Source organism: Streptomyces sp. NPDC043427 (assembly GCF_056436655.1).
In genome coordinates this window covers 171,474-229,144 of the sequence record NZ_JBWKCC010000006.1, presented here as the reverse complement: position 1 = coordinate 229,144, position 57,671 = coordinate 171,474, and the positions used below count along the sequence as shown (strand labels likewise).

47 protein-coding genes (2 of these 47 cut by a window edge) are annotated in these 57,671 nt (G+C 69.6%); 23 read left to right on the top strand and 24 right to left on the bottom strand.

Annotated features, from left to right (window positions below; genetic code table 11):
- The 7 genes from cobA to AC067M_RS14145 all read right to left on the bottom strand — a co-directional run.
- Positions 1 to 1,025, bottom strand: the 5' portion of a protein-coding gene (gene cobA, locus AC067M_RS14175) for a uroporphyrinogen-III C-methyltransferase (RefSeq protein ID WP_478697282.1). 208 nt of this gene lie to the left of the window's left edge; the window shows 1,025 of its 1,233 coding nt (coding positions 1–1,025); the start codon lies at positions 1,023 to 1,025; its stop codon lies beyond the left edge, outside the window.
- A 265-nt stretch (positions 1,026 to 1,290) separates the two neighbouring features.
- The gene (gene cobT / locus AC067M_RS14170) at positions 1,291 to 5,955 is read right to left on the bottom strand and encodes a nicotinate-nucleotide--dimethylbenzimidazole phosphoribosyltransferase (RefSeq protein ID WP_478697281.1); all 4,665 of its coding nucleotides are present in this window, start codon (positions 5,953 to 5,955) and stop codon (positions 1,291 to 1,293) included.
- Positions 5,956 to 6,302: 347 nt separating this feature from the next.
- Positions 6,303 to 7,523 carry a precorrin-6y C5,15-methyltransferase (decarboxylating) subunit CbiE gene (gene cbiE / locus AC067M_RS14165; protein ID WP_478697280.1) on the bottom strand — a complete coding sequence of 407 codons (1,221 nt, stop codon included), beginning with the start codon at positions 7,521 to 7,523 and terminating at the stop codon, positions 6,303 to 6,305.
- 129 nt (positions 7,524 to 7,652) lie between these two features.
- Positions 7,653 to 8,291, bottom strand: a complete 639-nt coding sequence (locus AC067M_RS14160) for a GNAT family N-acetyltransferase (protein WP_478697279.1) — start codon at positions 8,289 to 8,291, stop codon at positions 7,653 to 7,655.
- Between the two features lie 159 nt (positions 8,292 to 8,450).
- Complete coding sequence (locus AC067M_RS14155; protein WP_478697278.1) at positions 8,451 to 9,275, bottom strand: MetQ/NlpA family ABC transporter substrate-binding protein; 825 nt, start codon at positions 9,273 to 9,275, stop codon at positions 8,451 to 8,453.
- A gap of 75 nt (positions 9,276 to 9,350) precedes the next feature.
- On the bottom strand, positions 9,351 to 10,097 hold the full coding sequence (locus AC067M_RS14150; protein ID WP_478697277.1) for a methionine ABC transporter permease: 747 nt from the start codon (positions 10,095 to 10,097) through the stop codon (positions 9,351 to 9,353).
- Positions 10,094 to 11,137: a methionine ABC transporter ATP-binding protein gene (locus AC067M_RS14145; protein WP_478697276.1), complete on the bottom strand. Its 1,044-nt coding sequence runs from the start codon at positions 11,135 to 11,137 to the stop codon at positions 10,094 to 10,096. Before AC067M_RS14145 ends, AC067M_RS14150 begins: the two co-directional genes overlap by 4 nt.
- A gap of 493 nt (positions 11,138 to 11,630) precedes the next feature.
- Between AC067M_RS14145 and AC067M_RS14140 the strand changes: the two genes are divergently transcribed.
- Both AC067M_RS14140 and AC067M_RS14135 read left to right on the top strand, forming a co-directional pair.
- A complete protein-coding gene (locus tag AC067M_RS14140; RefSeq protein ID WP_478697275.1) occupies positions 11,631 to 11,990 on the top strand; it encodes a hypothetical protein in 360 nt (119 codons plus the stop codon).
- The gene (locus AC067M_RS14135; protein WP_478697274.1) at positions 11,971 to 12,405 is read left to right on the top strand and encodes a hypothetical protein; all 435 of its coding nucleotides are present in this window, start codon (positions 11,971 to 11,973) and stop codon (positions 12,403 to 12,405) included. The genes AC067M_RS14140 and AC067M_RS14135 overlap by 20 nt, the downstream gene beginning before the upstream one ends.
- 70 nt (positions 12,406 to 12,475) lie before the next feature.
- On the opposite strand, the gene AC067M_RS14130 is transcribed toward AC067M_RS14135, so the two are convergent.
- From AC067M_RS14130 to AC067M_RS14120, 3 genes are all read right to left on the bottom strand, one after another.
- Entirely contained in the window at positions 12,476 to 12,973 is a 498-nt protein-coding gene (locus AC067M_RS14130) for a GNAT family N-acetyltransferase (protein WP_478697273.1), read from the bottom strand.
- Positions 12,974 to 13,018: 45 nt separating this feature from the next.
- Complete coding sequence (locus AC067M_RS14125) at positions 13,019 to 13,525, bottom strand: sigma-70 family RNA polymerase sigma factor (protein ID WP_478697272.1); 507 nt, start codon at positions 13,523 to 13,525, stop codon at positions 13,019 to 13,021.
- A 68-nt stretch (positions 13,526 to 13,593) separates the two neighbouring features.
- Positions 13,594 to 14,760, bottom strand: a complete 1,167-nt coding sequence (locus AC067M_RS14120; RefSeq protein WP_478697271.1) for a glycerophosphodiester phosphodiesterase — start codon at positions 14,758 to 14,760, stop codon at positions 13,594 to 13,596.
- A 367-nt stretch (positions 14,761 to 15,127) separates the two neighbouring features.
- Here AC067M_RS14120 and AC067M_RS14115 point away from each other — a divergent pair, with 367 nt between their 5' ends.
- Entirely contained in the window at positions 15,128 to 15,799 is a 672-nt protein-coding gene (locus AC067M_RS14115) for a lysophospholipid acyltransferase family protein (RefSeq protein WP_037670663.1), read from the top strand.
- Positions 15,800 to 15,889: 90 nt separating this feature from the next.
- On the opposite strand, the gene AC067M_RS14110 is transcribed toward AC067M_RS14115, so the two are convergent.
- The 4 genes from AC067M_RS14110 to argH all read right to left on the bottom strand — a co-directional run bounded on the left by AC067M_RS14110 (position 15,890) and on the right by argH (position 21,037).
- Positions 15,890 to 17,413 carry an MFS transporter gene (locus tag AC067M_RS14110; RefSeq protein WP_478697270.1) on the bottom strand — a complete coding sequence of 508 codons (1,524 nt, stop codon included), beginning with the start codon at positions 17,411 to 17,413 and terminating at the stop codon, positions 15,890 to 15,892.
- Positions 17,410 to 17,961: a TetR/AcrR family transcriptional regulator gene (locus AC067M_RS14105; RefSeq protein ID WP_478697269.1), complete on the bottom strand. Its 552-nt coding sequence runs from the start codon at positions 17,959 to 17,961 to the stop codon at positions 17,410 to 17,412. The genes AC067M_RS14110 and AC067M_RS14105 overlap by 4 nt, the downstream gene beginning before the upstream one ends.
- A 173-nt stretch (positions 17,962 to 18,134) precedes the next feature.
- A complete protein-coding gene (locus AC067M_RS14100) occupies positions 18,135 to 19,106 on the bottom strand; it encodes an aldo/keto reductase (RefSeq protein WP_478697268.1) in 972 nt (323 codons plus the stop codon).
- Positions 19,107 to 19,603: 497 nt separating this feature from the next.
- Positions 19,604 to 21,037, bottom strand: a complete 1,434-nt coding sequence (gene argH, locus AC067M_RS14095) for an argininosuccinate lyase (protein WP_478697267.1) — start codon at positions 21,035 to 21,037, stop codon at positions 19,604 to 19,606.
- A gap of 185 nt (positions 21,038 to 21,222) precedes the next feature.
- On the opposite strand from argH, the gene AC067M_RS14090 reads away from it, so the two are divergent.
- The 10 genes from AC067M_RS14090 to AC067M_RS14045 all read left to right on the top strand — a co-directional run bounded on the left by AC067M_RS14090 (position 21,223) and on the right by AC067M_RS14045 (position 34,650).
- Complete coding sequence (locus AC067M_RS14090) at positions 21,223 to 22,164, top strand: hypothetical protein (protein WP_478697266.1); 942 nt, start codon at positions 21,223 to 21,225, stop codon at positions 22,162 to 22,164.
- Positions 22,165 to 22,272: 108 nt separating this feature from the next.
- On the top strand, positions 22,273 to 22,911 hold the full coding sequence (locus AC067M_RS14085) for a pyridoxamine 5'-phosphate oxidase family protein (RefSeq protein ID WP_478697265.1): 639 nt from the start codon (positions 22,273 to 22,275) through the stop codon (positions 22,909 to 22,911).
- A 78-nt stretch (positions 22,912 to 22,989) separates the two neighbouring features.
- The gene (locus tag AC067M_RS14080) at positions 22,990 to 24,684 is read left to right on the top strand and encodes a peroxidase family protein (RefSeq protein WP_478697264.1); all 1,695 of its coding nucleotides are present in this window, start codon (positions 22,990 to 22,992) and stop codon (positions 24,682 to 24,684) included.
- A 78-nt stretch (positions 24,685 to 24,762) separates the two neighbouring features.
- The gene (locus AC067M_RS14075; RefSeq protein WP_478697263.1) at positions 24,763 to 25,461 is read left to right on the top strand and encodes a L,D-transpeptidase family protein; all 699 of its coding nucleotides are present in this window, start codon (positions 24,763 to 24,765) and stop codon (positions 25,459 to 25,461) included.
- 142 nt (positions 25,462 to 25,603) lie between these two features.
- Positions 25,604 to 30,532, top strand: a complete 4,929-nt coding sequence (locus tag AC067M_RS14070) for an HD domain-containing protein (RefSeq protein WP_478697262.1) — start codon at positions 25,604 to 25,606, stop codon at positions 30,530 to 30,532.
- Positions 30,525 to 30,905, top strand: a complete 381-nt coding sequence (locus tag AC067M_RS14065; RefSeq protein ID WP_478697261.1) for a hypothetical protein — start codon at positions 30,525 to 30,527, stop codon at positions 30,903 to 30,905. The genes AC067M_RS14070 and AC067M_RS14065 overlap by 8 nt, the downstream gene beginning before the upstream one ends.
- Positions 30,902 to 31,507: a hypothetical protein gene (locus tag AC067M_RS14060; protein WP_478697260.1), complete on the top strand. Its 606-nt coding sequence runs from the start codon at positions 30,902 to 30,904 to the stop codon at positions 31,505 to 31,507. Before AC067M_RS14065 ends, AC067M_RS14060 begins: the two co-directional genes overlap by 4 nt.
- A gap of 109 nt (positions 31,508 to 31,616) precedes the next feature.
- On the top strand, positions 31,617 to 32,999 hold the full coding sequence (locus tag AC067M_RS14055; protein WP_478697259.1) for a ferredoxin reductase family protein: 1,383 nt from the start codon (positions 31,617 to 31,619) through the stop codon (positions 32,997 to 32,999).
- A 48-nt stretch (positions 33,000 to 33,047) separates the two neighbouring features.
- A complete protein-coding gene (locus AC067M_RS14050; protein ID WP_478697258.1) occupies positions 33,048 to 33,854 on the top strand; it encodes an FMN-binding protein in 807 nt (268 codons plus the stop codon).
- Positions 33,847 to 34,650, top strand: a complete 804-nt coding sequence (locus AC067M_RS14045) for an FAD:protein FMN transferase (RefSeq protein WP_478697257.1) — start codon at positions 33,847 to 33,849, stop codon at positions 34,648 to 34,650. The genes AC067M_RS14050 and AC067M_RS14045 overlap by 8 nt, the downstream gene beginning before the upstream one ends.
- A 62-nt stretch (positions 34,651 to 34,712) precedes the next feature.
- Here AC067M_RS14045 and AC067M_RS14040 read toward each other — a convergent pair whose 3' ends face one another.
- The 6 genes from AC067M_RS14040 to argC form a co-directional block, all read right to left on the bottom strand.
- Positions 34,713 to 34,850, bottom strand: a complete 138-nt coding sequence (locus tag AC067M_RS14040; protein WP_478697256.1) for a hypothetical protein — start codon at positions 34,848 to 34,850, stop codon at positions 34,713 to 34,715.
- Positions 34,851 to 35,030: 180 nt separating this feature from the next.
- The gene (locus AC067M_RS14035; protein WP_478697255.1) at positions 35,031 to 35,576 is read right to left on the bottom strand and encodes an arginine repressor; all 546 of its coding nucleotides are present in this window, start codon (positions 35,574 to 35,576) and stop codon (positions 35,031 to 35,033) included.
- 7 nt (positions 35,577 to 35,583) lie between these two features.
- Positions 35,584 to 36,792, bottom strand: a complete 1,209-nt coding sequence (locus AC067M_RS14030) for an acetylornithine transaminase (RefSeq protein ID WP_478697254.1) — start codon at positions 36,790 to 36,792, stop codon at positions 35,584 to 35,586.
- A complete protein-coding gene (argB, locus tag AC067M_RS14025) occupies positions 36,789 to 37,709 on the bottom strand; it encodes an acetylglutamate kinase (protein WP_478697253.1) in 921 nt (306 codons plus the stop codon). The genes AC067M_RS14030 and argB overlap by 4 nt, the downstream gene beginning before the upstream one ends.
- On the bottom strand, positions 37,706 to 38,857 hold the full coding sequence (argJ, locus tag AC067M_RS14020; protein WP_478697252.1) for a bifunctional glutamate N-acetyltransferase/amino-acid acetyltransferase ArgJ: 1,152 nt from the start codon (positions 38,855 to 38,857) through the stop codon (positions 37,706 to 37,708). The genes argB and argJ overlap by 4 nt, the downstream gene beginning before the upstream one ends.
- Complete coding sequence (gene argC, locus AC067M_RS14015; RefSeq protein ID WP_478697251.1) at positions 38,854 to 39,882, bottom strand: N-acetyl-gamma-glutamyl-phosphate reductase; 1,029 nt, start codon at positions 39,880 to 39,882, stop codon at positions 38,854 to 38,856. Before argC ends, argJ begins: the two co-directional genes overlap by 4 nt.
- Before the next feature lie 353 nt (positions 39,883 to 40,235).
- On the opposite strand from argC, the gene AC067M_RS14010 reads away from it, so the two are divergent.
- The 8 genes from AC067M_RS14010 to AC067M_RS13975 all read left to right on the top strand — a co-directional run bounded on the left by AC067M_RS14010 (position 40,236) and on the right by AC067M_RS13975 (position 49,961).
- Positions 40,236 to 40,913 (top strand): TnsA-like heteromeric transposase endonuclease subunit, encoded by a 678-nt coding sequence (locus AC067M_RS14010; protein WP_283971813.1) that lies wholly within the window; start codon positions 40,236 to 40,238, stop codon positions 40,911 to 40,913.
- Entirely contained in the window at positions 40,913 to 43,198 is a 2,286-nt protein-coding gene (locus AC067M_RS14005) for a transposase (protein WP_478697250.1), read from the top strand. The genes AC067M_RS14010 and AC067M_RS14005 overlap by 1 nt, the downstream gene beginning before the upstream one ends.
- The gene (locus AC067M_RS14000; protein ID WP_478697249.1) at positions 43,195 to 44,478 is read left to right on the top strand and encodes a TniB family NTP-binding protein; all 1,284 of its coding nucleotides are present in this window, start codon (positions 43,195 to 43,197) and stop codon (positions 44,476 to 44,478) included. Before AC067M_RS14005 ends, AC067M_RS14000 begins: the two co-directional genes overlap by 4 nt.
- Before the next feature lie 12 nt (positions 44,479 to 44,490).
- Positions 44,491 to 46,317, top strand: a complete 1,827-nt coding sequence (locus AC067M_RS13995; RefSeq protein WP_478697248.1) for a TniQ family protein — start codon at positions 44,491 to 44,493, stop codon at positions 46,315 to 46,317.
- 289 nt (positions 46,318 to 46,606) lie between these two features.
- Positions 46,607 to 47,596: a ParA family protein gene (locus tag AC067M_RS13990; RefSeq protein WP_478697247.1), complete on the top strand. Its 990-nt coding sequence runs from the start codon at positions 46,607 to 46,609 to the stop codon at positions 47,594 to 47,596.
- Positions 47,597 to 47,598: 2 nt separating this feature from the next.
- On the top strand, positions 47,599 to 48,603 hold the full coding sequence (locus tag AC067M_RS13985; protein ID WP_478697246.1) for a PIN domain-containing protein: 1,005 nt from the start codon (positions 47,599 to 47,601) through the stop codon (positions 48,601 to 48,603).
- A gap of 170 nt (positions 48,604 to 48,773) precedes the next feature.
- The gene (locus AC067M_RS13980; protein WP_478697245.1) at positions 48,774 to 49,034 is read left to right on the top strand and encodes a sigma-70 factor domain-containing protein; all 261 of its coding nucleotides are present in this window, start codon (positions 48,774 to 48,776) and stop codon (positions 49,032 to 49,034) included.
- A gap of 12 nt (positions 49,035 to 49,046) precedes the next feature.
- Positions 49,047 to 49,961, top strand: coding sequence for a sigma-70 family RNA polymerase sigma factor (locus AC067M_RS13975; RefSeq protein ID WP_478697244.1), 915 nt, complete (start codon positions 49,047 to 49,049; stop codon positions 49,959 to 49,961).
- 26 nt (positions 49,962 to 49,987) lie between these two features.
- On the opposite strand, the gene AC067M_RS13970 is transcribed toward AC067M_RS13975, so the two are convergent.
- Positions 49,988 to 52,144 (bottom strand): UvrD-helicase domain-containing protein, encoded by a 2,157-nt coding sequence (locus AC067M_RS13970; protein WP_478697243.1) that lies wholly within the window; start codon positions 52,142 to 52,144, stop codon positions 49,988 to 49,990.
- Positions 52,145 to 52,271: 127 nt separating this feature from the next.
- Between AC067M_RS13970 and AC067M_RS13965 the strand changes: the two genes are divergently transcribed.
- Together AC067M_RS13965 and AC067M_RS13960 are read left to right on the top strand one after the other, a co-directional pair.
- Positions 52,272 to 52,970 carry a hypothetical protein gene (locus AC067M_RS13965; RefSeq protein ID WP_478697242.1) on the top strand — a complete coding sequence of 233 codons (699 nt, stop codon included), beginning with the start codon at positions 52,272 to 52,274 and terminating at the stop codon, positions 52,968 to 52,970.
- A gap of 78 nt (positions 52,971 to 53,048) precedes the next feature.
- Positions 53,049 to 55,670: a GmrSD restriction endonuclease domain-containing protein gene (locus tag AC067M_RS13960; protein ID WP_478697241.1), complete on the top strand. Its 2,622-nt coding sequence runs from the start codon at positions 53,049 to 53,051 to the stop codon at positions 55,668 to 55,670.
- Between the two features lie 273 nt (positions 55,671 to 55,943).
- On the opposite strand, the gene AC067M_RS13955 is transcribed toward AC067M_RS13960, so the two are convergent.
- The 3 genes from AC067M_RS13955 to AC067M_RS13945 all read right to left on the bottom strand — a co-directional run.
- Positions 55,944 to 56,492, bottom strand: a complete 549-nt coding sequence (locus AC067M_RS13955) for a hypothetical protein (protein ID WP_478697240.1) — start codon at positions 56,490 to 56,492, stop codon at positions 55,944 to 55,946.
- Positions 56,489 to 57,559 carry a ParA family protein gene (locus tag AC067M_RS13950; RefSeq protein WP_478697239.1) on the bottom strand — a complete coding sequence of 357 codons (1,071 nt, stop codon included), beginning with the start codon at positions 57,557 to 57,559 and terminating at the stop codon, positions 56,489 to 56,491. The genes AC067M_RS13955 and AC067M_RS13950 overlap by 4 nt, the downstream gene beginning before the upstream one ends.
- 102 nt (positions 57,560 to 57,661) lie before the next feature.
- Positions 57,662 to 57,671: the 3' end of an ATP-binding protein gene (locus AC067M_RS13945; protein WP_478697238.1), read on the bottom strand. 476 nt of this gene lie beyond the right edge of the window; only the last 10 of its 486 coding nucleotides appear in the window; its start codon lies off the right edge, out of view — the gene reads right to left on this strand; it ends in the stop codon at positions 57,662 to 57,664.

The window sequence follows — 57,671 nt, the reverse complement described above, 5'->3', positions numbered from 1 at the left end:
ATCTTGTCGACGCCCATGAGGATCACCAGCGTGCCCGTGAGCTTGGCGAGGGAGGGCCAGTCGACCAGGGAGCGCTCGTCGTCCGGGGCGACATGTCCGCTGACCACCGTGAACTCGTGGGCGACGCCGCGGTGGGTGACCGGGATGCCGACCGCGCTCGGAACCGAGATCGAGCTGGAGATGCCCGGGACGACGGTGCAGGTGATGCCGGCCTCGGCCAGGGCCTGCAGCTCCTCCATGCCTCGGCCGAAGACGTACGGGTCGCCGCCCTTCAGACGTACGACCGACTTGCCCTGCTTCGCGTGCTCGATCAGCGCGTTGTTGATGGCCTCCTGCGCCATGTAGCGGCCGTACGGGATCTTCGCCGCGTCGATCACCTCGACGTGGGGCGGCAGTTCGGCGAGGAGGTCGCGCGGGCCGAGGCGGTCCGCGATGACGACGTCCGCCTCGGCGAGGAGGCGACGGCCGCGGACCGTGATCAGGTCCGGGTCGCCGGGGCCGCCGCCGACGAGGGCCACGCCCGGGGCGCGGGTGCGGTGGTGGGGGGCGACGAGAGTGCCGTCACGCAGGCCCTCCACGACCGCGTCGCGGATGGCGGCGGTGTGGCGGGGGTCGCGGCCGCGGGCGTCGGAGGTGAGGACGGCCACCGTGACGCCCTCGGAGGTTCCGGTGGCGGGGGTCCAGGCGGTCGCCTGGTCGGCGTCGTCGGAGCGGACACACCAGACGCGGTGGCGTTCCGCTTCGGCCGAGGCGTGGGTGTTGGCCTCGGTGTCGCTGGTGGCGATGAGGGCGTACCAGGCGTCGGCGAGGTCGCCTTCGGCGTAGGGCCGCTGGTGCCAGGTGAGCTCGCCCGCGTCCGCCATCGCTTCGACGGAGGGGGTGGCTTCGGGGGATACGAGGTGGATGTCGGCGCCTGCTGCGATGAGGGCGGGGAGGCGGCGCTGGGCCACCTGGCCGCCGCCGAGGACGACTACTCGGCGGCCGGTGAGGCGGAGGCCCACCGGGTATGCGGGGTGTTCGGCCATGAGGGTGTGGCTCCTCTGGGTGGTGGTGCAGTGGCCCTGACGTGCGGATTTTACGGCGCGGGTGGGGACGGCGGCTCAGGTGTCCGGAGGCTGGGCGTCGTTGCCCGGTGCACGGCTGAGGGTGCTTGTGCCCACCCGTTCCGCCTGGGGGCACCTCCCAGGCCCTTGAGGCACTGGGGGAGGAACGACTGCCCACCACCACCGGTTCATCGACACGGGTGCCGGTACTGCCGTACCGGCACCCTCATGTGCGTTTCGGGCGCCCCTACTTCTCGGTCACCCCAGCCGAGTCGAACGTCGCCACCTCGTGCATGGCGCGGGCCGTGCTCTGGACCAACGGGAGGGCCAGGAGGGCGCCCGTGCCCTCGCCGAGGCGGAGGTCGAGGTCGACCAGGGGGCGCAGGCCCAGCTTGTTCAACGCGGCCACGTGGCCCGGCTCCGCGCTGCGGTGGCCGGCGATGCAGGCGGCGAGGACCTCGGGGGCGATCGCGCGGGCCACCAGGGCGGCGGCGCCGGCGCTGACGCCGTCGAGGATCACCGGCGTACGCAGGGAAGCACCACCCAGGAGGAGGCCCACCATCGCCGCGTGTTCGAAGCCGCCGATCGCGGCGAGGACGCCGATGGGGTCGGCGGGGTCCGGCTGGTGGACGTCGAGGGCACGGCGTACGACCTCGGTCTTGCGGGCGAGGGTCTCGTCGTTGATGCCGGTGCCGCGGCCGGTGACCTCGGCGGGGTCGGCGCCGGTGAAGACGGAGATCAGCGCCGCGGACGCGGTCGTGTTCGCGATGCCCATCTCGCCCGTGAGCAGCGCCTTGTTTCCGGCGGCCACGAGGTCGCGGGCCGTCTCGATGCCCACCTCGATGGCCTGCTTGGCCTCCTCGCGAGTCATCGCGGGGCCGGTGGTCATGTCGGAGGTGCCCGCACGGACCTTGCGGGGCAACAGGCCGGGGGTCGCAGGGAGGTCCGCCGCCACCCCCACGTCCACGACGCAGACCTCTGCGCCCACCTGGCTGGCGAACGCGTTGCAGACCGCGCCGCCGCCGAGGAAGTTGGCGACCATCTGGGCCGTCACCTCCTGCGGCCACGGGGTGACCCCCTGCGCGTGCACACCGTGGTCGCCGGCGAAGATCGCGACTGCCGCGGGCTCCGGGATCGGCGGCGGGCACTGGCGGGACAGGCCGGACAGCTGCGCGGAGATGATCTCCAGCATGCCGAGCGCTCCGGCCGGCTTGGTCATGCGCTTCTGCCGCTCCCAGGCCTCGCCGAGCGCCTTGGCGTCCAGGGGGCGGATCTGCGCGACGGTCTCCGCGAGCAGATCGTGCGGCTGCTCCCCCGGCAGCGCGCGCCGGCCGTACGTCTCCTCGTGGACCACCCACGACAGCGGGCGGCGCTTGGACCAGCCCGCCTGCAGCAGCTCGGGCTCGTCCGGGAACTCGTCGACGTACCCCACGCAGAGGTAGGCGACGACCTCCAGGTGCTCGGGCAGGCCGAGGGCGCGGACCATCTCGCGCTCGTCGAAGAAGCTGACCCAGCCGACTCCGAGGCCCTCGGCGCGGGCCGCGAGCCACAGGTTCTCGACCGCGAGCGCGGAGGAGTACGGGGCCATCTGCGGCTGAGTGTGACGGCCGAGCGTGTGACGGCCGCCGCGCGTGGGGTCGGCGGTGACGACGATGTTCACCGGGGTGTCGAGGATGGCCTCGATCTTCAGTTCCTTGAACTGCTTCGCCCGGCCCTTCGGGAGGGACTTCGCGTAGGCCTCGCGCTGACGCATGGCCAGTTCGTGCATCGTGCGCCGGGTCTCGGCGGAGCGGATGACGACGAAGTCCCAGGGCTGGGAGTGGCCCACAGAGGGTGCGGTGTGGGCCGCTTCCAGGACGCGCAGCAGCACCTCGTGCGGGATGGGGTCGCTGCGGAAGCCGTTGCGGATGTCTCGGCGTTCACGCATGACCTTCAGGACGGCCTCGCGCTCGGCTTCGTCGTAGGCGGGCGCGGCCGGGCCGGTGGACTCTCTCGTTTCTTCCACTGCGGCCTTGCTCTCTTCCTGGTCGGCGGCCCTGGTGTCCAGGTCCTCCGCGTTCTGTACGACGTCGGGGTCGGGCTCCGGGTCGGCCGCGCGGGGGGCGGGGACCGTGGCCGCGTGTCCCTCCGGGGGGAGGGTGGGGGGGTGGGGCGGGGTCGGGGCCAGGTGCGGGGTCGTTGGCACTGAGCCGTCGACCGGGACGAACTGGCCCAGGGGGCCGCTCTGTTCCTGTCCTGTCGGGATGGCGCTGGGGAGGACGGGGGTGTTCCCGTCGAGGCCGGGGGTGGTGACGGGGGTGGGCTCCGCCGGGTGGGCGGGCGGCTGTTGTACGTCGGCGGCTTCGGCGTCCGCCGACTGGGCGGCCCGCTCCGGGTGGGCGGCCTGCTCGGGCTGCGGGGGGTGCACGAGGTGCGGGTCTGCGTCCGGGGCGGGGGCGGTGGGCTGTGCGGGCGCGGTGGCCGACACCGGCATCTGCTGGGGGCCCTGGCCGGGGTGCGGGGCTGCGTTGGGCCGGGCGGCGTCCGCTGTCTGCGAGGACGACTCGGCCGTGGCCACGAGGGAGGGGTCCGCAGCGTGGGTCGCGGAGCTGTCCACGGGGTGCGGCGGGCTGGCCGTTCCGGCTGCCGCGGGGAAGAGCACGGGCTCGGGAGCGGGGGTGGCGGCCTCGGTGACAGGGCCGGCCGCGGCGGGCGCTGCTTCTTCGGCAGCAGCCACCACGCCGGGCTCGGTCGCCTCGGACGCAGGCGTGGCTGGGGCGGGGTCGGATGCAGGCGTGGCTGGGGCGGGGGTGGTCGGCTCGGGCGCAGGGGTGGCGGCGGCTGGTGCGGTCGCATCGGGCGCAGGGGTGGCGGCGCCCGGTGCGGGCTGCTCGGCCGTCGGCACGGTGGCGTCAAGGGCGGGCTGCTCGGCCGTCGGGACGGTGGCGTCAGGGGCGGACTGCTCGGCCGTCGGCACGGTGGCGTCAGGGGCGGTCGGCTCGGGTTCAGGCGTGACCGCGCCGGGTTCGCTCGCAGCAGACGCAGGCACGGGTACGCCCGGGGCGGTCGGCTCACCATCAGGCGTGGCCACGCCGGGTGCGGACGCAGGAGACGCAGGCGCGAGTACGCCCGGGGCGGTCGGCTCACCATCAGAGGTGGCCAAGCCGGTTTCACTCGCAACAGACGCAGGCGCGGGTACGCCCGGGGCGGTCGGCTCACCATCAGGCGTGACCGCGCCGGGTGCGGACGGCTCAGGAGCGGCCCCTTCCACAGCGGCTGCGGTCACCTCGGGAGCGGGTGCTGCCTCCGGTGCCGCCTGCTCAGCGGCGGACTCCGCTGCGGGCGGCGCCGCTTCGGCGCCCTCTGCGGTCTCCTGGGCGACGGCCTCGACGGCAGGCGTGGTGTCGGTCACGCCCTGCTCAGCTGCCTGCGGCGTCTCGGGTACGACGGCCTCCGGCGCCGGAGCGTTCTCGGGGACGACGGCTCCCTCACCGACGTGCGGGGCCTCGGCAACAGCTTCCTCAGCACCGCCCGCCCCCGCAGGGGCGTTGTCCGCCGAGGCGTGCGCGGGCTCGGGGCTCTGCTCCGCCTCGGGTGCCTGGGCGGCTTCCCCGTGGACGGCGTCGGTGGTGGTCCCGGCATCAGCGGCCGGGGCGGCTTCGGGCACGTGCGCGGCAACAGCCGCGGCTTCGCCGAGGGACTGGCTGTCCTCAGCGACAGCGGCGTCCCCGGGCTCACCGCCGGTGGCAACTTCGGGAGCCACGGCCTCGCCGGTCACGGCACCGCCGTCGGCGACGGGCCCGACCCCGGGAGCAGCGTCCTCAGTCACCTGACCGGTGCCCTCGACAACCGGCCCACCCGGAGCAACGGCTTCGGCCACCACATCGGCGCTGGGAACACCGCCCCCAGCAACCACGTCGGCGCTCGGAACAGCCCCCTCGGCAACCGTCTCGGCGCCCGCATCGGCACCCCCGGTCGCCTGCCCGGCACCTTCCACGACCGGTCCGGTGGCCAAGGCACCGTCGGCGACGTCCCCGACAACCTGCTCGGATTCGGCAACAGCCGCAGCCCCGGCAACAGCGGCTTCCGCGGTCCCGGCCTCGGCCTCCGCCTCGGCAGCACCCTCCGGGCCCGCGCCGCCGGCGTCGCCCTCGACGAGCGGCGCCACAGCGGGCCCGGCCTCGGCGACGTCCGTAGTCACACCGTCCTCGTCACCCTGCGGCGCTGCGGCGACGCCCGCGGTCTCGCCGCCTTCGGCAGCCTCTGGCGCTGCGGCGGCCCCCGCCGCCCCCGCCTCCGCCGACTGCGAAGCCGTAGCAGCGACCGCCTCCGTCGCGACCCGGGTCACGACCGCCTGGGCGGCGCCCACCGGTCCGGCCGTGGGCTCCGCTGCCGGAGCAACCGTTTCGGCAGGGGTGTCCGCCGCGCTCACCTGGGCCTGCGCCACGGCCTGGGTGTCCCACGGCGTGGCGCCCTGAGGGGGCACGTCGAGGTATTCGGGGCCGGTGGTCGGCGGGCCGGGGTGGCGTACCGGGGCGCCTGCCGGGCCGCGGTCGGCCAGGGAGCGGACCGGGCTGGCGGAGGTGTCGGGGATGGGCGGGCCGAGGTGCAGGGGGCGGCGGGGCGCGACCGGGGCCGAGGGGGGCGTCGGGTTGGGCAGGCGGACCGCGCTGAGGTCGACGGAACCGCTGTCGCGGCCGGACATCTCGTGCGGGCCTGGTTCGTGGACGGCCTCGACGACCGGCTCCGGCGCCGGCGGGGCGACCTCGTTGCCCCAGGCGCTCTGGGCGCCCGGCAGCAGCAACAGGTCCTCGTCCTCGGCGGTGGTCTCGGAGAGGTAGGCGTACGCGCCGGGTGCGGAGACGCCCGGCTGTTCCACCGTGCCTGCGCTCTCCGGCAGTCCCTCGCTGGGGACCTGGCCGGTGTCCGTCATGCGTACCCCTCGCCCATCGGTTAGTGCTCCCTACGACCAGCTCACCCGGAACGGCGCACCGACCGCCCCGTAGTGAAGAACGAGCGTGCGTGCCCAGCGGCACGAACGACCCGCCCGGAAAAGGCGACAAAGCCATTCAGTGGCATTGTCCCGGTCGTCCCCCCGTCACGACAGCTTGATCCGCGACGGTCCGCTGTGGACTGCGCCACGTTGCGCGTCCTCCGGTTCTGCCGTACCACACCCACCCCAAAAGGGGCGTGTTTTCCGGACATTGGCGAACGAAGTTCCGGGCCACCCGGTGCGGTACAACGATCGGCCAGCCTACCGCGCGCGGTACGACAACAGGATCACGGGGCGCGATCCGGTAGTACCCCGCTGACCAGGAACGAGACGCTCCGCTCCTTCTCCGTCCAGGCCCTGATGTCGAGTTCCACGGACTGCAGGAGGGCGCACTCGGCGACATAGCCGTGCTCGGTCAGGGTGCGGCCGACGAGTTCGGCGACGTCGCGGCTCACGGCGTGCGCGACGATGCGCTGGGGGCGCCGGTCGGCGACCGCGGAGACCACCGCCGCTCCCCCGCCGCCGACGCGGACGACGTCAGGTTCGGGCAGGTTCTCCAGGATGTGCGGGGCGGCGCCGTGGACGATCTGGAGCTGGACTCCGAAGCGGCGGGCGGCGGCGTCCGTGCGGGCGCAGGCGTGCCGGTCGTGGTCGACGGCGAGTACGGCGGCACCGGCCCGGGCGGCCTCGACGGCGAACGCGCCGCCGCCGCAGCCGATGTCCCACACGAGGTCGCCCACGCGCGGCCCGAGGTGGGCGAGTTGGGCGGCGCGGAGCAGCTTCGTCTCGCCCTCGCCGAGCTGGCCGCCGTAGGCCTCGGCGGGCAGGGCCCAGCCGCGCGGCCCGGTGCCGGGGTCACGTCCGGAGATCCAGCCGCCGTCGCCCCCGGCGCCGACGGGGCCGGCGGTGCCGCCGATGACGATGACGACGTTGGGGTCGCGCCAGGTGTGGTCGGCGGCCTTCTCGGAGGTGACGACGGTGACCTGTTCGCGATCGGTGCCGAGTTCCTCGCAGATGACGAAGGTGCGGTGGACGCCCTCGAGGAGCAGGCCGAGTTCGGCGGGGCCCGCGCCGGGTGAGGTGAGGACGGCGACCTTGGTGTGGGCGCGGCACACGTTCACGGCGCGTCGCAGGGTGCGGCGGTGTGCGACGACCACCTGGGCGTCGTCCCAGGGCATGCCCGCGCGGGCGAAGGCGGCGGCGACGGAGGAGACGGCGGGGACGACTTCGACCTCGAGGCCGAACTCGGGTGCGCGCAGGGTCCGTACGACACCGAAGAACCCGGGGTCGCCGTCGGCGAGCACGACCGCGCTGCCGCGGTGGGCGGCGATGCGGCGGGCGGCGAGGGAGACGCTGCCGAGGCGGATGCGTTCGGCGGCGGGGGGCACCTCGGGCAGCGCCAGGTGGTGGGCGGCGCCGGCCACGAGCGTCGCGGCGCCCAGGGCGGCGCGTGCCGCGGCGGTCAGCGGCGAGCCGTCCCAGCCGATCACCGTGACCCGGTCGGCCATCGTCGTCAGTCTCCTGGAGGTTTCACGCAGGTCGTCAGCGGCCGGCCCGTGGGCGGGCGGGCTCCGTGAGGGTACCTGGTCGTGCCGGGAGCGAGCGGAGGCGGCTGTGCCGGCTTCGGTCCAGGTGGGTCAGTTCCAGTCGGAGTACGTGGTGAATCCGCCGCTCTCGGCGAGCTGTTCCCCCGCGCCCTCCAGATCCTCCGGCAGCAGGCTCCACACGATGAAGTCGGTGCGTACGTCGGTCCACGTGCCGTCCTCGGCACGTGCGCGGGCTATGCAAGCGTTGCGCAGCACACCCTCGCTGATACAGCCGATCTTCTGGGCGACCTGCTGGGAGGCGGTGTTGCCGGCCGCCGTGCGCAGTTCGATGCGCTCGAACTTCTGGTCCGTGAAGAGCCACTGGGCGGTGGCGAGGGCGGCCTCGGAGGCGTAGCCCTCGCCGCGAGCCCAGGGGGCGATGATGTACGACAGCTCGGTGGAGCGGATGTGCCAGTTGGTTTTGCCGAGCTGAATGAGGCCGACCAGGCGCTGGGTGAGGAACTCGGTGACCGCGAGATCGAGGCCGCGTCCCGCGGTGCGCTCGGTGGCAGCGTGGTCGGTGACCCAGGTGCGGGCGCCGTCGTCGGTGAACGGCTGGGGGACGTCGGTCCAGGCCGCGACCTGCTCGTCGTTCATCATCGCGGTCAGGGCGGCGACGTCGTCCTCGTCGAGGGGACGCAGCACCAACCGCTCCGTGCTGATGGAGATGTTGGGGAAGGTGCTCGTCATGCGCCGCTCCGTAACCTTCGAAACCTTCGAGACCCTCAGGGCCTGCTGAACTGCCCAGCATGCAGCATGAAAGCACTCAACCGCACCCCTGGGGTCCACTCCCGGTGAGCGAGCGGACCCCGTGGGTGGCCGTGTGCGGTGTTCGAGTCCGTGCGGGTCTCAGAACGACGGCAGGACCGAGCCGGCGTACTTGTCCTCGATGAACTTCTTCACCTCGGGGGAAGTGAGGAGCTTGGCGAGCTTGGTGACGCGCGGGTCCTTCTCGTTGCCCTTCTTGACGGCGAGGAAGTTGCCGTAGGGGTTGTCCTTCGGGGACTCAAGGACGAGGGCGTCGTCGGCGGGCTTGAGGTCCGCCTCGATGGCGTAGTTGCCGTTGACGACGGCGGCGTCCACGTCGTTCAGGGAGCGCGGGGTCTGGGCGGCCTCCAGCTCCTTGAACTTGAGCTTCTTGGGGTTCTTGGCGATGTCCGCGGGGGTCGCCGCGTTGCCCGCGCCGTCCTTGAGCGTGATGAGACCGTTGGCAGCGAGCAGCTTCAGGGCGCGCGCCTCGTTGACGGTGTCGTTCGGGACGGCGACGGTGGCGCCGCTCTTGAGTGCGTCGACCTTCTTGAACTTGTTCGAGTAGAGGCCGAGGGGCTCGAGGTGAACCGTGGCGACGGGCACGATGTCGGTGCCGTTCTTCTTGTTGAAGTCGTCGAGGTACGGCTGGTTCTGGAAGTAGTTGGCGCCCACGGAGCCGTCCTGCGTCGCCGTGTTGGGCGTGACGTAGTCGGTGAACTCCTTGACCTCCAGGTCGAGGCCCGCCTTCTTCGCCAGGTTGTCCTTGACGAAGTCGAGGATCTCGGCGTGCGGGGTGGGGCTCGCGGCGACGATCAGCGGGCCGTCGGTGGAGGCGGAGCCCTTGTCCGCGCCGCAGGCGGTGAGCCCGAGGGTGAGGGCTCCGGCGGCGAGGACGGCGGTGGTGAGCTTGGCGGCGTTACGCACGAAAAGTGCCTTTCCTGATGGGTGGTACGGCCCCGTGGTGGGGTGAACGGGGAGCTTTCGGGTGCAGGCGGACGCTCAGGCGACCTTGCCGATGTCCGCGGTCGCGGACTCCCTGGCCTTGAGCAGGCGCAGCTTCGGCGCGGGGCCCGAGCGGCCGCCCCGGTGGTACAGGGAGCGGGCCGCGTGGTCGCCGGCGAACTGGATGACCGAGATGACGACGGCGAGGATCGCGACGGTGATCCACATGAGTTCGGTCTCGAAACGCTGGTAGCCGTAGCGGATGGCGATGTCGCCGAGGCCGCCGGCGCCGACCGTGCCGGCCATCGCGGAGTAGCCGATGAGGGCGACGATCGTGGTGGTGGTACTGGCGATCAGTGAGGGCAGCGCCTCGGGTACGAGGACCTTGCGGACGATGGTCCAGGTGTTGCCGCCCATCGACTGCACGGCTTCGACGAGCCCGCCGTCCACTTCACGGACAGCCGTCTCGACGAGGCGCGCGAAGAACGGGATGGCGCCGATCGCCAGCGGCACGATGGCTGCCTCGCGGCCGATGGTCGTCCCGGTGATCGAGCGCGTGAAGTTCATCAGCGCGACCATCAGGATGATGAACGGCATCGAGCGGGCGACGTTCACGATCTGCCCGATGACCCGGTTGACGAGGACGTTCTGCAGCAGGCCACCCCGGTCCGTGAGGACCAGCAGGACGCCGAGCGGGAGTCCGCCGACGACGGCGATGAGCGTGGACCAGCCGACCATGTAGAGGGTGTCCCAACACGCCTGGGACAGCAGGGGCTGCCTCGCCGAGAAATCAGTCCAGGTCACTTGGCACCCTCCTTCACCAGCACGGGGCTCTGATCCGCAGCGCCCACGACGTCGATCTGCAGGCCCTGTTCGCGCAGGAATCCGATGGGCACGACGTTGTCCTCGTAGTGGCCGGGCAGCTCGATGCGCATGCGGCCCACCTGGAGGCCGCCGACGGTGTCGATGGCGGCGCCGAGGATCGATATGTCGATGTTGTAGGTGCGCGAGAGCTGGGAGATGACGGGCTGGGTGGCGGCCTCCCCCTGGAAGGTGACGTCGACGACCGTACGGTCCTCATCGGTGGCCTCCCCGGCGACGGGGAAGAGGGCGGAGGCCAGCTCGGAGCCGGGGGTGGCGAGCAGCTCGCTGACCGTGCCGGACTCGACGATGCGGCCCCGCTCCATCAGGGCGGCCGAGTCGCAGACGCTCTTGACGACGTCCATCTCGTGGGTGATGAGCAGGACGGTCAGGCCCAGCTGCCGGTTCAGGTCGCGCAGCAGCTGAAGGATGGAGCGGGTGGTCTCCGGGTCGAGGGCGCTGGTGGCCTCGTCGGAGAGCAGCACCTTGGGGTCGCCGGCGAGGGCGCGGGCGATGCCGACACGCTGCTTCTGACCACCGGACAGCTGGCCCGGGTAGGCCTTGGCCTTGTCGGCGAGACCCACCAGGTCGAGGAGTTCGAGCGCCTTGCGGGAACGTTCCTTCCCCGACTTGCCGAGGATTTCCAGCGGCAGCTCGACGTTGTCCTGCACGGTCCGCGAGGAGAGCAGGTTGAAGTGCTGGAAGACCATGCCGATACGGCTGCGCGCCTGCCGCAGCTCGCGGCCGGCACGGGGTCCGCGGCCGGCGAGCGCGGTGAGGTCCTGGCCGGCCACGGTGACCGTGCCGGAGGTGGGGCGCTCCAGGAGGTTGACGCAGCGGATGAGTGAGGACTTGCCGGCGCCGGACTGGCCGATGACGCCGTACACCTCGCCTTCACGCACGTGCAGATCGACGCCGTCGAGGGCGGTGACCTCTCGTCCGCGTGAGCGGTAGACCTTGGTCAGGCCCGTTGTGGTGATCACTGGGGTTTCCGTCACTGTCGAGTGGGCGGGCAGGGGTGTGCCCGCGCAGGGGGGCATACGGATCGCGCACGGTTCTCGTCTGGGCCGTGCCGGCGGGGAGAACTTGTGCGCGGGGCGGCTTCAGTCACGTACGGCACACGCGCACGGACATGCCACGGTGCCTCGCTTCGGGGCGCGAGGCTCGGGGGTGGTGCGGGGGCCCTCTAGAAGGCGCACATTCGACACATACAACGAGCACCGGGCGTCAAGGTCGCCTCGGTCGCAAGGGTGCGGCAGCTCGTGGTGGTCATGCGATCAGTAAAGCAGACGTACGGTCCTGACCAAGCACGGCTGTCCGCATGCTGGACGGTGGTGGACAACCTCCCGATCGACTGGGCCGGTCGGAGGCGGTGGGGCTGACGCGCTGTGGTCCATGCCACGGGTGCGGGCCGGCTGCGGGCCCGACTGTGGGCCCGACGGGAGGGGGCCATTTCGGCCGTAATAAGGTCACTGCATGCTTGATGCCCTGACGCTGGTGACCGGCGTCGCCGCGCTGCTGCTCGCCGCCTGGTGCGGCTGGGCGGCCTACCGTGACCAGCCCACGAAGGACTGGCACTTCATCGGGATGGCCGTGGTCTCGGTGCTGGCGCTGGTCCAGCTGATCTTCGGGATCGTGCAGCTGGCGCGGGGCGAGAAGCCGGAGCAGGGGACGACGATCTTTGTGGCGTACCTGCTGGGGGCGTTCGCCTGCATCCCGGCGGCGGGGTTCATGTCACTGGCGGAGCGGACACGGTGGGGATCGGTGACGGTCGCCGCCGGCGGTGTGGTGTTGGCGGTGCTGGAGGTGCGGCTCTATGACATCTGGGGCGGGTGAGATGGAAGCGACCAGGACACGGCTGATCAGTGGGCCGGGCATCGTGCTGGTGTGGCTGTACGGCGTGATGGTCGTCGGTGCGGTGTCCCGATCCGTGTACCAGATCGCGACGGAGTTCGACCGGGCGCCGCTCGCCTATGCGCTGTCGGCCGTCGCGGGGGTGGCGTACGGGTTCATCACGTACTCGCTGGTGCGAGGCGGGGAGACGGCGCGCAAGGCGGCACTGGTGTGCTGCGCGGCGGAGCTGGTGGGCGTGCTCACGGTGGGCACCTGGACCCTGATCGAGCCGTCCGCGTTTCCCGATGCGACGGTCTGGTCGAAGTACGGCATGGGCTACGTCTTCATTCCCGTGCTGTTGCCGTTGTCCGCGCTGTACTGGCTGCGGAAGGCACGCGGTCAGCAACAGGGGGACTGACGGGCGTCGGCGGCCGCGGGCCGATTGCCGTGGGGCGCGCAGTTTCCCGCGCCCCACAACAGGGACGCCGCTAAGCCGTTGTTGCGTAGGTTCCCGCCGGCTTTTCCAGAACGATCATCGGTACCCCGTCCGTACCCTTCGACGTGCCCACCGTTTCGTAGCCCACTCGGCGGTACAGGCGGAGGTTGTTCTCGCTGCGGTGGCCCGTGTGGAGGCGGAACTTCGTGGCGCCGCGTTCCTCGGCGAGGGCCGACTCGGCGGCGCGGAGGAGCCTCGCGCCGATGCCGTGGCCCTGGAGGCGGGGGTGGACGCAGAGCTTGCCGATGGAGGCGGCGCCGTCCTCGGTGACGCTGCCGCGGACCGAGCCGACGACCTCCTCGCCGAGCCGGGCGACGAAGACGCAGTCGGAGACGACCTCCTGGCGGACCGAGTCCAGGGTCTGGACGAGCGGGTCGATGCGGTAATTGCCGTACAGCGCCGCTTCGCTCTGGAAGCACAGGTACTGCAGCCTGAAGATCTGCTCGGCATCCTGCTCGGTCGCCACCGAGATGGTCACGCTCATGCCCATGTGCGCACGCCTCCCGCTCACCTGATCGCCGGTCGTCCCTCACTCCTATCCCCGTGCTTCACGGGCCGCAACCTCCGATGTGAGCAAACGACGTAGACATCCCAGACATCTGGAGCGTTCCGGTCCGATACTCCCTTGTGAGATACCCAACTCCCCCGCGATCTCCCGGTATGTGAGGTCCTTCGGGGACAGCAGCGCCTCCATCAGACGGGGGCAGCGGCCGGGCAGCCGGCGCACCGCCTCGCGCAGGGCACGGCGGTGGGCCGCGGTGACGGCGAGGTCCTCGGGACCGCGGGCGTTCACCTCGACGGGCTCTGTGTCATACGGCCGTTCGATGCGGTGCGTACGGCGGGTGCGGCGCGACTCGGAGCGGACAGCTCTGCGGAGCCAGCCCTGCGGGTCGAGCGGCGGGCCGTCGGTGTCCAGGCGCTCCAGGAGCCGGAGCCAGACCGCCTGTTCCAGGTCGCCCGGTTCGGTGCCGGTGGCGTGGGCCTCGGCGGAGGCCTCGGCGGCGAGCAGGGGGTGCAGGGTGGCGAGCAGGTCGTGCTTCATGTGCGGCTCGACGCGGCCGCCCGGGCGGAGGTTGCCCGGGCGGGCCGACTGTCACCCCAACGAGTCGATCAGCTGTTGACGTGGTCCTCGCGGGCCAGCAGGCCCGTGTCGGGGTTGTCGGTGAAGACGCCGTCGATGCCCGTGGCGAAGTAGGTCTTGAAGGCGCCGAACGCGTCACCGTAGGCGTCGACGTCCGTGCCCTTGCGGAAGTCCGCGGGCAGGAAGGGGTTCTCGTTGCGCATGGTGTACGGGTGCAGGATCAGGCCCCGCTTGTGCGCGTCGGCCACGAGCGTGGTCGGCGTGGTGAGGTTGCCGCTCGCGTCCTTCGGGATGATCAGGTCGAGGGTCGGGCCGATGCCCTGCGCGTAGCCCGCGATCTCCCTGAGGCCCTTGGGCGTGATCAGGTCGGCGACCGTGCGTGGGTCACCGGTCTCGACGAAGTCCCAGGGGCGGCTGTTCGCGCTGGAGAGCAGGACGACCAGCGGGTTGTCGACCAGCTTGTTCAGGCGCTGGATGCTGGTCGGCTCGAAGGACTGGAGGATGACGGGCGAGTTCCGCCTGTCCTTGCCGTACTTGTGGAGCAGCTTGGCGACCCGCTCCTCGAGGCCCAGGCCCAGCTTGCGGAAGTAAGTGGGGTGCTTGGTCTCGGGGTAGATCCAGACCTGGCGGCCCCGCCTGCGGGTCTGCTCGTCCTGCCACTTCAGGACCTCTTCGAAGGTGGGGATCTCCCAGCGGCCGTTGTAGAGGGTGTTGTGCGGGCGGTTGGCCGGAATGCGCTCGATCGCACGCAGGGTCTTCAATTCGGCGAGCGTGAAGTCCTCGGTGAACCAGCCGGTGGTGGACACGCCGTCGAGGACCTTCGTGGTCTTCCGGTCGGCGAACTCGGGGTGGTCGGCGACGTTCGTGGTGCCGCCGATCTCCGGCTCGTGGCGGCAGACCAGGTGACCGTCCTTGGTGGGGACGAGGTCACCGGCCTCGACGATGTCGGCGCCGAGGTCGAGGGCGAGCTCGTAGGAGCCGAAGGTGTGCTCCGGCCGGTAGCCGCTGGCCCCGCGGTGCCCGATGACCGTCGGCACGGGCAGGCTCTTCAGCCCGCCGCCCGAGGACGACGCGCCCACGGCTCGCGCCGGTCCGGACATTCCGAGGACCGCTCCGCCGGCGCCGAGCACCGCCGCGCCGAGGAGCGCCCGTCGCCCGGTTGTACCCGTCTGTCCGTTCGACTCCTGCGTTCCCATGAGCGCCCTCCTTGGCGTCTACCCGTCCGTGCGCGCCGATCGTAGGGGCGTGCGCATGACGGAAGGGAGGCCGCGTGCGGAACACACGGGTGACGCGTGATGTCGTACGGGAGGCGAGTGATGACGGTCCGTCGGCTTCGGGCGGCCCGGCAGGGGTACGCGGAGGCCGGAGGCGGTCGGACCGCGATGGGGCGATGTCCGTCACATCGTGGCGTCCCGGTTACGCGCGGGCGGCCCAAGGACGCCGCAGGTAAACGTACGTCAACAGTGCGTAAGACCTCGGTGTCCCGATGTGCGCCACCCCGGCGACCGCGAGTATCGTCCTCACCTGCACAGACTCATACAGTTCTCGGCATCGGAGGAACCGTTGTCCCGCTTCGCGCTCATCAAGGCAGTGCTCGGACCGATCATGCGCCTGATGTTCCGCCCCCGGGTGGAAGGCGTGGAGCACATCCCTGGGGACGGTCCGGTGATCCTCGCCGGAAACCACCTCACGTTCATCGACTCGATGATTCTTCCGCTGGTGTGCGACCGGCAGGTGTTCTTCATCGGCAAGGACGAGTACGTCACCGGCAAGAGCCTCAAGGGCCGGCTGATGGCCTGGTTCTTCACCGGCGTCGGCATGATCCCGGTGGACCGCGACGGCGGCCGGGGCGGTGTGGCCGCGCTGATGACCGGCCGCCGGATCCTCGAGGAGGGCAAGGTCTTCGGCATCTACCCCGAGGGCACCCGCTCCCCCGACGGCCGCCTCTACCGCGGCCGCACCGGCATCGCTCGCCTCACCCTCATGACGGGGGCGCCCGTCGTCCCGTTCGCCATGATCGGCACCGACAAACTCCAGCCGGGCGGCGCCGGCATGCCGCGCCCCGGCCGGGTCACGGTCCGCTTCGGCGAGGCGATGGAGTTCTCCCGCTACGACGGCATGGACCGCGACCGCTACGTGCTGCGGGCGGTGACCGACTCCGTGATGGCCGAGGTCATGCGGCTGTCGGGGCAGGAGTACGTGGACATGTATGCGACCAAGGCGAAGGCGGCGTAAGTCCTCTTTCGGGTGCGGGTGCGGGTGCGGGTGCGTGAAGGTTGTTCGCGCACCCGCGGCGGAGTCGCGTATTACCGCAGCCCCGCGGCCCTACTGTCCGTGGTCCAACCGTTGTCCGCGGAGCAGGAACCACGCTGCGACCGCCGTCGCCAGAAGGATCGCCGCGCCCACGCCCGAGGCGATCGCAAGGCCGTCGACGAAGGACTCGCGGGCCGCGGAGAGCAGGGTGTGGGCCGTGTCCGACGGCATCGTCGCCGCCGCCTCCATCGCGCCGCCCAGTGACTCGTGGGCCCCTTCCGGTGTGCCGGCGGGGGCCGGGAAGCCCCGGTAGACGCCCGTCACGATCGAGCCCAGTACGGCGATGCCCAGGGCCGCGCCGAGTTCGTAGGCCGTCTCGGAGACCGCGGAGGCGGCTCCTGCCTGGTCCTTGGGGACCGAGGAGAGGATGACGTCGGCGGTCACCGTGAAGGAGAAGCCGGCACCGACGCCCACGACCAGGAGGGCGGCGCCCAGGATGGGGTAGCCGGTGGACTGGTCGATGACGGTGAGGGCGGCCAGGGCCAGGCCGATGGCCGCGAGGCCGCCGGAGACGACCGAGCGGACCGAGAAGCGGCGGGCCGCACGTCCCGCGATCAGGCCTGCCACCACCGCGCCTACGGCGGCGGGGAGTTCGGCCAGGCCCGCTTCCAACGGGCGGCGGCCCTGGACGAGTTGCAGGTACTGGGACAGGAAGAACACCAGGCCGGACAGGCCGAGGATCGTCAGCAGGTCGGCCAGGACGGCCGCGCTGAGGCCGCGGTTGCGGAACAGGCGCATGTCCAGCAGCGGGACCGGCAGGGTGAGCTGACGTCGTACGAAGCCGTACAGCGCGGCCGCGCCCACCAGCGCCGCCGTCAGGGTCTCCCACGTGAGGCCGTGGGTGGCGGCCTCCTTGAAGGCGTAGACGACACCGATCATGCCGACCAGGGACAGGGCGACACTGCGCATGTCCCACGGGCCGGGGTGGGGGTTGCGGGACTCCGGCAGCAGCCGGATGCCGACGAGGACGAGGACCGCCATCACGGGCAGGTTGATGAGGAAGACCGAGCCCCACCAGTAGCGCTCGAGAAGGAAACCGCCCATGATCGGCCCGACTGCCGTGCCCGCGGACGCGGTGGCGCCCCAGATTCCGATGGCGAGGCTGCGCTCGCGCGGGTCGTGGAAGAGGTTGCGGATCAGGGCGAGCGTGGCCGGCATCAGGGTGGCGCCCGCCACGCCGAGGAGGGCGCGGGCCAGGATCAGCAGTTCGGGGGTTCCGGCGTAGGCGTTGAGGACCGACACCGCACCGAACGCCGTGGCGCCGACGAGCAGGATCCGCTTACGGCCGATGCGGTCGCCGAGGCTGCCCATCGAGACCAGCAGGCCCGCGATGACGAACGAGTAGACGTCGCCGATCCACAGGAGCTGGGTGCCGGTCGGCCTCAGGTCCTCGCTGATGTAGGGGGTCGCGAGGCCGAGGACGGTCGCGTCGACGGCCACCAGCAGCACGGCGAGCACGAGGACGCCGAGCGCGAGCCAGCGGCCCGGGCGCTCCACCGCCTCGGTCGTGGTCGCCGGCCGCAGGGTGCTGGTCATGATTCCTCTCTCCGGAGCGCGCCGCCGAGCAGCAGCTCGACGATCATGTGGGTGAAGTCCTTGGGGGCCACTCGGCCCTCCGACACCGCCCAGGCGCACGAGGCCAGCAGGCCGTACAGCGCCTCGGTGAGCCAGGCCGGGGTCAGGTCGATACGGAACTCGCCGGCAGCCTGGCCGCGCCGGAACAGGGCCGCGATGCGTTCGTCGATCCGGGTCCAGCCAGCGTTCTGCTCCTCGCCCTCGAACAGCTGGTTCTCGGAGTAGAGGAAGGCGAGGAGTCCCGCGGACGGTTCGATCGCCCGCACCAGACGCCGTACGGCATCGCTCGCCGGCCCGTCGTCCAGGCGGGCCGCGTCGAGCGCCGAGTCGCACTCCGCGATGCCGAGCGACTCCAGGGCCCGGACCAGCGCGTCGCGCCCGGCGAAGTGGCGATGGAGCGTGGCACGGCTGATCCCGGCGGCCCTGGCGACCTCGTCCATCGTGGCGGTGGACTTGCGGGTCAGCAGGGCCGCGGCGGTGCGGAGGACGTGGTCGCGATCGACAGGCATGAGACAAATATAGCGCAAGTGAGACGTTCATGTCTCATAGTGGGCGTGCGTGACTCATGGGTCCGGGAGGGGGTGCGGGTCAGCCGATGGAGGGTTCAGCCGTTCAGGGGCAGCCGGTCGGGGGGTGCGGCTGAGTCGGGCGCGAGCGTGGCGCGGGCGGGCACGGGCCGGGCTCAGTGCCAGGGCAGGTCCGCGCGGCGTTCCCAGTAAGCGCGCGGGTCCTCGACGAGTGTGGCGAGGCGGGTGAGCTGGTCGTCGTCGAGGTCGACGACCGCCGCGTGCAGGTTGGAGGCGAGCTGGGTGGCGGTCGCGGCGCCGGAGAGGACGACGCCGGCCCAGGGCTGGCGGAGGATCAGGGCGAGGGCGACCGCGTCACAGCCGAGGCCCGTCTGCGCGGCCACCGCCTTCAGCACGTCCGGTGCGTGCGGCTCCGCCAGGCGCCCGTTGGCCATGCCCTCCTTGATGATCACCGTGAGTCCGGCGTCGTGGGCCTCGGCGAGGGCGGGGGCGGCGGAGGCCTCCAGGGCGTTGTACGTCGACTGGACGGTACGGAAGAGGGGCTCGCCCTCCACCGTCACGGCGAGCGCGGCGCGGATGGCGTCCGCCTGGGCGGGACCGCTGGTGGAGAAGCCGATGGTGATGCCCCGGGCGGCGGCTTCCGCGAGCTGTGCGTGGAGTTCCTTGTCGGTGAGGGCCGGGCTGTCCGGGGTCACCGAGTGGATCTGGTAGAGGTCGAGCCGGTCGCCGAGCAGGGCGTCGGTCTCGGCGCGCTGGCGCTCGAACGTGGCGAGTCCGTGGTCCTTGACCTCGTGCTTCTCGGCGTCGGTCGTCCAGTCCGCGGTGTAGGTGTAGCCCCACTTGCTGCCCACGACGACGTCGTCGACCTCGGGGCGATCCTTCAGCCACTCGGCGAGGAACTCCTCGGAACGGCCGTAGGAGCGGGCGGCGTCGAAGTAGCGCACGCCCTGGGCGTAGGCGGCGTCGAGGAGTTCGTGGGTGCGCTTGCGCAGGGCGTCGACTCCGCGGTCGGCCGGGAGGTCCTGTTCGCGGCCCAGGTTGATGTAACCGGGGCGGCCGACGGCGGCGAGACCCAGGCCGATGTGGCAGGTGGGGGTCGTGGCTGAGGCCAGTCGGGCGAAGGGCATCGCGGGCTCCGTTCGGTCGGCTCCTTGCGGCTCATGACCAACGTAACCGCGATACCCCTGCTTCACGCGTGCGTGGAGCCATGAGAGCGGCGCGCGTGAAGTCATGTGAACGGCGCGCGCGTGGCATCACATCAACCACACGCACGCGCGCGTGGCGCCCCGTGATTCCCTCGCGCACCTGGCGTCACGCCAACCCTCGCGCACCTGGCGTCACGCCAACCCTCGCGCAGGCGCGGAGCCACCTGCACGGCAGGCGCCCACGCGGAGCCCTGCGAGTCCACGCCGCGAGGGAATCACGTGAACCGCCCGCTCGCGCGCGTGGAGCCCCGCGAGTTCCCCACGCGCGCGTGTCGCCGCGTGAACCCCGCGCGGGGCGTCGAGCCCCCGGCACGGCACGCGCGCGTGGAACCACCGGGACCCCATGCGCGCGTGTCACCGCGTGAGCCCCACCAGCGATGCGCGCGTGTCATCGCGTGAACCACACCCGCGCGTATGCCCTACGTCGCGCTCTTCGCAGTGGCCCAGGCGTGCTGCGCCGCCACGTCCGTCTTGACCTCGGCGAGCTGGACGGCGACCGCGCTGGGGGCCGTGCCGCCACGGCCGTTGCGGGAGGCGAGGGCGCCGGCGACGTTGAGGACGGAGCGCACCTCGGGGGTCAGGTGGGCGGAGATCTTCGCGAACTGCTCGTCGGTGAGCTCGTCGAGCTCCTTGCCCTCGGCCTCGGCGACCTTCACGCACTCGCCCGCGACCTCGTGCGCGACACGGAAGGGCACGCCCTGCTTGACCAGCCACTCGGCGATGTCGGTGGCGAGGGAGAAGCCGGCGGGGGCCAGCTCTTCCATGCGCTCGCGGTTGACGGTGAGGGTCGCCATCATGCCGGTGAAGGCGGGGAGCAGGACCTCCAGCTGGTCGCAGGAGTCGAAGACCGGCTCCTTGTCCTCCTGGAGGTCGCGGTTGTAGGCCAGGGGCAGGGCCTTGAGGGTGGCCATCAGGCCGGTCAGGTTGCCGATCAGGCGGCCGCTCTTGCCGCGCGCCAGTTCCGCGATGTCCGGGTTCTTCTTCTGCGGCATGATCGACGAGCCGGTGGAGAACGCGTCGTGCAGGGTCACGAAGGAGAACTCTTTCGTGTTCCAGATGATGACCTCCTCGGCGATCCGGGAGAGGTTGACGCCGATCATCGCGGTGATGAAGGCGAACTCGGCGACGAAGTCACGGGACGCCGTGCCGTCGATCGAGTTGCCGGTGCTGCCGTGCTCGAAGCCGAGGTCCTTGGCCACCGCCTCCGGGTCCAGGCCGAGGCTGCTGCCCGCGAGGGCTCCCGAGCCGTACGGGGAGACCGCCGTGCGCTCGTCCCACTGACGCAGCCGCTCGGCGTCCCGGGACAGGGACTGGACGTGCGCGAGGACGTGATGGGCGAAGAGGACCGGCTGGGCGTGCTGAAGGTGGGTACGGCCGGGCATCGCCACGTCCGGGTGGGCCTCCGCGAGGCCGATCAGGGCGTCCTGGAGGTCGGCGATCAGGCCGCCGATGATGCGGGCGTGGTCGCGGAGGTACATCCGGAAGAGGGTGGCGACCTGGTCGTTCCTCGACCGTCCGGCGCGCAGCTTGCCGCCGAGGTCGGGGCCGAGGCGCTCCAGGAGGCCCCGCTCAAGGGCGGTGTGGACGTCCTCGTCGGCGATGGTGCCGGTGAAGGAGCCGTCCGCCACGTCCGCCTCGAGCCGGTCAAGACCCGCGAGCATGCTCGTCAGCTCGTCGTCCGTGAGCAGGCCCGCCTTGTGCAGCACGCGCGCGTGGGCGCGGGAGCCCGCGATGTCGTAGGGCGCCAGCCGCCAGTCGAAGTGGACGGACGCGGACAGCTTCGCCAGCGCCTCGGCGGGACCGTCGGCGAAACGGCCGCCCCAGAGTCGGACGTCACCGCTGTTGCTGCTCACGTGGGTCGCTCCTAGAGAAGGTGTGGGTGGCCTCGCTATGCATGATTATGCAGAGCACTGCATGACTCGTCAATTCGGAAGAGATTTGAAGATGCCTTGAACAACGGCAACCGCTTACTCGTACTCACCACCGAACGCTGGCGCCGCGTTTGTAAACCCACTCCTGACCCAAGTGAGGCATCCGCATGTCCAGGGCTCTTCCGAAGTACAACAAGCGTCGCGTGGCGATCATCGGCGGCGCCGCCGCTCTGGCCCTGTCCGGTGCGGTGGTCGTGAACTCCGCCCTCGCCGGGGAGACGTCCAACAGCAACAGCAACAGCACCAACGCCAGGACTCTCGCCGCCGGCCCCGGCACTATCTCCTGCCCGGACGTGAGCTCGCAGCTGCCCGCCATCCCCGCTTCCGCGCAGGCCGAGGTCGACCGCAACCTCGAGCTGCTCAACACGCAGATCGCCGAGGCCAACAAGCGCCTGGTCGACACCGTGGGCCAGGGCGGCGCCAACTTCGTCCAGAACGCCATCCTCGGCCCCCTGGAGGACAAGCGCGTCGCCGCCCTGAACCGCATCGAGACCGCCATCGGCCGCGCGGCCGCCAAGCCCGAGGGCCTGGAGGCGTTCGCGCCGTGCACGCTCAACGCGGACGGCGCGGCGGGCCAGCAGGCGGGCGGCAACGCGGAGAACAACGGCAACGCGGGCAATGCCGGGAACAATGGCAACGCGGGCAATGCCGGAAACAACGGCAACGCCGGAAACAACGGCAACGCGGGCAATGCCGGAAACAACGGCAACGCGGAGAACAACGGCAACGCCGGGAACGCGGGCAACGCCGGTGCCGCCGGCACCATCTCCTGCCCGGACGTGGCCTCGCAGCTGCCCGCCGTCCCCGCCAAGGCGAAGGCCGAGGTCGACCGCAACCTCGCCCTGCTCGACACCCAGCTCGCCGAGGCCAACAAGCGCCTGGTCGACACCGTGGGCCAGGGCGGCGCCAACTTCGTCCAGAACGCCATCCTCGGCCCGCTGGCGGACAAGCGGAACTCCACGATCGACCGCATCGCCATCTCCATCGGTCGCCAGGGGACCAAGCCGCAGGGCCTGAACGCCCTCGCCACCTGCACGCTCAACAAGTGACGTGACGGATGCCGTGGCCGCCCCGGGAGGAACACCGACCGGAGCGGCCACGCAGGCGTCCTCGCAATTCATCAGACAAGTGAGCGGCTTCGTCAATAATCGTCAGACATGGGAAAGACCTATGAGCGCATAGACGGACGCCTGCGTACGTTCATCGAGCAGCAGCCCCTCTTCTTCACCGCGACCGCCCCCCTCGCCGGCGACGGCACGGTCAACCTCTCCCCCAAGGGCCTCAAGGGCTCCTTCGCGGTGCTCGACGAGCACACCGTGGCCTACCTGGACTTCGCCGGGTCCACCGCCGAGACGGTCGCGCACCTTCGCGAGAACGGGCGCATCACCCTGATGTGGTGCGCGTTCCAGGGGCCACCGAACATCGTACGGGTGCACGGCCGCGGGGAGCCGGTCTTCCGGGACGACCCGCGCTTCACGGAGCTCCTCGCCCACTTCCCGGGCATCGACACGACCCAGCACGGCCTGCGCGCGATCATCGTGGTGCGGGCCGAACTCGTCCGGGACAGCTGTGGGTACGCGGTGCCCTTCATGACGTACGACGCGGACCGCGATCTGCACGGCAAACGCTTCGCGCGCGAGGACGACGCCTCGCTGAGCGCGTACTTCAGCAAGAAGGACCACATCGCGAGCAGCCTGGACGGGCTCCCGGGACTGCCGTTGCCCCTGCCCCCCCACACCAACCGAATGACCGATTTACCTACTTCTGGGAGTTGTACAACCAGAAGGGATCATTAAGACATTTGATGGAATCCTCCCTTCCGTCGCGGTTGTCACCTACGGTGAGGCCAACCAGCGGTACCACATGGGGGATTCATGTTCCGACCCACACACGAACCACAGAACAAACGCCACGTCCGCAGCTCGTACTTCGTCGTCGGCGAAGGCGCCCTCTCCGACACCCCGGACGACGGCCCGGCGGAGCCCATGCCGCTCTCCGACGTCGCCGCCCTGCGCAGGTTCCGGTTCTCCCGGCTGGGCCCCAAGGCCGAGGGGTCCCAGCAGCTGGACCGGGCCACCCGTCAGGCGCTCGCCGAGGCGATGACCGACCGCGCCCAGACCCAGCCGAACACGAAGGACCGGACCGTACCGGCCGGCTTCACCTACCTGGGGCAGTTCGTGGACCACGACCTGACCCTGGACGCGACGGCCGCCCATCTGGAGGACGACATCACCGTCGGGCAGCTCCTCCAGGGCCGCTCACCCGCGCTGGACCTCGACAGCCTCTACGGCCTCGGCCCGGACCACCCCTTCGACCGCCGGTTCTACCAGGACGACGGCATCCGGCTGAAGACCGGTACGACCGCCCCGGTCCCGGGGGACGACCGCACCAACCGCGCCCTCACCGGCTTCGACCTGCCCCGGGTGGGGGTCGGCTCGCTGATCTCCGAGCGGCGCAGGCCGCTGATCCCGGACCCGCGCAACGACGAGAACCTCGCCGTCGCCCAGATCCACTGCGCCTTCATCCGGTTCCACAACCGGTTCGCGGCCGAGCTGGCGGGCAAGGGCGTGTCCAGCGCGGTCCTGTTCGAGTCGGCGCGCGAAGCGGTCGTCAAGCACTACCAGTGGGTGGTGCGCCATGACTTCCTGCCCAGGATCGTGGACAGGGCCATCGTCGACGAGGTCTTCACCAAGGGCCGTCGGATCTTCGAGCCCGAGCCCGACCGGCAGGACCTCCCGACCATGCCGATCGAGTTCTCCGTGGCCGCCTACCGGCTCGGCCACAGCATGGTGCGCGGCGCCTACAACTGGAACCGGATCTTCGACAACGGCGGCGGAACGCTGGTACGGCTGTTCGTCTTCACCGGCACCAGCGGAAACTTCTCCCCGCGCCCCGACGACCTCGGAAACCCCGAGGCCGGGACGCTCGAGAGCCTGCCCACCAACTGGATCGCGGACTTCCGGCGCCTCTTCGACTTCGGTGCGGCGGGCCGGGCCGACCTCGCCGTGGACGACGCGCAGTTCAACGTCGCCAAGCGCATCGACACGCTGCTGGTCAACCCCCTCGCCGACCTGCCGCTCGGCACCTTCGGCGGGCGAGGACAGCCCGCGCCCCCGGCCGTCGAGCTGAACCTGGCGTTCCGCAACCTCACCCGGGCGAACATGATGAGCCTGGCCTCCGGCCAGCAGCTGGTCGAGCACCTCAGGAAGAGGAGGGTCAACGTCAAGGAGCTGCCCGCCTCCGCGTTCGACAACCGTCCCGGCGGCGCCCAGCTCGGCGACGCACTGCGCAGGAAGCTCGTCCGCGACTGCCCGCTGTGGTTCTACATCCTCCGCGAGGCCGAGCTGAACCCCGGGGAGCGGCTGACCGGCCTGGGCGGGCGCATCGTCGCCGAGGTGTTCCACCGCGCCATCGAGGGCAGCCGGTACTCCATCGTCCGGGACCCGTTCTGGCGGCCGTTCCTCAGCCCGGTCGAGGACCGCCGCAAGGCCGGCACCTTCGAGATGACCGACCTGCTGCTGTACGCGTTCGAGGAGAACGCCGAACTGCTCAACCCGGTGGGCGTGTGAGACGCGGGCAGCGCGGGATTCGTCCCGACGGACCCTCCCGCGCTGCCCCCACCGGCTTCGTCCCCTAGCGTCTGGCACATGCGCCTCTGCCGTGGTGTCCTGCTGGCCCTCGCGTCCGTCCCCCTGCTCGGGTCCGCGCCGAACGCGGCCGTGCCGCTGCCCGCGCGCATGGCCGACACCGGCGGCGGCGCCCAGCTGATCACCGCGCTCGCCCCCGACACCGGTTCCACCTCGGGCACCGTCACCTGGTGGGACCTGCGGGACGGACGATGGGAGAAGACCGGTTCCGCGCAGGCCCGCTTCGGGACGAGGGGGCTCGTGGAGGGCGCCTCCCGCAAACAGGGGACCAACACGACGCCGACCGGCCTGTACGACCTTCCGTTCGCGTTCGGCATCGAGGCCGCACCCCGCGACACCGTGCACACGTACCGTCCCGTGCACCGGGATTCCTGGTGGTGCCAGGACAACGACTCCCGCTCCTACAACCGTTGGACCGAGCCCCGCCCCGCCGACTGCCGCGCCGGAGAATCCGAGCACCTGGCCGCGTACCGCACCCAGTACGCGCACGCGCTCGTCATCGGCTTCAACTACCACAAGCCCGTTCGTGGGCGGGGGGCCGGCATCTTCCTGCATGTCAACGGACATGGGGCAACGGCTGGTTGTGTGTCCGTCCCGGTGGACGCCATGCGACGGATCGTGGCGTGGACCGACCCCGGCGCGAAGCCGCACATCGCGATCGGCACGACGAGTGGCGAGACGGCGATCGTCCGCTACTGAGGTCGAGCGGCCCACTTGAGGTCGAGCAGCTGGTCGAGCAGCCCACTTGAGGTCGGTCAGCCCCCTTGCTGTTGGTCGGCCGCCACCACTGTCTGCACGCAATGCCATCATGTTCTCCTGCTGAGGGAGGGGAACGGGGAACATGGACGAGGCGCGCAGGGCCCTGCTCATCGGAATCGGGCAGGTTCCCGCGGTCGGCGACATGCTGGAACGGCTCGACGAGGCGGTCGAGGCGGACCTGAGGCTGATGAACACGGCACTGCACGCGTCGGGTTACGAAGTGGACATCCTCCACAACCCCGGTCGCAGTCAGCTCAGGTCGAAGATCTACGAGGTGGCCAGCGACATCCCGGCGGACGGCACCCTGCTGCTCTACTTCACGGGTCACGGCCTGCGGATCGACCACACCGACTACCTCGTCCCGGCCGACGCCGTCCCACCGGCCGACGGGAACTGGCGTGACCCGTATCTGGATTCGCTGCTCCCGGCCAACATCAGCCCCCTGCTGAAGGACTGTTCGGCGGGCACCGTGCTGTGGCTCGTCGACGCCTGCCGTACGGACACCGCGAGCTCCGGCGAAGCGTTCGGCAACAGTGTCGAGAACGGTCCCTCAGGCGGTGGTTTCGCCGTGTTGACCGGGTGCTCCGCCGGGGAACACAGCGGCTACACGGGCGAGGGAAGCTTCTTCACCCTGGGATTGGCGGACGCGCTGGGTCCGCTGACGCCCGCGCGAACGATCCAGGACGTGTTCGCCACCGCGTGCGCCAGGACCCGGGAAGCGGCCCGGCGTCACGGTCTGGCCCAGACCCCGCGGATCCGGTACGGCACCCATGCCGAGTCCGAGACCCGGCAGAAGGAGATCTGCGGCGGCCGCCCTCTGCTCGAAGCCTGGCTGGAGGCCGCTCGGTCCACCCCGCTGTGGCAACACGTCACCGCCGACGGCGCGGCGAGCGTCCCCGCCTTCCAGGACGCCTTACGCGGGTTCGTCGAACAATGCGCCCGCACGGTCCACCTCGCGCAGCAGCGCCTGCCCCATCCCGACCAGTGGGTCGACGACGACTTCCCGGTCAGGCTGCTGTGCGACCGCTTGCCTTCGCTGCTGCCCGACGACGCAGCGCTCTCGGCCATCGAGGTGGTCACGCTCGTCGCCGCGCCGTTCCTGCACGAGACGGCCTGGGCCGAGCGCCTCAGCCAGGCCGCGGAGATCGACCCGTACGCCCTGGGCCGGCACACGCCCGCGAGCGCTCATCGCCGGCACTACGAACAGACCGTCGAGCAGTACGGGCGCGTCGCGCGCAAACTGGCCGACTGCCAGTCCCGTAAGCGCGTCGGGGACACGGCCACGATCACGATGTGGCTCGTGCACCGCTGGATCGAGGACCGCTTCCAGACCGATGACGAGTCGGTGTCGCCGGGGCCGGCCGAGGCACTGGCGGCGAAGCTCGGGGCGTCCGACGGCCGGGTTCACGAGATCTCGGAACTGCTCCGGGTGGCAGCGTCGGGCATCGGCGTGGCGGAGCCGTTCGACGCGCCGCACACCTGGGCGTCCCGCAAGGTGCTCGTGCCCGGCGGCCACCAGCAGCTCCGAGTCCGCCCTCTCACCGCCCTGCTCCGGCTCGCCGCGCTGCTGGCCGTCGACGTCCGCGTCCTCCCGGACGTCGTGGCCGAGCACCTGGCCGTCACCGACCCGGTCCTGCCTCAGCAGATCGTGTCCATCGCGCGCGGGCTGAGCTGGCATCGGGACGGCAACGCCCTGCACCTGGACGCGCCCTGCCCGCACCAGGCCGTACACGCGGCGCTCACGGAGATCGCCGACGAGGCCGACCAACTGGCCGCCCGTACCTGGGAACTGGCCGGCGAGATGCGCGAGTCGGAGGCCTGCCTCCTGGCGGCCGTACCCCATCGCATCACGGACCGGGACCTGCGCCCCCTGCGGGTGGGCAGCCAGGTCGCTTACGAAGTTCCGCTCCTTCACTTCCACCTCGCACAGACCGAGGTGCGCGATCTGCTGATGGGCGAACAGCTCTACGGCGGCGAGCCCGAGCTGGCGCTTCGCGAGATGTATCAGAACGCCATGGACGCGTGCCGCTATCGCGCGATGCGCTGGGACTACCTGCGCGGCACCGGCACCCGGCCCGCCGACTGGTCCGGTCGGATCGTCTTCACGCAGGGCCGGGACGAACGCGGCAGGTACGTCGAGTGCCGGGACAACGGCGTGGGCATGAGCGCGGAGCAGCTCAAGCAGACCTTCACCCGTGCCGGCAGTCGCTTCGAACGGTCCAAGGCGTTCCGCAAGGAGCAGTCCCGGTGGCTGCGGCACGACCCGGCGCTGCGGCTGTACCCGAACAGCCGTTTCGGAATCGGCGTGTTCAGCTACTTCATGCTGGCCGACGAGATGACCATCGTGACACGCCAGGTCAGCCCGGACGGCATCCCGGCGGAGCACGCGCTGCGCGTCGAGATCCCGAGCAGCGGAAGCCTCTTCCGTATCCAGCGCCACGACGGATCGGACGATGGCCTCGCCGAAGGCGGCACACGCGTGAGGCTGTATCTCCGCGAGAACGCGGTGGGCCGGGGCCTGTCGTGCGTTCCTGTGCTGCGGAAGCTGGTCAGGGTCAGTGACTTCACTCTGGAAGCGCGCGAGGAATCGGGGCAGGAGCACGTCTGGGATCCGTACGTGTTGCAGCCCCTGCCGGACCACGACCCGGACGAGTCGCTGAGCGCGGTGCCGGGCACGCTCTGGTGGGTGCTGGGGGAAGGCGCGGTCCTCTGCGACGGCATCGTCACAGATCAGAAGCCCTTCGGCTATGTGGTGAACCTGACGGGACCACACGCGGGGACACTCAGCGTGAGCCGCAAGGAACTCCAGGAATTCGACACGGACTGGGTCGAGTCGCTGTGGCGCCAGGGAGCGAAGGAACTCACCGGCTGGTCCAAGCTGTCGCTCGACTGGCTGGCGCGACTCGACAAGGAGAGCAACTCGCTGGCCCGGGTGCTGGATCAGGAGTGGAGGGGGAAGGGCGTCGTCCTTCGGGGGCCGAACAGAAGGCCCGCCTCACTGGATCGCGTGGGCTGGTTCCACCTGGACCGCGAGATCGCCGGAAGCAGAAGTGCGGGAGTCCACGGCGACGTCCTCCCCTGGCGTACCGCCGTCCTGAGACTGCCACGTCGGAACAGAGGCACGGCGGCACCCTCGGATCTGGTGGGGCATCCGGTACCGGCACCAGGCGATGCCGACCTCGCCATCGCAGATCTGAATTCCTGGGACCAGGTGGTCTCCTACGGGGCGGAACACGGATTGTCGTTGGCCCACATCCTGCGTCGGCGAAGGGGCCTTCGGATCACGGACACCGCGTTCGCGGCCGTTCCTGTCCGGGGTGGCGGGCTGGACTGGATTCCCGACGCCGACGACGGAAGGCTCGCCAGGTCGGTACGCGCCAGCGCGTTGGGCACAGTGGAGGGGGGTGCCGGCTCCCCCCACTGGGGCGCCCTGATCCTGGTATCGGCGGAGCTGGCCGTGCCCTTGGGCAGCCTGGTGCGGCGACTGCATCGGTTCGCTCCCCTTCTGCCGCACCCGCTCCCGAAGGTGCCTCCGCGTCATGAGGACCACGTGTGCACCGAGGACGATCTGCAGAACCTCTTCATCGGTTCGACGCGTACGCGGGGCGTCAACTGGACGTTGCCGAGCCATCCCGAGGAAGTGGAGAAGCTCGGCGAGGACACCGGCCGACCGACGGAGGAGGTACTCGCCCAGCTCACCGCCTTCTCGTGGCTGGGCTGGACCGTTCCGTCCCTCGACGACGTTTCCCGGTGGACCGAGCTCGACAATGAGATCTTCGAGGTCCTGAACCTCTTCACCACCGAGCGCCCGGACGGCAGCCGGACGCTCCACTGGGCGGCCACCGTGGACTACGCCGACACTCTGGGAACCGACCTCAAGCAGGCCGAGCAACAGCTCACCGTGGTGGCGGAGAGACTGGGCCTCCACTACGAGCACCGGTATGCACACGACTCCCCTTCGGCGCGCCATACGCCGTCGTTTGACGCGGCCCAGTTGGTACGACAGCTCAGGACGCTGGACCGGCATCTCGAACAGGGAGTGGACCTGGAGTCATTGGCCCTGGCCGAGCTCGAGAGCAAGGACTTCGATTTGGAGCCGGCCGTCGCGGACTTGCGGGCCGCGGGCGTCGCCGTGCCGGACAACGTCGCGCTTGTGCTCGAGTGGGAGACGCTCCCCCTGCGCGACCGGTACATCCTCTCGGGCAAGGAACCCTCCGTGGAGGAGGAGGACTATGCGGCTCCGGAACTGACCTCCGCCGTGCTGTTCGGTGCAGCAGAGCGCCTCAACGAACCGCTGCGGGAAGTGTGGCAGCTGGCGGCGCGACACGGCGAACGGTACGGGCTCTCCGTACCGTCGCTTCCCGATTCTCTGCGCGACTTCCGGCCCACCAGCGAACTGTACGGCGCTCTCATCCACCACCCCTCCGACGGCTACAGCGACTTCGGTACCGCGGCGTGGACTCGGCTGACTCCTGTGGCCCTGGCCAGGTACGCCCTCCGCACGGCCGTCGACCCCGCCACCGCCTACGAGCGCCTACGGCCGCTGCGCGCGATCGGCGCGCCGGTCCCTGAGCTCTCCGAGGCCGCCCTGGCGGCACTGCGCACCGGTGTGCCGGATCCTCACGACCTGGTCGCACTGGACACCGACTACCGCGTGACGGACGAGGACGCCCCCTACGGCCCGCTCGACCTGGTGAGCATCGCCGGCCGGCTGGGCGAGCCCCTTCCCCGCACCGTCGAGCGCATCGCCCCCTACCTGCCTCTGTGCCGGGCCACGACCGTGCTTCCTCCCCTTCCGGACGTCATCCCCCTCTGGCAGGATCTCGCCCTGCTCTCGCGGGCCTTCGACGGCATGCTGCCCGCCCTCGAAGGCCGGGTGAGCGCACGGCACCTCGCTCTCGCCGCCGAGGCCACCGGCGAGAGCGAGGAATGGATCACGGACCGGCTGCGTGTGTACGCGACGATGTTCGGGCTGGTCCTCGACGAGAACGGGGGCGAGGGCGATGCCTGAGTCACCGCCCGCGAACCACGACTTCGGCACGGCGTACGCGGAAACGTATGTGGGCGTGGCCGCGGGGGTCTTCGTCCGGCGGACCGCCGACGACGGAGCGGGCCTCCACATCGAGGGCACCTGTCCGCGTTGCCACGGCCGCACCGTTTCCGAGTACCGATACGGCCTTCCCGGCACCGGCACCAAAGGGCTCTTCGCCCTGCTGAGGGGAGAGCCCCCGGCGGCCCCGCAGGGCGATGCGGACGCCTTGCTGCGCGAGGTGCACTTCTGCGAGTGCGGGCACCCCCACCCTCAACTGCCCGCCGACGCGCCCTTCGTGGGCTGCGGAGCGAGCTGGCGAGTGGCCGCTGTGGGCACCCAGGACGCGGAATGAGTGCCCAGTCGGACCGACGTTGGGCGCAGCTCGCCCGGGAGCTGGAGTTCACCCAGCTCCCGGAGCTGAGACGCCAGGCCGAGGGCTGGCGCACGGGGCTCACCGGGCTCACAGCGCTTCTCGCCGTCCTCGTGACTCTCAAAGGGCGTGACGATCTCACCCGGATCCCGCCCGCCGCTCGGCACACCGTGGGTGTCCTGATCGGTTTCGCCTTCGTGCTCCTGCTGCTGGGTTCGGTCCTGGCCGTCCGCGCCGCCCATGGCAGCCCCGGTGAGCGGGTTCTCCTGGCAGGTCAGGCGCTGCGCGACTGGACGCGGCAGGAGATCGTCCGGGTCACCAGGTCGCTGCGTCATGCCGCCGTGTGCTGCGTGACCGGGGTGATTCTGGTCGCTGCGGCGGTCACCGTCGTATGGACGACGACCGGTTCCTCACCGGACCACCTTGTGCGGGTGGTGACGACAAGCGGCGAACGCTGCGGGGAGTTCTTGGGCTCCGGCCCGGACGGCGTGGTGCTGCGGACCGAAGCCGACTCGAGGGCCGTGCTGCCCGATCAGACGGTGAAGTCGATGGTTCCGGTCTCCGCCTGTTCCTCCTCCGGGTGAGGGACGGTTACCGCCGGTCACTCGAGTCCGCGCCGGACTGAGCGGGACTCTGAACACTCACGTGGTTCGGTGCGTATTTGTGGGCCAAGGGTCCACCCACGGAGGAACCGTGACCACCACGCTCGCAGGCGGACGTGCCGCCCGCCGACAGACGATGCGCCGCATCCGCCCGCGCCGCTCCCCCGCCGTCCCGCTGCTGCTCGCTGTGTGGGCGGGTGCCGCGGGCGTGCTGTGGTTGTGGTGGAACAACACGCCGTCCATCGCGGACCAGACCGGGAAGATCATCAACGCGGGGCGGATCACCGGCCTGCTCGCCGGGTACCTGATGGCGCTGGTCGTGCTGCAGATGGCGCGGGTGCCCGCACTGGAGCGGCGGGTCGGCTCCGACCGGGTCGCCCGCTGGCACGCGATGAGCGGCCGCTACACGATCTGCCTGGTGCTGGCGCACATCTTCCTCACCATGTGGGGCTACGCGCTGCAGGCCGGCAAGACGCTCGGCGACATCGTCCAGCAGACGATCGACTCCATCAACCAGCTGCCGGACATGGGCAAGGCCGCCATCGGCACCGGTCTGCTGGTGCTGATCGGCCTGGTGTCGGTCGGCGGGGTCCGCAAGCGGCTGCCGTACGACACCTGGTACCACATCCACCTGATGACGTACGCCGCGGTGTTCCTGACGTTCTGGCACCAGATCACCACCGGCAACGACTTCGCCGTCGAGCCCACCGCGAAGACGGTCTGGTACGCGCTGTACGGGTCGGTCACGGCGCTGGTGATCTGGTACCGCGTCATCACGCCGGTGCGGCTGAACCTGCGTCACCGCATGCGGGTCGAGGCCGTGATCGAGGAGACGCCCGGCATCGTGTCGGTGCTGATCAGCGGGCGCAAGCTGCACCGGATGGGTGCGGAGGCCGGGCACTTCTTCCGCTGGCGCTTCCTCGCGCCGGGCATGCGGTTCAGCTCCCACCCGTACTCGCTGTCGGCGGCGCCGCGCCCCGACATGCTGCGGATCACGGTGAAGGCGATCGGCGACCACAGCGCCGCCCTGCGCGAGCTCACGCCCGGTACCCGGGTCTGGGCCGAGGGGCCCTACGGGGCGATGACCGCGTCCCGGCGCAGCCGCGGCAAGGTGCTGCTGGTCGCCGGCGGTGTCGGCATCACCCCGATGCGCGCGCTGTTCGAGACGCTGCCGGGTGCCTCCGGCGACATCACCCTCCTCTACCGGGCCAACAGCACCCAGGACCTGGCGCTGTGGGACGAGCTCGCCAAGATCGCGGACGAGCGCGGGGCACGGCTCATGTACGCGGTCAACAGCCCGGACGGGGAACGGCCGGACATCTCCGCGGAGAGCCTGCGCCGCAAGATCCCGGACATCGACAGCCACGACGTCTTCATGTGCGGGCCGAACGGTTTCGCCCAGTCGGTCTACGAGGCACTGCGCGGCGCGGGGGTCCCCGCCCGGCGTATCCATCACGAGTCGTTCGAGATGTGAGCGACGGGACCTCACGGGAATGACCTCAACTCACGGGAATCAGGAGCGATGAAGAAAAGCCACCCCATCCGACGCGTCGTGCTCGCGACCGCCGCCACCGTGTCCGGAGTCGTGCTGCTGCTGTCGCTGAAGCCGGCGTCGGACCCGGCCGGCGCGGCCGCGGCGGGCGGTGCGGCTCCCCAGCAGACGGCGGCGGCGCAGGAGTCGGCGCAGGGCGGCGCCGCGGCCGCCGGGTCCGGAGCGGTCACCGGGAGCGCGGTGCAGACCCAGTACGGGCCCGTGCAGGTGCGCCTGACCGTGAGCAACGGCAAGGTCACCCAGGCGGAGACGGTGCAGGCGCCCAAGGGCGGCCGCAGCGACCAGATCACCGCGGACGCGGTGCCCAAGCTCAACCAGGCGGCGGTCGCGGCGCAGAGCGCGCAGATCGACGCGGTGTCCGGGGCGACCTACACGAGCGCCGGGTACAAGCAGTCGCTGCAGTCGGCGCTGGACCAGGTGAAGGCGGGCGGTGGCGGCTCGGCGGAGGCGGGCGCCGGGGCGGGCGCGGGCTCCGGTGCTGGTGCGGGTTCCGGTGCGGCGCAGGCGAGCACCGTCACCGGTGCTGTGGCGCAGACGCAGTACGGGCCGGTCCAGGTCCGTATCACCGTCAGCGGTGGGAAGATCACCAAGGCCGAGGCGGTGCAGGCGCCCAAGGGCGGCCGCAGCGACCAGATCACGTCGGACTCCGTGCCGAAGCTCAACCAGGCGGCGGTGGCGGCCGGCAGCGCGGACATCGACGCGGTGTCCGGGGCGACGTACACGAGCGCGGGCTACAAGCAGTCGCTGCAGTCCGCGCTGGACCAGGCCGGTGGCTGACACGGTGGCCGAGTCCGCGGAAGCTCCCGCCGCGGTACGTCATGCGGAGGAGGTCATGGGGACTGTCTTCTCCTTCGACGTCCGCGGCGGGGACCCCGGGGCGGTGAAGGCGGCGCTGCAGGAGGCGGTCGCCGGGCTGCACCGGGTCAACGAGGTGTTCAGCACCTACCGGGACGACAGTCAGGTCTCCCTGCTGGCACGTGGTGAACGCACCGTCGAGGAGTGCGATCCCGAGGTCGCCGAGGTGCTGGAGCTGGCCGCCGAGGCGGAGCGGGTCAGCGAGGGCTGGTTCAGCACGACGTACGAGGGGCGCCTCGACCCGACCGGGATCGTCAAGGGCTGGGCCGGTGAGCGGGCGGCCCGGCGGATCGCCGCGGTGGCCGGCGTGAGCGGGGTGAGCGTCAACGGGGGCGGGGACGTTCAGCTGCTGGGCGTGCCCGGGCCGGCGCGGCCGTGGCGGGTGGGGGTGTCGGATCCGTTGCGGCCGGGCGGTCTGGCCGCGGTCGTCTCCGCGGCCGGGGCCGACGAGCTGGCCGTGGCGACGTCCGGGACCGCGGAGCGCGGTACGCACATCGTGGACCCGCGCACGGGACGTTCGGCGGTGACGGACCTGGTGGCCGTGACGGTGGTCGCGCCCCGGCTGACGTGGGCGGACTGCTGGGCGACGGCGGCGTTCGCCATGGGGTCGCGGGAGGCGCTGAGGTGGCTGGAGGCGCTGCCGGGCGTCGAGGCCCTGCTGATCACGGCGGGCGACGAGGTGCGGTGCACCGGGGGGCTGGCCAGGCGGTTGGGTTGAGTCCGCGGTGCGTCGGTGAGGGAGCCCAGGGCATCCTTGGCTCCCTCACCGACGTTTCCCCGTCACTTCTTGCGGCGGCTTCCTACCGCGAAGGCGATGACGACGACTCCGAAACTGATCCACAGGGGTATGCCGTCCATGCCCTTGTAGGCGAGCACGCCGCTTCTCCGTTCCGTGAGCGGGATGAGGCTCTCAGTCATACAGAAAACACACACCACCGCGCGTCGTGCCCCTGGTTTCGTCCCCCATACGGGCCGGAATGAGCCCTACCCCTTGAGCGGGGCAAACCGCCGCGAAGGCGAGGGAAACGGTGCGCCGACCGACGTCATCCGGTCACGAACCGCCGACCCGAGAGCCGGAGTCAGACCGAAAACGACACGTCAGTGCCCGTTCTGAGCCAGCCGCAGCAGATGGTCCGCCAACGCCTGTCCCCCCACCGGGTCCCGGCTGATCAGCAGCAACGTGTCGTCGCCGGCGATCGTGCCCAGGATGTCGTGCAGTTCGGCCTGGTCGATGGCCGAGGCGAGGAACTGGGCCGCACCCGGCGGGGTGCGCAGGACCACCAGGTTCGCCGAGGCCTCCGCGGAGATCAGCAGCTCCTGGGACAGGCGCCGCATCCGCTCCTCCTTCGCCGACTCCCCCAGCGGCGCGCGGGGCGTACGGAAACCGCCCTCGCTCGGCACCGCGTAGATCAGGTCGCCGTCGGTGTTGCGGATCTTCACCGCGTTCAGCTCGTCCAGGTCCCGGGAGAGCGTCGCCTGGGTGACGCTCAGCCCGTCGTCGGAGAGCAGCTTCGCCAACTGGCTCTGCGAGCGCACCGCCTGCCGGTTGAGGATGTCCACGATCCGGCGGTGGCGGGCGGTGCGTGTCTGCGGGAGGGCAGGCCCGTTGCCCCCGGCCTGCTCATGGTCCTGCGCCTGACTCATCGTCGTCTCATTCTCCGGATCGTCCGTCCCCGTTCGCTGCCGCGAGGATGCCGGACAGCGCCCCGAGGAAGGCGTCCGCCTCGTCGTCGCCGAGATTCAGCGCCGGCATCAGCCGTACGACGTCAGGGGCGGGCGCGTTCACGAGGAATCCGGCCTCCTGAGCCGCCTGCTGCACCTGAGGCGCGAGCGGCTCGGTGAGCACGATACCCAGGAGGAGGCCCGCACCCCGGACATAATCGATCAACGGGTGGCCGAGGCCCTCGATTCCGTCCCGCAGCTTGCCGCTCTGCCGCTTGACGTTCTCCAGCAACCCCTCGTTCTCGATGGTGTCGAGGACGGCGAGCCCGGCGGCGCAGGCGACGGGGTTGCCGCCGAACGTCGTGCCGTGCTGGCCGGGCTGGAGCAGCTCGGCGGCGCGCCCGAAGGCGACCGTCGCACCGAGGGGCAGTCCGCCGCCGAGGCCCTTGGCGAGGGTGACGACGTCGGGCAGGACACCCTCGTGCGCCTGGTACTCGAACCAGTGGCCGGTGCGGCCGATGCCGGTCTGCACCTCGTCCAGGACCAGCAGGGAGCCGGTGGAGGCGGTGATCGCGCGGGCCGCCTTGAGGTAGCCGGCCGGGGGCACCACGACCCCGTTCTCGCCCTGGACCGGTTCGATGATCACCAGGGCGGTCTCGTCGGTGACCGCGGCCGCCAGTGCCTGTGCGTCGCCGTACGGGACGTGTGTGACGTCGCCGGGCAGCGGCAGGAACGGGGTCTGCTTGCCGGGCTGGCCGGTCAGCGCGAGGGCGCCCATCGTGCGGCCGTGGAAGCCGCCGTGGGTGGCGACCATGTGGCTGCGCCCGGTCAGCCGGCCGATCTTGAAGGCGCCCTCGTTGGCCTCGGCGCCCGAGTTGCAGAAGAAGACCTTGCCGTCGCGGCCGAAGTGCCGGAGCAGCCGTTCGGCGAGCGCGACGGGCGGTTCGGCGACGAAGAGGTTGGAGACGTGACCGAGGGAGGCGATCTGCCGGCTCACTGCCTCCACGACCGCCGGGTGGGCGTGGCCGAGCGCGTTGACCGCGATGCCGCCGACGAAGTCGAGGTACTCCTTGCCGTCGGCGTCCCACAGCCTGCTGCCCTCACCGCGCACGAGAGGGAGGCGCGGGGTGCCATAGTTGTTCATGAGCGCGCCCTGCCAGCGCTGGGTGAGCTCTGCGTTGGTCGCGGTGTCGGTCATTCGGCATCCCCCTCTTGCTCGTCGGGCACGACCATCGTGCCGATGCCCTCGTCGGTGAAGATCTCCAGCAGGATCGAGTGCTGGACCCGCCCGTCGATGACACGGGCGGTCGTGACGCCGCCCCGCACGGCGTGCAGGCAGCCCTCCATCTTCGGGACCATGCCGGAGCTCAACTCCGGGAGCAACTTCTCCAGTTGGGAGGCGGTCAGGCGGCTGATCACCTCGTCGCTGTTGGGCCAGTCCTCGTAGAGGCCCTCGACGTCCGTGAGGACCATGAGGGTTTCGGCGCCCAGCGCAGCAGCGAGTGCCGCAGCCGCCGTATCAGCATTGACGTTGTAGACATGTCCGTCGTCCTGGGAGCGGGCGATCGACGAGACGACCGGGATACGGCCGTCGGCGAGCAGGGCCTCGATCGCGCCCGTGTCGATCGCGGTGATCTCGCCCACCCGCCCGATGTCGACCAACTCGCCGTCGATCTCGGGCCGGTGCTTGGTTGCGGTGATGGTGTGCGCGTCCTCGCCGGTGAGTCCCACGGCCAGCGGACCGTGCTGGTTGAGCAGGCCGACCAGCTCGCGCTGCACCTGCCCGGCGAGCACCATGCGTACGACGTCCATGGCGTCCTCGGTGGTGACGCGCAGGCCCGCCTTGAACTCGCTGACGATGCCGTGCTCATCGAGCGCCCGACTGATCTGCGGGCCGCCGCCGTGCACGACGACGGGCTTGAGACCGGCGTGGTGCAGGAAGACGACGTCCTTGGCGAAGGCGGCCTTCAGGTCCTCGTCGATCATGGCGTTGCCGCCGAACTTGATGACGACGGTCTTGCCGTTGTGGCGGACCAGCCAGGGCAGCGCCTCGATGAGGATCTGCGCCTTGGGAAGCGCGGTGTGTTTGCGGGTCACGTTGCTCACGTCGCTCATGAGGAGTAGGCGCTGTTCTCGTGGACGTAGTCGGCGGTGAGGTCGTTGGTCCAGATGATGGCGGTCTCGGAACCCGCGGCGAGGTCGGCGACGATGTGCACCTCGCGGTAGCGCATGTCGACCTTCTCGCGGTCTTCGCCGACACCGCCGTTCTTGCACACCCAGACGCCGTTGATGGCGACGTTGAGCCGGTCGGGCTCGAAGGCGGCCTTGGTCGTGCCGATCGCGGAGAGCACGCGGCCCCAGTTGGGGTCCTCGCCGTGGATGGCGCACTTGAGGAGGTTGTTGCGGGCGATGGAGCGGCCCACCTCGACGGCGTCGTCCTCGCTCGCCGCGTTGATCACCTCGACCTTGATGTCCTTGCTGGCGCCCTCGGCGTCCCGGATCAGCTGCTGACCGAGGTCGTCGCAGACTTGCCGTACGGCCTCGGCGAACTCCGCGTACTCGGGGGTGACTTCGGCCGACCCGGAGGCGAGCAGCAGCACCGTGTCGTTGGTGGACATGCAGCCGTCGGAGTCGACGCGGTCGAAGGTGACCTTGGTGGCGGCGCGCAGGGCCTTGTCCAGGGTCTCGTTGTCGAGGGCGGCGTCGGTGGTGAGGACGACGAGCATCGTGGCGAGGCCGGGGGCGAGCATGCCCGCTCCCTTGGCCATGCCGCCGACGGTCCAGCCGTCCTTGGTCACGACGGACGTCTTGTGGACGGTGTCGGTGGTCTTGATGGCGATGGCGGCCTTCTCACCGCCATGCTCGCTGAGGGCCTCGGCGGCCGTCTCGACGCCCGGGAGCAGCTTGTCCATCGGGAGGAGGACGCCGATGAGGCCGGTGGAGCACACGGTGACCTCGATGGCCGCGCGGCCGAGGACCTCGGCGACCTTCTCGGCGGTGGCGTGGGTGTCCTGGAAACCCTTGGGGCCCGTACAGGCGTTGGCACCACCGGAGTTGAGGACGACGGCCGACACCTGACCGCTCTTCAGCACCTGCTCGGACCACAGTACGGGCGCGGCCTTCACACGGTTGGAGGTGAAGACACCGGCGGCGGCGCGGCGGGGCCCGTTGTTGACCACGAGGGCCAGGTCCGGGTTGCCGTTCTCCTTGATCCCGGCGGCGATGCCCGCCGCCGTGAACCCCTTGGCTGCCGTGACACTCACGGTGCGACTCCGATCGTGGAAAGGCCGGTGGTCTCGTCGAGACCCAGGGCGATGTTCATGCTCTGGACGGCACCGCCCGCGGTGCCCTTGGTCAGGTTGTCGATGGCGCTGATCGCGATGATGCGTCCCGCGGCCTCGTCGTATGCGACCTGCACCTGAACGGCGTTGGAACCGTAGACGGACGCCGTCGCGGGCCACTGGCCCTCGGGGAGCAGGTGGACGAACGGTTCGTCGGCGTACGCCTTCTCGTAGGCGGCACGCAGCGAGTCGCCGGTGACGCCGCCCGTGGCCTTGGCGCTGCACGTGGCGAGGATGCCGCGGGGCATCGGCGCGAGGGTCGGCGTGAAGGAGACGGTGACGCGCTCACCGGCGGCCGCGGAGAGGTTCTGGATCATCTCGGGCGTGTGCCGGTGGCCGCCGCCGACGCCGTACGGCGACATGGAGCCCATGACCTCGCTGCCCAGCAGGTGCGGCTTGGGCGCCTTGCCCGCGCCGGAGGTGCCGGAGGCCGCGACGATCACGGCCTCGTTCGCGGCCAGCCCCGCCGCGTACGCCGGGAACAGCGCGAGCGTGGCGGCGGTCGGGTAGCAACCGGGCACCGCGATGCGCTTGGACCCCTCCAGCGCGGCGCGGGCGCCCGGCAGTTCGGGGAGGCCGTAGGGCCACGTCCCGGCGTGCGCGGAGCCGTAGAACTTCTCCCAGTCGGCCGCGTCCGTCAGCCGGAAGTCGGCGCCCATGTCGACGACGAGGACGTCCGGGCCGAGCTGCTCGGCGACGGCGGCTGACTGCCCGTGGGGCAGCGCCAGGAAGACGACATCGTGTCCGGCGAGCACCTCCGGCGTCGTCTCCCGCAGCACACGGTCGGCCAGCGGCAGCAGATGCGGCTGGAGCGCGCCGAGCCGCTGACCGGCGTTTGAGTTGCCCGTCAGGGCGCCGATCTCGGTTCCGGGGTGCGCCAGGAGCAGCCGCAGCAGCTCCCCGCCCGCGTATCCACTCGCTCCGGCGACCGCCACACGTACAGCCATGAACCCTCCTCCTGGATGGCATGACTATACGTATCGATGCACGATTATGCAATCGTGGCGGCACCCGGCCTGGGGGCGCCGCTGCGACGGAGATTTTTAGTTGGCACATGGAGAACGCTGGTTGGCAAATCTTGGTCCCGTCACGCTGTGTTGCGGGCAGTACCAGCGAAACGCCCCCGTCGCCGGTCGAGTGGTGCTTCTCTGGATGAGTGGGCGAGGCAGCGAGAGCGAAGATCCCGTCGGATTCAAGTCAGCTGGACCACCTTGTCACGGCGTACGACGGGGACGCCGGACTGCGGGATCGGCTGCGGCTCGGGGACGACTGGCCGCGTCGGTGGAGTTCGACGTGGCAGGTGGGCACCGACGAGGTCTGCTGGCCGGTCCGGGACATGGCTCACGTACCGGTGATGTCGTCCCGGCCGATGCGGGGGTTCACGTGGCGGGCGAAGCAGCGGCACCGCCCCGGCCTGGAGGCGATGGCGTCAGCGGGCGGGAAGCATGGCTTCGAGTCGCTGAAGGAAGTGAGCCTGCTGGTCGCGCTGGACTTCTTGAGGGCATCGGAAGTGCTGTCGCAGCCGTTCCGGCTTGATTTCGAGCATGCGGGCGGGCGCGCCTGGCACATCCCGGACTTCCTGGCCGTGATCGGCGGTGGGATGTGGTTGCTGGACGTCCGCCCGATGGAGCTGATCAAGGAAGAGGACGCGCTGAAGTTCGCGGCGGCCAGGGAAGTGGCGGCTGCCTGCGGCTGGCGCTACTCGGTGGTCGCGGGCTGGCGACCGCATGTCTGGAGCGTCCTTGACCACCTGTCCTCGCGCCGGCGGCCGGCGAGGGACCTTCTCGGCATGCGCGAGCAGCTGCTCACCGCTATCAGCGGGCAGAAGGGGCAGGCGATGACGTTCTCCGACCTGGCGGAGGCGACCAGCGTGCCTTCCGTTGGCCGGGCGAACATCGTCCGGCTGCTCTGGCACCGCGAGCTCGGCGTTGACCTGGGCAGTCCCTTGCGCCACAGCTCACTGATCTGGGCGGTGTGATGGCAGCGAGGGGATTCTTGCAGATCGCGCCGGGTAGGCGGGTCGCGCTCAATGGCGTCGAGTGGACGGTTGACGACGTCCACGGTCAACTCGGCCGGCTCGTCCTCGTGGATGACGACGGCCGCGCGGAGACCCGCTCGTTCCGTTGGCTCATCAACCATGCTGACCTGCGGCTTCTTCCGGCAGTCGAGTCAGGGCGCCCGCCGCCGGTCGCCCGGCAGCCGAGGACACTGGCCGACTTGACCAAGGACCAGTTAGAGCGGGCCCGGCTGCGGGCGGCGCACGTGCTGGAGGCCGAGACGGGGTTCCGGGAGGGCCACCCGGCTCGGGCCCTGCCGGGTGAGCCCCGGCCGGCCTACGACCCGGACCGCACGACGTTGACTCAGCGTCGGTACGCGAAGGCTGCGGAGATAGAGGCGATGCCCCGTCCGGAGGCGGTCCGGTGCGGTCTGCAGCACCTCAGCTACCGGACGCTGGTACGTCTGTCGGGACTGGCGGGCGACAGTCTCCTGCTGGCCTGCGCGGACGGGCGCTGGACGCGGCGACGCAGCGGGCACCGCACCATCACGAAGGAGATCCGGGAGGCGATCTTCGCAGTAAAGGCCGAGTGCGGCCCACGCGCCCGCCTGAGCCAGGGTGCCAAGCACCGGTTGATGCACCAGTACATGCGTGAGCGGTTCCCGACGTTTCCCACTGAGAAGATCCCTTCACGCTGGACGCTCGCGGCCGTCTGGAAGGAGTGGTTCGGGCCCGGCGGAGCTCGGCCGCGTTACGGGCGGACGGCGGAGGCGGCCGCGGAGGCCGGGGTCTCCGGCCGGGTGGTGGTCCACAGGCCGGGCCAGGTTCTGGTGCTGGACTCGACCCCGATGCCGGTGAAGCTGCGCGAGACCGTGTTCGGCGACGCGATCACCGCGACGCTGACCCTCGCACTCGATCTCTACACGCACGGGCTGCCGGCCTTCCGGCTCACGCTCCAGTCCGACACCTCGGTCGACATCGCGATGCTGCTGCGGGACGTGATGCTGCCGCTTCCGATGCGGGACGGCTGGGGCGAGGACATGGAATGGCCCTACGCAGGGGTGCCGGCCGAGGTTATCGCCGAGTTCACCGGGCACCGGGTCGCCGCTCTGCCGTTCTTTGCCCCGGAGACGGTCACCACCGACCACGGGGGCCCCTACAAGAATCACGACCTGGTGGAAGCCGAAACGGAGATCGGCTGCCGGATCCTGCCTGCTCGCGTCCTGCGGCAGACCGACAAGTTCGCGGTCGAGCGCCAGTTCCTCACCATCCAGACCATGCTCTTCGAGCACCTGCTGGGATTCACCGGCGGTGACGTCGCGGACCGCGGGGCCGACCCGGAACGCGATGCGAGCCTCACGCTCGTGCAAGCCGAGCACATCATCGCGACCTGGATCGTCCAGATCTGGCAGAACCGTAAACTAGGCGAATACGCCCCGAGTTGGGCGCCGGGGGAAGACCACAGCCCCAACACCCTGTTCGCTGCCGCGATGGAACAGGGCGGCTTCGACCTGGACTTCCCCGAACCGAGCTTCTACTACAAGGTCCTGCGCAAACACCACGTGAAGATCCATCCTCGTCGCGGGGTGAAGATCCTCGGGCTCTGGTATCACCACCCGGTCTTCGACGAGCCGCGCTTCCAGCAACCCTCCGCCCGGGGCGGCAAACACGCGGGCAAGTGGGTTGTCCGCAGTGACCGGAGGGACCGCCGACAGGTGTTCTTCCAGGACCCTGCCGACCACGAGACCTGGCACATTCTGCGCTGGAGAGGACTGCCGCCCGAAGGTGAGATCCCTGCTTTCTCGGACAAGACTGCCGACGCCCTGCTGACACGCGTGAGGGCGAACAAGATCAGGATCCATTCCGAGAGCGAGCTGTTGGAACATCTGCTGGGGATCCTCGGCTCGGTGACCCCAGTCGACCAGTGGCCCAGCCAGGCCAAGAAGAAGGCCGGGAAGAAGGAGCGCGTCGCCCGGGCCCGCGAAATCACCCGGGCACAGGCCGCGGCGGCCGACCGGCCCGCCACACCGGCAACCGCAAACGAGCAGGTCCCAGCCGAGATGCCCGGGACTTGGGCCGAGCACGCCCGCACGATCGACCACGCGGTCGACGCCGACCGGCGCCGACGACGCGAAGAGGCACTCGCCGGCACCAGGCCCGTCGCACCGGCAACGCTGCACGCAGCCCTGAACCGGCGCCGCATGTTCCGGCTTCCGCCTCCCGACGACTCGGAGGCCGACACAACGGTCCGGGAGGACGACACGTGACCCAAGCGCTCTCTCACGACGATTCGGTGGAAGGCCTCCCTTCACGAGCCAGGATCGCCGCGTTGATCCTGGGCAGCCGCCCGTCCCTCGACACCTACGCCGGCTGGCAGCACTACCGTACCCACTGCGATCTCCTCGTCCCTGCCTCCGTCAGCTCGCCGAAGCAGTGGTCAATGCTTCCCGCGAGCCGCCAGTACGACTACGACCTCTACCGAGAGCTGACGAACGCGAACCTTCCACTGCAGGACACCCCCATGCACGACAAGGTCGGCAGGCTGATCCGGCGCCGATTGAGCGGCAACACGAGGAAGAAGAATGACCCGACCCGCGCCGGCGTCATGATCAGCGGCTGGGGCAACTACGGCAAAACCGCGTCCGTCATCTCAGCCGGGGCCGTCTTCGAAGACCAGTGGCTGGAACTGCACAGCCACCTCAACCCCGGGGCCGTTCCGGGCACTCGCGACCTTCATTCGCCGGTCGTCTATGTCTCGACCCCGGTGACCGCGACCCCGAAGAGCCTTTGCGCATCGATCCTGGGCTTCTTCCAGGCCCAGACCCGCAAGTCGGCCACGCTGCCCGAACTGGTACGGCAGGTCGTCGACTCCCTCCATGACCACGGCGTCAAAGCGCTGATCCTGGACGACATCAGCCGGCTGCGGATGCACAGAGCCGACGATCAGGATGTCCTCGACCTGATGCGGGCCTTCATGAGCGTGGACGTCACCCTGATCCTGACCGGCGTCAACATCCCCGGCACCGGGCTGCTTCGCGAGGCCACGTGGAACAAGAAGACCGGGCAGTGGGAAATGCCTCCGCTGGAGTCGACCCGCATCCACGGCTTGGAGATCACCCAGACCGAGCACCGCTTCGAGCTCATCGAGATCGACCGCTTCCGCTACACCACCCCGGAGCAGATCCAGGCATTCGTCGATCATCTGGAGGGAATCGAGCAGCACCTGCGGCTTTTCAACGCGAAGGCGGGCATGCTCACTGGCGGCGCCATGCCGGAGTACTTGATGCGTCGCACTGGCGGTGTCATCGGCCTGCTGGGACGCCTGCTCGAAGACGGCGCCCAGGAGGCCATGGAGTCCGGGAAGGAACTGATCGACGAGAGCCTGCTGGACGAGATCGTGCTACGACGGGACGCGCCTGAACAGGCGCCGGACGAGCCCGTGATCCCGGCCGACCCGCCGACCTCTGACAAGACCCCCAAGCCGGCGAAGCGCCCCCGGAACACCGTCTTCGATGACGCTGGTCCGGCTGCCCGCGCAGGCGCCTGACGGATGAATCCGATGCATCCACTGCCCCGGAGTCTCGAACCTCTGCTTGGAGAGTCCCTGGTCAGCTACCTGCTGCGGCTTGGGCACCGTCTCGGTCTCTCGCCTCTGCACCTGATTCGCGCGGCGGGCTGGATCGAGGACGGTGCCAACCCAAATCACTTCCCCGGCAGTCTGCTGCTGGACCTTCCCAGGCCACAGATCGAAGCATTCGCCCGGCTCACGGGACAGACGGCCGGGGAAGTCTCCGCTCTGACGCTGGCGCAGTGGCGGGCCCGTTACCCGCCGATCGCCCGGTCCCTGCCCGGCCCGGGACGCTTGATGAGGCCAGATGCGTGGCTCTACGTCGGCTCGCCCCGCTTCTGCCCCTCCTGCCTGGCGGGCGACGGCACTGGGGTCCAGCAAATGCACGGCGGGCCCTGGCTCAAGCTCTGGCACCTGCCCATCGTCTTCGCCTGCACCGAGCACCGGACCTACCTGGAAGCCGAATGCCCGCACTGCGGTCAGCCGCACGACACACAAGGACCTCTGGTCCAACGAGCCAACGACCATACGCTGCATCCAGCGCAATGCCGGTGGACAGTCAACTCAGCGGCACCGAGGAGGAAGTCGTTCGCCTGCGCCGGCAGACTCGACCACCGCACCGGGTCTGGGTATGACCGGCCACGACCGACTGCGGACATCCTCCGCTTCCAGAAGTCCCTCCGCGGTCGCCTGAAATCGCCCACTCGAATCACGGACGCGTCCGAGTACTTCACCGATCTCCGGCTGGCCACCGCGCTGATCAGTGCGACATGGCCTCACAGCCGGGACCTCCTCGACGCCGGCACCGCTGAGCGAATTGATTCGCACTCGCAGGACCTGCATGTCGGTCCGGGCAGGAGACACGACCAACAAGTCCATGACACGCCACCGCGTGACCCCATTGCCTGCGGAGCTCTACTCATGGCCGCAGACCGCCTGCTCTCAAGAGACGACCTGCCTGACCTCATCTCGGATCTCACGCGCGCCGCCTTCGGCAGCCCTTCGAGCCGAACACCATGGGCCGTTCTCTACGACAGGCACAAGAGCGACTGCTCCGAGCGACTCCGCCGGGTCGCTGAACCCGCCACTCGGACGTTCCCCCGGGTCAGCGGACGCAGAGGCACACGAGGACCACTCCGAAGCGGCTACCAGCCCGAGCACATCCCAGCGTTCCTGGAGCCCGACTGGTATCAACGTTATCTGGCCAGCTGCGCGGGCTCGGAAGCCAAGTCCGTACGCAGGGCCGCCGCGGTCCGGCTCGTCCAGTGGACCATGGGCGGAACCTACGACGACGCCGCCGAGTTCCTCGGGATCACGCCAGTCCAGACACACCTACTCACTGGCCGCGAGACCCGGCGCTCAGCATGGACGCGATGCAACCCTCTTGAGGTCGACAAAGCCCTTCGCGCTCTCGCCTCAGAACTGCAATCGCGACGTCAACCACCAGTTGACTACTGGCGCAGGCGACAAGCACTTCACGACTGGGTGCTCAGCATCGACTCCTGGGAAGCGCTGGTCAAAGAACTCCCGTCCGTTCGAACCCAGACCCGCACCCGAACCGACGACCGCAAGCGCCAGGACGCCTCGGTATTCATCTGGACGCTGGTCACGCGCGGCGAGCACCTCTTCGCTCCCCGCCCACTCGAAGCCGCGCAGCCCACCGAGATTCAGCAGGAGTGGGCCGTGCGACGGAACACCGCATGGTTCCAGTTCTCCCGCCCCGATCCGCTGCGCCACTACTCGGACCTGCGGCGACTTCTCGCCCGCTACGCGCAGCGACTCGCCCAGGACATCGATTCAGGCGCTGTACAGATTTGATGGGCGGCGAGGGGGGTGACCGCGTAGATGTTCTCGCGGATTTCGGGCCGGGCGGTGGGCTTGCGGCGGCGGTGGACCCGGATGGCGAGGCGGGTGTGGGGGAAAGCGATACCGCCGATGTTGCCGGCGATGACTCTGCCCGCGGACCGTCACAAAACTTCGAGGCTAGGATCCTTAGCACGTGCGTCTCGACTCAGGGGAACCGAGCACAACACAGCTCAGCTCAGTCCTTAGCGTGACGAAACGGTCAGTTCTGAACGTCCATGCAGGGGATGACAGGTGGGGTCAAGTGAAGATCATCTCGTTCTTCAACCACAAAGGCGGGGTCGGGAAGACCACCCTGGTCTACAACATCGGAGTCGCCCTGGCCAGGTCTCATCGCATCCTCTTCATTGATGCGGACGCCCAGGCGAATCTTACCAGCGCAGCAATTCCTGTCATGGAGATTGAAAAGCTATTCAATGACAACCGCACAATCTACTCGTGCTTGCGCCCAGTCATTGAAGGATCCGGCGGACTGAATTCCGTCAATCCAGTTCAGATTAGGGACAATGCATGGATCCTGCCCGGCGATATTCGAATTAGCGATTACGAGGAATTTGCCCCCACAGGCTGGACCGAGGCTTTGGCCGGCATGCCTAGAGGTTTCCAGGTCACCTCGGCTTTCTATCGCCTCATCCGGAATGCGGCATCGCGCATCTCGGCGGATTATGTATTTGTTGATCTCGGCCCAAATGTCGGAGCATTGAATCGAAATGTGATTCTTGGGTCGACCGGCTTCGTCGTCCCTTTGGCTCCTGACCTTTTCTCGCTAACCGCACTCCCTAGCGTTGGCAAGAGTGTCGCTTCATGGATCACTGGCTGGGAGGCCGCCAAGAGCTCGGCCGACAGAAGGAACGCTGAATTTGACTTCGAGCTCCCAGTCGGCAAGCCCAGCCCTCTTGGCTACGTCAGCCAGCAGTTCACCGTGTATCGCGATCAGCCAGCAGAGGCGTACAAACACTGGAACGATAGAATGCCCGAAGCATACCAGCGGGGCATTGTCGATGAGCTTCAAGCCGTTCGGGTCCGCATCCCCCCAGGAGAGACATCCATCGGTGAAGTATCCAACATGTCGAGTCTGATCCCAATCTCCCAGCGCACCCACAAGGCTGTCTTTGAGCTCAATGGAAGCGAAGCCCGGGGCGCTCACTACAGTCGCGCTAGGAACGCTATCCACCTTTTCGCCGACCTCGCAACAAAGATCTCGCAGCGCGCAGATGAGATGGACCAGGGGTAAGAATGCTGATCACCCTCGATACCAACTTGATTCCCCGCAAGGGAATTCTCCGCAGCGTCGAGATTTCCACAATCTTGCGCATTGCGTCCACGCTGGGCGCCCGGGTGGCACTCGCTCAGACGGTGTTTGCGGAGTCCATCAGCGCCCGGCGTAGAGATGTTCAGGAAGCAATGGATGCGCATAGCAGATCCATGCAGAAACTCAGAAACTTCTGCAGCATCGACTCATACTACATCCCGTCGATTGATGCAGTTGTCGATGACTGGGAATCACAGCTACGGTCCGCATTCGAGGAACTCCCATTGAGTGGTGACGATGCGATAGAAGCCCTTGAACGTGAGGCCCTACGCATCAAACCTTCAAAGAGCAACGGGACTGGGAGCAGAGATGCGGCAATCTGGCTCACTATCAAGAGAGCCCATCTCACTACTGCCGGACCGACTCATTTCGCCTCGAACAACACGGAGGATTTCGCCATCAGGAAGGGAAGTGACACACTGGATCCCGACCTTGCCCAAGAGCTGGGAGAGCGAATTGGCGACTTCACCTATCACAAAGACCTCAAGTCGATCATCCGTGCTTTATGTTCAGAAGTCGAGGTCTCGGTTGACGCTGCTTCTTTTCCCGAGGATCTATCGCTTTCGATCATTGATCAGATCGTCGCACACAATGATCTGAAGAACTTCGCCGACCTTGCAGATGTGAGCCCCGACGAAGTCGGCCCAATCGAGGACATCGCCCTCGATTCTCTGCGAGTTCGAAGCGCGTACTCGGCAGAAGGCGTCGTAGTCGGATTCTTGACGGCGAAGTTCACTCTTGCTCTCGCCGCGGAGGTTCACGAGACCCTGGGGACAGCGATTGCAGGCACCCTGGGTGGCTGGTTCGAAATGGACGACGGGGGTGTCGCAGTCTTCGATGTCACGGTATTGAAAGATGTCGGCTATGAGCGCCCTTGGGGCCCAGAAGATGACGCCTTCGATGAAATCGATACGGAACATCCTGGCTGATTGACCTCTGATTCAAACCCGCCTCACCGACCTTACCACCGTCATTCACGAGCACTGGGGAATCGAAAATTCCTCCCACTACGACCCCACCGACCGCGCCGCCTGTGCCGTAACCCCGCTCCGAGCCCGTCGCCGAGTCCCCGGAGGAGGACGCGTCCTCACGTCAGGCCGTGGGCGACTCTTTCACGCAGTACCGCAAGGAGATCGACAGGTTCCCGCTGCTCGCCCGGCGACAGGAGGCGGAACTGGGCCAGGCCATCGAGGCGGGACTGCTGGCTCGCGAGCAGTTGGACGAGGCCGACCGGAACATTGCCCCCAAGCTGCGACGTGAGCTCGAACAGCTGGTCCGGCTCGGGGAACTGGCGTTCGCAGACTTCGCCCAGGCGAACCTCCGGCTGGTGGTCAGCATGGCCACCTGGTGCACGAGCTAAGGCCTGGACCTCATGGATCTGATCCCGGAGGGCAACCTCGGCCTGCTGCGCGCCATCGAGAAGTTCGACCACCTCAAGGGGAACAAGTTCTCGACGTATGCCGTCACGTGGATCCGGCAGGCGATCACACGGGCCCTGGCAGACAAAGGCCGCACGATACGGATCCCCGTCCACGCGCACGAAACCCTGACCGCGCTACGGAAGGCGGCACGGGAGTTGGGGCACGAGTCACCCACCGACGCTCTCCCCACAGTGGCCGCCCGCGCGGGTGTCGCCGTTGACGAGGCGCACGTCCTACTGGCCCGGGTCCGCCGAACACTCCCCCTGGAAGACCTGACCGAGTCCATCGGTGACGACGCCTTGCACGAGGAAGCGGACCGGAGCATTCAGGGACCGCACTGGACCGAACCGGACTTCTACTACGGTGACCCGTCCCCGGGAGAAGTCCGTGATCTGTTCAGCTGCCTCTCCGAACGAGAGCGCCAGGTGATGACCCTCCGGCTCGGACTCGACGACGGTCCCGAGCTCACCCTCGAAGCGATCGGAGCGGAGCTGAACCTCACCCGGGAACGGATCCGCCAGATCGAGTCCAAGGCCCTGACGAAGCTGCGGGAGCAGATCAACGTGTACCGGATCCGCGCCGCCCGAACGGTCCGCGAGCCGTCGCGCGCCCTACCGAGCGACGCGGCCGGGCCTCCCACCGAGTTCGCCTCCGACGCCCCCTGTGTGCGTCGAAGGGTCTACGGGCCCGGAGGATTCATCGTGGTCGGCCATCAGAGGATTCACGTGGGCATGCAGTGGCACGCGAGGACCGTCACCGTCCTGGTGGCGGACGAATGGTTCCGAGTCGTGCACGACGGGCGCGAGATCACGACTGTGCGTCGCCACCGCACGGGAGTCGACAAGATCCACGGGGCTCCGGACTGAGGCGGTGCCGTAGCCCACACTCGGCATCACACCGCGAAGAACTCACTGGCCCGCCCGCTGTACGACACATACAGCGCCTCCCGCGCCCGGGTGCAGGCGACGAACAGCAGACATCGCTCGGCAGCCAGGTCGGTGGTGTGCTGGATATGGTCCACCTCGGCCGGGGTGACGGCCGGCGCGAACGGGAAGGCGGAGCGGGTGACCCCGGCGACGGCGACGCACCGGTACTCCAGGCCCTTCATGCTGTGCAGCGTCGACACCCGTACCCCAACCGCACTCTCCGGTTCCCCGTCCCGCACCCGCACGACGGGGATGCCGGCCGCGGCGAGGCGGTCGCCGAGCTTGCCCGCCAGGGTGTTGAAGCGGGTGCAGACGGCGATGTCGGAGGGCGCGACCCCGGCATCCATCCAGTCGCGCACTCGGCGCACGACCGCGTCCGCCTCCTCGTTCTCACTCCCGTGCCCCTCACACACGGGCTGTGCGCCGTGCAGCAGCGAGCGGTATCCGGTGAGGGTGTCGTGGGCGTCACCGGTCAGGTCGGCGACGGGCTCGCTGTCGAGCAGGCCGCGGGCCCAGCGCAGGATCTCCTCGGTGGAGCGGTAGTTGACGCGCAGTCGTCCGCTGCGTCCCGCGACGGAGATGCCGAGGGAGCGCAGCGAGACCCGGGCGTCGTAGATCCGCTGGTGCGGGTCGCCGGTGACGAACAGGTCGTCGGGTCCGTCGGGGGCCAGAACCCGCAGCAGGCGCCACTGCGCCGGGTGCAGGTCCTGCGCCTCGTCCACGACGACATGGTCGTACGACGGTCCCGCACCCGGCTTGTCGCGCAGCAGCCGGGTGGCCTCGGCGCAGACCTGGAGCCACGTGTGCGCCCGGTCACGGGTCAGGCCTTCCTCGAACAGGGTCACGGCCTGCCAGACGCGCCGCCGCTGGGTCTGCCCGAGCGCGCTGCCGCGTCCACGCCGTTCGCACGCCAGGTACTCCTCCTCGCTGCGCAGGTCCTGGGCGAGGACCACATGCCGGTACTCCTGGGACAGGAACGCCTCGTTCCAGGGCAGTTCGAGGCGGCGGGCCACGCGCTGCCAGCGGGTGCGCTCGTCCCGGTCGCCGAGCGCGGTCCCCGGGTTGCCGCGCAGCTGCCGTACGACGCGGTGGCCGACGGCGTCGACGGTGGTGACGTCGACACGGGCGAGCAGCGCCGGGTCGTGGTCGAGCAGCAGGGCGAGGCTGCTCTGCAGGGAGCGGGCCAGGGCTCCGGTGTAGGTGGTGAGGAGGACGCGCGTGTCGGGTGCCCGGTCCAGGAGGTGCTTGACCCGGTGCAGGGCGACGACCGTCTTTCCGGTACCGGGGCCTCCGGTGATCTGGGCGGGACCGGCATAGGCGGGCCGGTAGGCGATGCGCCGCTGGGTGGGGTGGAGGAAGATCCGCCACGCGGCGAAGGGCTTGGTCAGGATGTCGGCGAGTTCGTCGGGGCCGGTGACGAGCGCGATGCGGCTGCGGGTGCGGGTGACGGCGGCGGCCAGGTCGTCCCCGGCGGTGTCCTCCCCCGCCGCGCTCTCGGCGACGGTCGTCTTCTGGCGTACGGCGACGAGGTCCCGGTAGATGTCGTCGGGGTCGAGGCCCTCGGCGAGCAGCCACAGCGCCTCGTACTGGTCCTCCGGCATCAGCGAGCCGAACGCCTCCAGCTGCGCCTTGCCGGTGACGGTGCGGGCGGCGCGCAGGGTGACGTCGTCGACGCCGAGGTGCCGCAGGACGGTGTCCGACCAGGGGGCGAACAGGAGTTGGGGGGCCGCGGCGGCCTCCTGAGCGAAGAGCGGGGTGATCTGCTCCATGGCGGTCAGGTCGCGTACTTCGAGGCAGCGGGTCACGGAGTTGACGGTGTAGAGCCGTCGGCGGGCCCAGGAGTAGGCCTTGTCGTGGGGGACGACGTGGACGAAGACGAAGAGGTCGCTGCCGTCGTCGGGCGCGAGCAGCACTATCCGCAGGCCGTCGTCGACGCGGATGGTCCGCATCCGCGGGTCGCGCGAGCTCACCACCGATTCCAGGTGTAGCCCCTTGTCCGCGTGGAGTTGCGGGACCGTCAGCTGCTGGAACTTGGCCATCGCCTTGTGGACGCGGGCGCGGGCCGGCTTGTCCAGCCGGTCGACGCCCTCCCAGAACGTGTTGGTGATCGCGATCTGCGGCATGTTCCCCACCCTTCGACAACACCGACCGACAGAGTATCTGTTGACTCAGTTTACGAAAACCTCCATGATTCGTCGTAGGGGCCGCTGTATGACACAGGGGCATCGCGAGCGGGGGGTTGTTGGGGAAGTGACACTGCTGGAACCGGATACGGACGGCCAACTCGCCCTGGAGGGCGACTGCGTGGACCTCTTCGATCTGGCTGGTGACCCTCTGGACTCGGCCGTGGCCCGGCTGAAGGCGGGCGTGAAGCCGACCGCCGAGGACATCGCCCTGCTCACCGAGGCGGCCCGCACCGCGCAGCGCGCCTTCGAGGAGGTCGGCGCGGCGAACGACGTACTGGACGACGCCTCGGACCTGGGCGAGGACCTGACGACCGCACTCGCGGAGACCCTGCGGCGCCGGGCCCGGGGCGAGGTCCCGGCACTGCTCGGCGCCCTGCGGGCCCAGGCGGCTCGCGTCGAACGCTCCGAGGCCGTACGTACGATCGCCAACCGCATCCTCGGCAACGGTGGACCCGACGAGCCGGCCGCCCTGGACTCCGTCCCCGCTCTCACCGCCGACCTGCTGCCCCGCGTGCCGTCCGTGTACGACGACGAGGAAGAGCCGGGCGCGAGCCTCGCGGACCTGTGGGAACGTCAGGAACGCCTGGCGCGGATTCAGGACCGCGTGCGCAGGGAGCGGGTAGAGCACGTCGCGGCGCACCTGGTCGCACTCGCGGAACGGATCGTCGACCGAGCCTTCCTGGACGCCCGGTTCACGCGGGCGGCACTTGACGAGATGGACCGGGCCCACGCGCTGTGGTGCGCGTGCCTGGACGAGGGCTGAAGCGCCCCTGACCGTCAGTGGGAAGCCCTAAGGTCGTTCCCACGCGCCACGACCGGACCGATCACCGAGGGGGACGCCGTGCAGGCGAAGGAGACGCTGTTCGCCGATCTCGTCCAGGGCAGGGCCCAGCAGTTCCAGGTGCCGCTCTATCAGCGGACGTACTCCTGGACGGAGAAACAGCTCAGACAGCTGTGGACCGACATCCTGGAGCAGGCCGAGCTGCTGGAGTCCGGGGAGAAGGCGAGCACACACTTCCTGGGGTCCGTGGTGCTCGCGCCGTCGCCGCAGAACGAGGCGACGTTCCCCCGCTGGCTCGTCGTCGACGGTCAGCAGCGGCTGACCACGCTGTCGCTCGCCCTGGCCGCGATCCGCGACCACATAACGGACGGCGAGCCGGACGAGGCCGAGCGCATCGACGAGGAATACCTCATCAACAAGCGCAAGAACGGCAGCGATCGCTTCCGGCTATTGCCGACCCAGGCCGACCGGGCGCAGTTCGCGGCACACGTTCGCGGGCCCCTCTCGGAGCAGGCCGCCGGCGGAGCCGTCGCCGCCGCCTACGGCTTCTTCCGCCGCAAGCTCGTCGAGGCCGCCGATCCGGCCGCCCCGCAGGACGTGCTCCGCATCGAGGAGGCCATCACCTCCCGGCTCACGCTGGTGGCGGTGACAGCCGAGCGCGCGGACAACGTGCACCGCATCTTCGAGTCCCTCAACAACACCGGCCTCAAGCTGAGCCAGGCCGACCTGCTGCGCAATTACCTGTTCATGCGGCTGCCCACCCGCGGTGAGCACATCTACGAGACCTACTGGCTTCCGCTGCAGGACAGTCTGAGCAACGACGAGCTGGAACAGCTCATGTGGCTTCAGTTGGTACTCGACGGGGACGACCGGGTCCGCCGCCAGGACCTGTACGCGGCTCAGCAGCAGCGCTTCGAGCGGGGTGAGGTCAGCGAGGCGGAGATCGAGGCGTACATCAAGGAGTTGTACCGGCGCGGCGCGCTCTTCCGTCGGCTGCTCCACCCTGAGAAGGAGGCGAACAAAGCGGTCCGCGCCCAACTGCACCGGCTGGACACCTGGCAGGCCCAGGTCACCTATCCCGCGCTGATGCTGCTGCTCGACCGGCGCGAGCGCGGGGAGCTTGACTCCGCGGACACAGCCCGCGCGATGTCGTACATCGAGAGCTTCCTGGTACGCCGGATGATGTGCCGGGTGCCGACGAACAACCTCAACAGGATCTTCCAGGCGGTGCCCGGGCAGCTCCCGCTCGACTTGCCCGTCGCCGACGGGCTGCACCAGCTCCTCTCCGCCGAGAACCGCTTCTGGCCCGACGACGACGAGCTGCGCGAGAAGGTCCGGACGGCGCCCTTCTACAAGTTCGGACGCGGACACCAGCGGAAGATGGTGCTCCAGCGACTGGAGGAGAGCTACGAGCATCCCGAACCGGTCGACTTCGCCACCGCGCAGCTCACCATCGAGCACGTCATGCCGCAGTCGCCGGGCGACGAGTGGCTTCGGATGTTGAGCGAGGACGTGGTCGACGGCGAGAGCCCGGAGGACGTGCACTCCCGGCTTCAGCACACGCTTGGGAACCTGACACTCACCGCGGTCAACTCGGAGCTGTCCAATCACCCCTTCGAGCGCAAGCAGGGCCTGCTCCAGGGCAGCCATCTGGAGATGAACCGCCGCATCGCCACCACAGAGCGGTGGGGCGCGGACGAGATCCGCGCCCGTGCCGACGAACTCGCCGACCGCGCGATCGCGCTGTGGCCGGCCCCGCTGCGCGGAGTCGGCCGAGCGGAGCGGAGCCGGGACTGGAACCTGGCCCACCAAGTGCTCGCCGCGCTCCCCCACGGCGCCTGGACGTCGTACGGCGATCTCGCGGCCTTCATCGGCTCCGGCGCCCAGGCCGTGGGCAATCATCTGGCTAATACGCCAGGGGTGGCCAACGCGTACCGGGTGCTCACCTCCGAGGGCAAGGTCTCCGACGGCTTCCGCTGGGCGCCTCAGGACGCCGGAGGCGATGTCCGTGCCCGGCTGAGCGCCGACGGCGTGCGCTTCACGGCCGGCGGGGCCGCCGATCCGGCTCAGCGCCTCTCCGCCGACGACCTCGCTCTGCTGGTCGGCGACGCTGAAGACGACCAGGCCGACCGTGAGGAGGAGCCGGCGCAGCGCATCGCCGAAACCCAGGGTGAGCAGACGCACGCCGACTCGTTCTACCTCCAGCTCGTGGCAGAGAACTCCGCCGAGAGACAGTTCTTCCGTCAGCTGGCAGCGGACAACTCCCGCGAGACGGTGGAGGCGGTGCGTGAGCTCTTCGCCCGCTGGGAGGAACTCGGCGGCTCGATCAACACGGTGGGACACGACACCACTGGCGCGTTCCTCATGCTGGGTGAGGCGGGCGCCCCGGGCAGTGGGGCGTCGCCGATGAGCCTCACACCGGGCTGCGGGCAGGGCGGCTCGGTATACGTCGCCTTCCTCGGGCTGGCCAGACACGAGTCCTTCACCGACCACGCCCTGCGTGCCGAATTCCTCAGGCGCCTGAACGAACTTGAAGGTGTCGACCTCCAGGAGAGAAAGCCGGGGCGGGGCCCGGACCCCAGCTTCCGACTGTCCGTCCTAGAGAAGGACCGCAACCGTGAGCTGCTCGTCGAGACTCTGACGTGGTTCCGCGACCGCTGGGAGAGCCGGGGCACGGGCTGAGGCAGGGACTCAGGGGGCCCAGGTTGATCGTCACGATTCGAACAGTGCCCCCTGGCGGTCCGCTCCTCGCCAAGGGGCGCGAGCAAGGACGAGAGCCCTTACCTGAGCCACGCCCGCCCGCGTAATAGGCGGGCGACGGGCCGGCATCTGCTGGCCGGTGGTGAGCAGGTCGTCGGAGAGGAGGATGATGCGGTCCTCGACACGGCGCTCGGTGTGGATGGCCTTGGCCTGGGCGGCGGACGCGAGGCGTTTGGCGCGTCGCGCCCGGTTGCCTCAGGGTGACGAGTCCTCGGCCGCCGGGCCGACGGCCTCATCGTGCCGCGGAGCGGGCTGCTCCGGCCGTCCCCGGAAGGCGGCTCCCTTGGCTGTCCGCGATTCGACGCGTTCCACGATGCGGTCGATGACCCGTTGAGGGTCCTTCCACTTCAGTGCCAGCCGGTCGTGGTCCATCCCGTGTTCGGAGACGATGTCCCGCAGTTGTTCGAGGCCGAGCTCGCTCAGGCTCGAACGGAGTCCCGTCTCGCCGGTTTCGGCGAAGACCGCGAAGGGGTCGATCACTCCCGGAGCTCGCCGGCTACGCCTCGTGCGTTCTGCCGGCCGAGGTGCGGTCTGCGCATCGGGAGGCGTCAGCGCCTTGGCCAGTGCTCGGGCGAAGCGTGTCGTGCGTGCGGCTTCGGACGCCACCACGCCGAGGACACGTGCGAGCGTCGCCGCGAGCTCCGGGTCGGAGGCGCCGAGCTTGGTCAGGGCTTCTTCGGCCTCCCGCACCTGGGCATTCAGGAGACCGTTGTCGTCGGGCCGACTGTCGCTCTGCTCGGTCACGCCTTCTCCTCGACCAGTTCGATGAACTCCTGCGTCATGGCACGGAAAGCGTCGAACCCGCCCTGGTACCCGTACTTCTGCCGCAGGGTACCGCGACCGGCGAACTCCGCCGAACCGGCGATGTCGTTCTTCTCTGGGATGAAGGTCGGAAGCACGACGGGGAGCTCTTTGTCGTCCTGAAGTCGCTTGACGGTGTTCCAGTGGACCGTCGAGTTGGCCTTGTATTTCGTGATGACGATCCCGATCTCGTTGATGGTCTTCCCCAAGTCGTCCGCGAAAGCCCGCACGCGCCGTTGGATCTGAGGGATGCCATAAGTGGACAGGTAATCGGGAATGGTCGGGATGATGTACCCATCGGAAATGCGCAAACCGTTCAGAGTGACGATGCCGAGGTTGGGAGGGCAGTCGACGAGCACGTAGTCGTAGTCATCAATGATCTTCCGGATCGCCTTGCGCAGAAGATCGGTGGGGTTGTTGGAGTGGAAACGCCCCCTGGGCATGGACGCCAGGCGGTCCTGGACGTCGATGAGGTCCAGCGAGGAAGGCAGGAGGTCCACCTTCGTCACCGCATCCACCGATGAGACATTGCGCTGGAGGGTCTTCTCCAGGTCGAACTCCAAAGGCTCGTCCTCGGGCCGGAGGGCATCCTGGAACAGGGTCGCCAGGGTGTACCCCCCGTCGTTGAGCTCCTCCCACTTCTTCTCCTTGATCAGGACCGTGGTCAGGTTGGTCTGCGGGTCGAGGTCGACCACCAAGACCCGCTTGCGGAACTCCGCGGAGAGAAACTCCGCGAGCCCGGCCGTGGTGGTGGTCTTCCCGACACCGCCCTTCAGGTTGATGGTCGAGATGACATGGGCTTTGGGGGCCATGTGCTTCTTCCTCCGTTTGAGGTAGCGCTGAATTTGACTCGCCCGGAAAACCGGGCCGCTCCGCAGGTCCGCGACGGGAGCGGGGAAGTGTTTGTCACGGGCGCGCCAATTCGCTACGACCGTCCGACCGACCCCCGCCATCTCCGCCACTTCGAACAGACCGACGAGTTGGTCATCCGCCTCGGGCGTGCCTTCCATGACATCTCCCCGTGAACGGCCTTCACGATTACCTGTTAAGCGTGAAGGCCGTTCACGATCACCGTCAATCCCCAACTCCCTCGAGCAGATGCACAGTTGAGTTCACGCGCCC

What these genes read in the sequence shown, in the direction of transcription:
- AC067M_RS14085 (WP_478697265.1), top strand. Translation starts at nt 22,273, where the DNA reads ATGGGAAAGACCTATGAGCGCATAGACGGACGCCTGCGTACGTTCATC.
- AC067M_RS14100 (WP_478697268.1), bottom strand. Translation starts at nt 19,106, where the DNA reads ATGCCCTTCGCCCGACTGGCCTCAGCCACGACCCCCACCTGCCACATC.
- AC067M_RS14135 (WP_478697274.1), top strand. Translation starts at nt 11,971, where the DNA reads ATGACATCTGGGGCGGGTGAGATGGAAGCGACCAGGACACGGCTGATC.
- AC067M_RS14125 (WP_478697272.1), bottom strand. Translation starts at nt 13,525, where the DNA reads ATGAAGCACGACCTGCTCGCCACCCTGCACCCCCTGCTCGCCGCCGAG.
- cbiE (WP_478697280.1), bottom strand. Translation starts at nt 7,523, where the DNA reads ATGGCCGACCGGGTCACGGTGATCGGCTGGGACGGCTCGCCGCTGACC.
- AC067M_RS14140 (WP_478697275.1), top strand. Translation starts at nt 11,631, where the DNA reads ATGCTTGATGCCCTGACGCTGGTGACCGGCGTCGCCGCGCTGCTGCTC.
- AC067M_RS13950 (WP_478697239.1), bottom strand. Translation starts at nt 57,559, where the DNA reads ATGGAAGGCACGCCCGAGGCGGATGACCAACTCGTCGGTCTGTTCGAA.
- AC067M_RS13970 (WP_478697243.1), bottom strand. Translation starts at nt 52,144, where the DNA reads ATGCCGCAGATCGCGATCACCAACACGTTCTGGGAGGGCGTCGACCGG.
- AC067M_RS14130 (WP_478697273.1), bottom strand. Translation starts at nt 12,973, where the DNA reads ATGGGCATGAGCGTGACCATCTCGGTGGCGACCGAGCAGGATGCCGAG.
- AC067M_RS13975 (WP_478697244.1), top strand. Translation starts at nt 49,047, where the DNA reads ATGGATCTGATCCCGGAGGGCAACCTCGGCCTGCTGCGCGCCATCGAG.
- AC067M_RS14075 (WP_478697263.1), top strand. Translation starts at nt 24,763, where the DNA reads ATGCGCCTCTGCCGTGGTGTCCTGCTGGCCCTCGCGTCCGTCCCCCTG.
- AC067M_RS14040 (WP_478697256.1), bottom strand. Translation starts at nt 34,850, where the DNA reads ATGACTGAGAGCCTCATCCCGCTCACGGAACGGAGAAGCGGCGTGCTC.
- AC067M_RS14060 (WP_478697260.1), top strand. Translation starts at nt 30,902, where the DNA reads ATGAGTGCCCAGTCGGACCGACGTTGGGCGCAGCTCGCCCGGGAGCTG.
- AC067M_RS14160 (WP_478697279.1), bottom strand. Translation starts at nt 8,291, where the DNA reads ATGACGAGCACCTTCCCCAACATCTCCATCAGCACGGAGCGGTTGGTG.
- AC067M_RS14005 (WP_478697250.1), top strand. Translation starts at nt 40,913, where the DNA reads ATGGCAGCGAGGGGATTCTTGCAGATCGCGCCGGGTAGGCGGGTCGCG.
- AC067M_RS14110 (WP_478697270.1), bottom strand. Translation starts at nt 17,413, where the DNA reads ATGACCAGCACCCTGCGGCCGGCGACCACGACCGAGGCGGTGGAGCGC.
- AC067M_RS14120 (WP_478697271.1), bottom strand. Translation starts at nt 14,760, where the DNA reads ATGGGAACGCAGGAGTCGAACGGACAGACGGGTACAACCGGGCGACGG.
- AC067M_RS13995 (WP_478697248.1), top strand. Translation starts at nt 44,491, where the DNA reads ATGCATCCACTGCCCCGGAGTCTCGAACCTCTGCTTGGAGAGTCCCTG.
- argC (WP_478697251.1), bottom strand. Translation starts at nt 39,882, where the DNA reads ATGGCTGTACGTGTGGCGGTCGCCGGAGCGAGTGGATACGCGGGCGGG.
- AC067M_RS14105 (WP_478697269.1), bottom strand. Translation starts at nt 17,961, where the DNA reads ATGCCTGTCGATCGCGACCACGTCCTCCGCACCGCCGCGGCCCTGCTG.
- cobT (WP_478697281.1), bottom strand. Translation starts at nt 5,955, where the DNA reads ATGACGGACACCGGCCAGGTCCCCAGCGAGGGACTGCCGGAGAGCGCA.
- AC067M_RS13985 (WP_478697246.1), top strand. Translation starts at nt 47,599, where the DNA reads ATGCTGATCACCCTCGATACCAACTTGATTCCCCGCAAGGGAATTCTC.
- AC067M_RS14090 (WP_478697266.1), top strand. Translation starts at nt 21,223, where the DNA reads ATGTCCAGGGCTCTTCCGAAGTACAACAAGCGTCGCGTGGCGATCATC.
- AC067M_RS14070 (WP_478697262.1), top strand. Translation starts at nt 25,604, where the DNA reads ATGGACGAGGCGCGCAGGGCCCTGCTCATCGGAATCGGGCAGGTTCCC.
- AC067M_RS14050 (WP_478697258.1), top strand. Translation starts at nt 33,048, where the DNA reads ATGAAGAAAAGCCACCCCATCCGACGCGTCGTGCTCGCGACCGCCGCC.
- AC067M_RS14065 (WP_478697261.1), top strand. Translation starts at nt 30,525, where the DNA reads ATGCCTGAGTCACCGCCCGCGAACCACGACTTCGGCACGGCGTACGCG.
- AC067M_RS14035 (WP_478697255.1), bottom strand. Translation starts at nt 35,576, where the DNA reads ATGAGTCAGGCGCAGGACCATGAGCAGGCCGGGGGCAACGGGCCTGCC.
- argB (WP_478697253.1), bottom strand. Translation starts at nt 37,709, where the DNA reads ATGAGCGACGTGAGCAACGTGACCCGCAAACACACCGCGCTTCCCAAG.
- AC067M_RS14030 (WP_478697254.1), bottom strand. Translation starts at nt 36,792, where the DNA reads ATGACCGACACCGCGACCAACGCAGAGCTCACCCAGCGCTGGCAGGGC.
- AC067M_RS14080 (WP_478697264.1), top strand. Translation starts at nt 22,990, where the DNA reads ATGTTCCGACCCACACACGAACCACAGAACAAACGCCACGTCCGCAGC.